Origin of the sequence: Bradyrhizobium sp. USDA 4538, assembly GCF_024171045.1 — a bacterium.
Taxonomy (GTDB): Bacteria; Pseudomonadota; Alphaproteobacteria; order Rhizobiales; family Xanthobacteraceae; genus Bradyrhizobium; species Bradyrhizobium australafricanum.
The window spans coordinates 345,573-401,851 of the sequence record NZ_JALJZE010000002.1; the positions used below are offsets into that span (position 1 = coordinate 345,573).

At 61.5% G+C, this 56,279-nt stretch carries 52 protein-coding genes and 6 pseudogenes (2 of these 58 cut by a window edge); 36 read left to right on the forward strand and 22 right to left on the reverse strand.

The genetic code is table 11. From position 1 onward, the window contains the following. Positions 1-2,551, forward strand: partial view of a helicase-related protein gene (locus J2R78_RS42915; RefSeq protein WP_253610102.1) — the 3' portion only. 110 nt of this gene lie to the left of the window's left edge; 2,551 of the gene's 2,661 nt are visible here — the last part of the coding sequence; its start codon lies beyond the left edge, outside the window; it ends in the stop codon at positions 2,549-2,551. Between the two features lie 105 nt (positions 2,552-2,656). Here the strand turns inward: J2R78_RS42915 and J2R78_RS42920 are convergent, their stop codons facing one another. The 7 genes from J2R78_RS42920 to J2R78_RS42950 form a co-directional block, all read right to left on the reverse strand. Beyond that, positions 2,657-3,346, reverse strand: coding sequence for a hypothetical protein (locus J2R78_RS42920; protein ID WP_253610101.1), 690 nt, complete (start codon positions 3,344-3,346; stop codon positions 2,657-2,659). A gap of 19 nt (positions 3,347-3,365) precedes the next feature. Beyond that, entirely contained in the window at positions 3,366-5,273 is a 1,908-nt protein-coding gene (locus J2R78_RS42925) for a hypothetical protein (protein WP_253636053.1), read from the reverse strand. 408 nt (positions 5,274-5,681) lie between these two features. Continuing rightward, a complete protein-coding gene (locus tag J2R78_RS42930) occupies positions 5,682-6,551 on the reverse strand; it encodes a hypothetical protein (RefSeq protein ID WP_253610099.1) in 870 nt (289 codons plus the stop codon). Beyond that, positions 6,514-7,206, reverse strand: a complete 693-nt coding sequence (locus J2R78_RS42935) for an SMC-Scp complex subunit ScpB (protein WP_253610098.1) — start codon at positions 7,204-7,206, stop codon at positions 6,514-6,516. The genes J2R78_RS42930 and J2R78_RS42935 overlap by 38 nt, the downstream gene beginning before the upstream one ends. A gap of 1 nt (position 7,207) precedes the next feature. Next, the gene (locus tag J2R78_RS42940) at positions 7,208-8,149 is read right to left on the reverse strand and encodes a DUF1403 family protein (protein WP_253610097.1); all 942 of its coding nucleotides are present in this window, start codon (positions 8,147-8,149) and stop codon (positions 7,208-7,210) included. A 241-nt stretch (positions 8,150-8,390) separates the two neighbouring features. Beyond that, positions 8,391-8,918, reverse strand: coding sequence for a GNAT family N-acetyltransferase (locus J2R78_RS42945; RefSeq protein ID WP_253610096.1), 528 nt, complete (start codon positions 8,916-8,918; stop codon positions 8,391-8,393). Then, positions 8,915-9,193, reverse strand: a complete 279-nt coding sequence (locus J2R78_RS42950; protein ID WP_253610095.1) for a DUF1778 domain-containing protein — start codon at positions 9,191-9,193, stop codon at positions 8,915-8,917. The genes J2R78_RS42945 and J2R78_RS42950 overlap by 4 nt, the downstream gene beginning before the upstream one ends. Before the next feature lie 99 nt (positions 9,194-9,292). Here J2R78_RS42950 and J2R78_RS42955 point away from each other — a divergent pair, with 99 nt between their 5' ends. Further along, positions 9,293-10,360, forward strand: coding sequence for a site-specific integrase (locus J2R78_RS42955; protein ID WP_253610094.1), 1,068 nt, complete (start codon positions 9,293-9,295; stop codon positions 10,358-10,360). Between the two features lie 21 nt (positions 10,361-10,381). On the opposite strand, the pseudogene J2R78_RS42960 reads toward J2R78_RS42955, so the two are convergent. From J2R78_RS42960 to repA, 6 genes and pseudogenes are all read right to left on the reverse strand, one after another. Further along, positions 10,382-10,795: pseudogene (locus tag J2R78_RS42960) on the reverse strand (type II toxin-antitoxin system VapC family toxin). Further along, a complete protein-coding gene (locus tag J2R78_RS42965) occupies positions 10,792-11,040 on the reverse strand; it encodes a type II toxin-antitoxin system VapB family antitoxin (RefSeq protein WP_253610093.1) in 249 nt (82 codons plus the stop codon). Before J2R78_RS42965 ends, J2R78_RS42960 begins: the two are co-directional and overlap by 4 nt. A gap of 82 nt (positions 11,041-11,122) precedes the next feature. Continuing rightward, positions 11,123-11,740: a hypothetical protein gene (locus tag J2R78_RS42970; RefSeq protein ID WP_253636054.1), complete on the reverse strand. Its 618-nt coding sequence runs from the start codon at positions 11,738-11,740 to the stop codon at positions 11,123-11,125. Between the two features lie 77 nt (positions 11,741-11,817). Continuing rightward, positions 11,818-13,146 (reverse strand): plasmid replication protein RepC, encoded by a 1,329-nt coding sequence (gene repC / locus J2R78_RS42975; protein ID WP_253610091.1) that lies wholly within the window; start codon positions 13,144-13,146, stop codon positions 11,818-11,820. Between the two features lie 278 nt (positions 13,147-13,424). Further along, positions 13,425-14,453, reverse strand: a complete 1,029-nt coding sequence (repB, locus tag J2R78_RS42980) for a plasmid partitioning protein RepB (RefSeq protein WP_253610090.1) — start codon at positions 14,451-14,453, stop codon at positions 13,425-13,427. Next, the gene (repA, locus tag J2R78_RS42985) at positions 14,450-15,664 is read right to left on the reverse strand and encodes a plasmid partitioning protein RepA (RefSeq protein WP_253610089.1); all 1,215 of its coding nucleotides are present in this window, start codon (positions 15,662-15,664) and stop codon (positions 14,450-14,452) included. The genes repB and repA overlap by 4 nt, the downstream gene beginning before the upstream one ends. A 553-nt stretch (positions 15,665-16,217) precedes the next feature. Here repA and J2R78_RS42990 point away from each other — a divergent pair. The 14 genes from J2R78_RS42990 to trbI all read left to right on the forward strand — a co-directional run bounded on the left by J2R78_RS42990 (position 16,218) and on the right by trbI (position 28,691). Next, entirely contained in the window at positions 16,218-17,363 is a 1,146-nt protein-coding gene (locus tag J2R78_RS42990) for an RHE_PE00001 family protein (protein WP_256559093.1), read from the forward strand. Between the two features lie 125 nt (positions 17,364-17,488). Then, entirely contained in the window at positions 17,489-17,959 is a 471-nt protein-coding gene (locus J2R78_RS42995) for a hypothetical protein (protein ID WP_253610609.1), read from the forward strand. 528 nt (positions 17,960-18,487) lie between these two features. Then, on the forward strand, positions 18,488-19,111 hold the full coding sequence (gene traI, locus J2R78_RS43000) for an acyl-homoserine-lactone synthase TraI (RefSeq protein ID WP_253610608.1): 624 nt from the start codon (positions 18,488-18,490) through the stop codon (positions 19,109-19,111). A gap of 19 nt (positions 19,112-19,130) precedes the next feature. Continuing rightward, on the forward strand, positions 19,131-20,099 hold the full coding sequence (gene trbB, locus J2R78_RS43005) for a P-type conjugative transfer ATPase TrbB (RefSeq protein ID WP_253610606.1): 969 nt from the start codon (positions 19,131-19,133) through the stop codon (positions 20,097-20,099). Continuing rightward, complete coding sequence (locus tag J2R78_RS43010) at positions 20,089-20,469, forward strand: TrbC/VirB2 family protein (RefSeq protein WP_253610605.1); 381 nt, start codon at positions 20,089-20,091, stop codon at positions 20,467-20,469. The genes trbB and J2R78_RS43010 overlap by 11 nt, the downstream gene beginning before the upstream one ends. Then, complete coding sequence (locus J2R78_RS43015) at positions 20,462-20,761, forward strand: conjugal transfer protein TrbD (protein ID WP_253610604.1); 300 nt, start codon at positions 20,462-20,464, stop codon at positions 20,759-20,761. The genes J2R78_RS43010 and J2R78_RS43015 overlap by 8 nt, the downstream gene beginning before the upstream one ends. A 9-nt stretch (positions 20,762-20,770) precedes the next feature. Continuing rightward, entirely contained in the window at positions 20,771-23,224 is a 2,454-nt protein-coding gene (locus tag J2R78_RS43020; RefSeq protein ID WP_253610603.1) for a conjugal transfer protein TrbE, read from the forward strand. Then, a complete protein-coding gene (gene trbJ / locus J2R78_RS43025) occupies positions 23,196-24,002 on the forward strand; it encodes a P-type conjugative transfer protein TrbJ (protein ID WP_253610602.1) in 807 nt (268 codons plus the stop codon). Before J2R78_RS43020 ends, trbJ begins: the two co-directional genes overlap by 29 nt. Beyond that, complete coding sequence (gene trbK / locus J2R78_RS43030) at positions 23,999-24,184, forward strand: entry exclusion protein TrbK (RefSeq protein WP_253610601.1); 186 nt, start codon at positions 23,999-24,001, stop codon at positions 24,182-24,184. Before trbJ ends, trbK begins: the two co-directional genes overlap by 4 nt. 16 nt (positions 24,185-24,200) lie before the next feature. Continuing rightward, the gene (gene trbL / locus J2R78_RS43035; RefSeq protein WP_253610600.1) at positions 24,201-25,361 is read left to right on the forward strand and encodes a P-type conjugative transfer protein TrbL; all 1,161 of its coding nucleotides are present in this window, start codon (positions 24,201-24,203) and stop codon (positions 25,359-25,361) included. 41 nt (positions 25,362-25,402) lie between these two features. Beyond that, positions 25,403-26,065, forward strand: a complete 663-nt coding sequence (locus tag J2R78_RS43040; protein ID WP_253610599.1) for a conjugal transfer protein TrbF — start codon at positions 25,403-25,405, stop codon at positions 26,063-26,065. 29 nt (positions 26,066-26,094) lie between these two features. Continuing rightward, positions 26,095-26,922: a P-type conjugative transfer protein TrbG gene (trbG, locus tag J2R78_RS43045; RefSeq protein WP_375167156.1), complete on the forward strand. Its 828-nt coding sequence runs from the start codon at positions 26,095-26,097 to the stop codon at positions 26,920-26,922. 2 nt (positions 26,923-26,924) lie between these two features. Beyond that, positions 26,925-27,377: a conjugal transfer protein TrbH gene (gene trbH / locus J2R78_RS43050; protein ID WP_253610666.1), complete on the forward strand. Its 453-nt coding sequence runs from the start codon at positions 26,925-26,927 to the stop codon at positions 27,375-27,377. Positions 27,378-27,389: 12 nt separating this feature from the next. Next, the gene (gene trbI, locus J2R78_RS43055; protein WP_253610597.1) at positions 27,390-28,691 is read left to right on the forward strand and encodes an IncP-type conjugal transfer protein TrbI; all 1,302 of its coding nucleotides are present in this window, start codon (positions 27,390-27,392) and stop codon (positions 28,689-28,691) included. 333 nt (positions 28,692-29,024) lie between these two features. Here the strand turns inward: trbI and J2R78_RS43060 are convergent. Both J2R78_RS43060 and J2R78_RS43065 read right to left on the reverse strand, forming a co-directional pair. Continuing rightward, a pseudogene (locus J2R78_RS43060) lies at positions 29,025-29,158 on the reverse strand (integrase core domain-containing protein); the annotation flags it as partial. Then, entirely contained in the window at positions 29,109-33,077 is a 3,969-nt protein-coding gene (locus tag J2R78_RS43065) for an amino acid adenylation domain-containing protein (RefSeq protein WP_309145062.1), read from the reverse strand. The pseudogene J2R78_RS43060 and the gene J2R78_RS43065, both read right to left, overlap by 50 nt. On the opposite strand from J2R78_RS43065, the gene J2R78_RS43070 reads away from it, so the two are divergent. From J2R78_RS43070 to J2R78_RS45525, 4 genes and pseudogenes are all read left to right on the forward strand, one after another. Further along, complete coding sequence (locus J2R78_RS43070; RefSeq protein ID WP_253610595.1) at positions 32,958-36,776, forward strand: amino acid adenylation domain-containing protein; 3,819 nt, start codon at positions 32,958-32,960, stop codon at positions 36,774-36,776. The two genes, J2R78_RS43065 and J2R78_RS43070, sit on opposite strands and share 120 nt — an antisense overlap. After that, positions 36,776-37,996, forward strand: a complete 1,221-nt coding sequence (locus tag J2R78_RS43075) for an MFS transporter (RefSeq protein ID WP_253610594.1) — start codon at positions 36,776-36,778, stop codon at positions 37,994-37,996. Before J2R78_RS43070 ends, J2R78_RS43075 begins: the two co-directional genes overlap by 1 nt. A gap of 11 nt (positions 37,997-38,007) precedes the next feature. Then, positions 38,008-38,769 (forward strand): 4'-phosphopantetheinyl transferase, encoded by a 762-nt coding sequence (locus J2R78_RS43080; protein WP_253610593.1) that lies wholly within the window; start codon positions 38,008-38,010, stop codon positions 38,767-38,769. Positions 38,770-38,786: 17 nt separating this feature from the next. Further along, a pseudogene (locus J2R78_RS45525) lies at positions 38,787-38,867 on the forward strand (ATP-binding protein); the annotation flags it as partial. Positions 38,868-39,386: 519 nt separating this feature from the next. On the opposite strand, the pseudogene J2R78_RS43085 reads toward J2R78_RS45525, so the two are convergent. Beyond that, positions 39,387-39,521, reverse strand: a pseudogene (locus J2R78_RS43085) (transposase domain-containing protein); the annotation flags it as partial. Between the two features lie 74 nt (positions 39,522-39,595). Between J2R78_RS43085 and J2R78_RS43090 the strand changes: the two are divergent. The 7 genes from J2R78_RS43090 to J2R78_RS43120 all read left to right on the forward strand — a co-directional run bounded on the left by J2R78_RS43090 (position 39,596) and on the right by J2R78_RS43120 (position 45,150). Beyond that, positions 39,596-40,069 (forward strand): transposase, encoded by a 474-nt coding sequence (locus J2R78_RS43090; RefSeq protein ID WP_253610664.1) that lies wholly within the window; start codon positions 39,596-39,598, stop codon positions 40,067-40,069. A gap of 102 nt (positions 40,070-40,171) precedes the next feature. Continuing rightward, entirely contained in the window at positions 40,172-40,594 is a 423-nt protein-coding gene (locus J2R78_RS43095; protein WP_247280258.1) for a transposase, read from the forward strand. After that, a complete protein-coding gene (tnpB, locus tag J2R78_RS43100; RefSeq protein WP_011931031.1) occupies positions 40,588-40,941 on the forward strand; it encodes an IS66 family insertion sequence element accessory protein TnpB in 354 nt (117 codons plus the stop codon). Before J2R78_RS43095 ends, tnpB (J2R78_RS43100) begins: the two co-directional genes overlap by 7 nt. A 51-nt stretch (positions 40,942-40,992) precedes the next feature. Beyond that, positions 40,993-42,558, forward strand: a complete 1,566-nt coding sequence (locus J2R78_RS43105) for an IS66 family transposase (RefSeq protein ID WP_253610592.1) — start codon at positions 40,993-40,995, stop codon at positions 42,556-42,558. Further along, complete coding sequence (locus J2R78_RS43110) at positions 42,555-43,157, forward strand: plasmid pRiA4b ORF-3 family protein (protein WP_253610591.1); 603 nt, start codon at positions 42,555-42,557, stop codon at positions 43,155-43,157. The genes J2R78_RS43105 and J2R78_RS43110 overlap by 4 nt, the downstream gene beginning before the upstream one ends. Positions 43,158-43,175: 18 nt before the next feature. Next, positions 43,176-43,526 (forward strand): IS66 family insertion sequence element accessory protein TnpB, encoded by a 351-nt coding sequence (tnpB, locus tag J2R78_RS43115; protein ID WP_253610590.1) that lies wholly within the window; start codon positions 43,176-43,178, stop codon positions 43,524-43,526. 52 nt (positions 43,527-43,578) lie between these two features. Beyond that, positions 43,579-45,150, forward strand: coding sequence for an IS66 family transposase (locus J2R78_RS43120; protein ID WP_141343446.1), 1,572 nt, complete (start codon positions 43,579-43,581; stop codon positions 45,148-45,150). Positions 45,151-45,218: 68 nt separating this feature from the next. Here the strand turns inward: J2R78_RS43120 and J2R78_RS43125 are convergent. Both J2R78_RS43125 and tnpB (J2R78_RS45530) read right to left on the reverse strand, forming a co-directional pair. Next, a pseudogene (locus tag J2R78_RS43125) lies at positions 45,219-46,700 on the reverse strand (IS66 family transposase); the annotation flags it as partial. 74 nt (positions 46,701-46,774) lie between these two features. Continuing rightward, complete coding sequence (gene tnpB / locus J2R78_RS45530) at positions 46,775-46,999, reverse strand: IS66 family insertion sequence element accessory protein TnpB (protein ID WP_375167157.1); 225 nt, start codon at positions 46,997-46,999, stop codon at positions 46,775-46,777. On the opposite strand from tnpB (J2R78_RS45530), the gene J2R78_RS43130 reads away from it, so the two are divergent. From J2R78_RS43130 to J2R78_RS43140, 3 genes are all read left to right on the forward strand, one after another. Then, positions 46,981-47,274: a DUF5372 family protein gene (locus tag J2R78_RS43130; protein ID WP_253636055.1), complete on the forward strand. Its 294-nt coding sequence runs from the start codon at positions 46,981-46,983 to the stop codon at positions 47,272-47,274. The two genes, tnpB (J2R78_RS45530) and J2R78_RS43130, sit on opposite strands and share 19 nt — an antisense overlap. Before the next feature lie 151 nt (positions 47,275-47,425). Continuing rightward, positions 47,426-47,887: a helix-turn-helix domain-containing protein gene (locus tag J2R78_RS43135; RefSeq protein ID WP_229172375.1), complete on the forward strand. Its 462-nt coding sequence runs from the start codon at positions 47,426-47,428 to the stop codon at positions 47,885-47,887. A 285-nt stretch (positions 47,888-48,172) separates the two neighbouring features. Continuing rightward, positions 48,173-50,290: a recombinase family protein gene (locus J2R78_RS43140; protein WP_253610589.1), complete on the forward strand. Its 2,118-nt coding sequence runs from the start codon at positions 48,173-48,175 to the stop codon at positions 50,288-50,290. On the opposite strand, the gene tnpB (J2R78_RS43145) is transcribed toward J2R78_RS43140, so the two are convergent. The 3 genes from tnpB (J2R78_RS43145) to J2R78_RS43155 all read right to left on the reverse strand — a co-directional run bounded on the left by tnpB (J2R78_RS43145) (position 50,261) and on the right by J2R78_RS43155 (position 52,392). Beyond that, on the reverse strand, positions 50,261-50,497 hold the full coding sequence (gene tnpB, locus J2R78_RS43145; protein WP_253610587.1) for an IS66 family insertion sequence element accessory protein TnpB: 237 nt from the start codon (positions 50,495-50,497) through the stop codon (positions 50,261-50,263). The genes J2R78_RS43140 and tnpB (J2R78_RS43145) overlap by 30 nt on opposite strands. Next, a complete protein-coding gene (locus J2R78_RS43150; protein ID WP_253610586.1) occupies positions 50,494-50,844 on the reverse strand; it encodes a transposase in 351 nt (116 codons plus the stop codon). Before J2R78_RS43150 ends, tnpB (J2R78_RS43145) begins: the two co-directional genes overlap by 4 nt. Positions 50,845-50,958: 114 nt before the next feature. After that, on the reverse strand, positions 50,959-52,392 hold the full coding sequence (locus J2R78_RS43155; protein ID WP_069279857.1) for an IS4 family transposase: 1,434 nt from the start codon (positions 52,390-52,392) through the stop codon (positions 50,959-50,961). A 240-nt stretch (positions 52,393-52,632) separates the two neighbouring features. On the opposite strand from J2R78_RS43155, the gene J2R78_RS43160 reads away from it, so the two are divergent. The 4 genes from J2R78_RS43160 to J2R78_RS43175 all read left to right on the forward strand — a co-directional run bounded on the left by J2R78_RS43160 (position 52,633) and on the right by J2R78_RS43175 (position 55,210). Beyond that, positions 52,633-53,121: a Y4bD/Y4pK family protein gene (locus tag J2R78_RS43160; RefSeq protein WP_253610585.1), complete on the forward strand. Its 489-nt coding sequence runs from the start codon at positions 52,633-52,635 to the stop codon at positions 53,119-53,121. Beyond that, positions 53,115-53,765 (forward strand): recombinase family protein, encoded by a 651-nt coding sequence (locus J2R78_RS43165; RefSeq protein ID WP_253610584.1) that lies wholly within the window; start codon positions 53,115-53,117, stop codon positions 53,763-53,765. Before J2R78_RS43160 ends, J2R78_RS43165 begins: the two co-directional genes overlap by 7 nt. A 270-nt stretch (positions 53,766-54,035) precedes the next feature. Beyond that, on the forward strand, positions 54,036-54,563 hold the full coding sequence (locus J2R78_RS43170) for a zinc ribbon domain-containing protein (RefSeq protein ID WP_253610583.1): 528 nt from the start codon (positions 54,036-54,038) through the stop codon (positions 54,561-54,563). After that, positions 54,464-55,210, forward strand: coding sequence for a hypothetical protein (locus J2R78_RS43175; RefSeq protein ID WP_253610582.1), 747 nt, complete (start codon positions 54,464-54,466; stop codon positions 55,208-55,210). The genes J2R78_RS43170 and J2R78_RS43175 overlap by 100 nt, the downstream gene beginning before the upstream one ends. A gap of 6 nt (positions 55,211-55,216) precedes the next feature. Here J2R78_RS43175 and J2R78_RS43180 read toward each other — a convergent pair. Further along, positions 55,217-55,534, reverse strand: a pseudogene (locus tag J2R78_RS43180) (ATP-binding protein); the annotation flags it as partial. A 318-nt stretch (positions 55,535-55,852) separates the two neighbouring features. Here J2R78_RS43180 and J2R78_RS43185 point away from each other — a divergent pair. Then, positions 55,853-56,026, forward strand: a complete 174-nt coding sequence (locus tag J2R78_RS43185) for a hypothetical protein (RefSeq protein ID WP_253636056.1) — start codon at positions 55,853-55,855, stop codon at positions 56,024-56,026. Between the two features lie 28 nt (positions 56,027-56,054). Next, positions 56,055-56,279, forward strand: the start of a protein-coding gene (locus J2R78_RS45070; RefSeq protein ID WP_253610578.1) for a recombinase family protein. The gene runs 1,791 nt beyond the window's last position; 225 of the gene's 2,016 nt are visible here — the first part of the coding sequence; the start codon lies at positions 56,055-56,057; its stop codon lies off the right edge, out of view.

Below are 56,279 nucleotides of genomic sequence, written 5' to 3' on the forward strand. Positions count from 1 at the left end.
AGCCATCGACAAGCGGAAAATCAAAGCCCTCAAGCCCACGACCTTCGTTGGCCGCCTTCGACGCGCGCTGGCGCTGGCGACGCTGCGCCAGCAACCGCCCAATCTCGTTATTCTGGATGAGTTTCAACGTTACCGGCAGCTTCTGGACGAGAAAGACGCTGATCCGCTTCTCAAGGCGCTGCTGGATCCCGAAGGCTCGACCACCCCGCCGGCGATCCTGCTACTCAGCGCGACACCCTATCCGCATCTGACCACTCGGTGGGAGGAAGCACGCGGCGCGCTCGCTCACGCCGAACTTCTGAAATTGATCGATTTCCTCGGCGGTCCTGATGTGCGCGACCGTGCGAGGAAGCTCTTCTCGGATTTCGGCGACAAGCTACGTGACATTGCGGCGCATGCTGATGCGAGCCATCCGGAGCTGAAGAATGAGGTGGCCGAAGCCGGCCGGCTCAGAGACGAGCTGCGCAAGCTGCTGAATCCCGTGATGTCGCGCACCGAACGAGACAGCGTGGCCTCAATAGATCCGCTGGCAGGAACTCAATTCCTCCATGCCGATCCGTCGCCCGAGGACTTTCAGGTGTACCGCCATTTGGCTGACAGTTTCGCCGAACGGGTGCGCTATGAGGCGCTGCCGTACTGGTCGTCGGTTCCGCTGCCGGCCCAATCTCTGGGTCCCCGGTACGCGGCCTGGAAGGGCGCCAATATCAAGGCTGCGCCGAAGCTCATCCGGATCACGCGCGAGCGCCGCAACAAGCTCGATGCGCCGGCCGCGTGGCCTGACGCAAAGCTTCGCGCTCTGAGCAGCGTAGCTCCACCCAAACTGCTGGCGTTGCCGTGGGTTGCCCCGTCGCTTCCCTGGTGGCCGCTCGGCGGAGACTGGAAAAACGCGGCGGCCGAGCCCAAGCTCCTGATGTTCAGCCGCTTCCGCGCAACGCCGCCCAGTGTCGCCGCACCGCTCAGCTTTGGCGTCGAGGCCCACTGCCTCCCCCGAAAACATGGCGGCTATGAAAAGGCCTATAGGCGCCGGCGCTTCAAGCTGGCCGCCGTTCCCGGACCTGTGATGGCGGCCTTCCATCCTTCGCCATGGCTGATCCGTAACACGGACCCACTCGCGAAAGCCGGGGCGACGCTCGGCGCCGTCCGTAAAGAGGCCCGTCGGCAGATTCTCGCCGCATTGCCAAAAGGGATCGTCGAACGAGACACCGTCAAAGCCCGGCGAAGGCACAGATCGATTGCACCGATCTTGGCCTCGATTGAACGCTTCGCCGGTGTCGCGGAGCTGTCCGCCTCAGCGTGGACGAGCGCAATCGGCGACGATCGTGCTGCGCAGGCCGCTGTCCAGAAATGGCGGCAAGGGCAGCCGGTCGATCGACTCTCTCCAGCCGAGCTTTCGGACCTCGTGGACTATGCGATCGGAGCGCCGGGTGTCGCGCTGGGCCGGGCCCTGCTGCGGCATGACCCGACAATGCTCGATCCCGCGCGCTACTCCGAACTGGTGCAACTTAGTTGGCAGGGGCTTCGCGCCTATCTCGACAATCCGGTGATCCTGTCATCGTTGCCGGGAAAGAGTGCGGTCGACCAGGTCATGGGTGCGGTCGTCGATGGCGGTTTCGAAAGCGTTCTCGACGAGCACTTCTGGCTCCGCGCGCAGAACCTGCAAGAGGGGGCGATTGGACTTGCCAAGGACTTGCAATCATCTCTCGGACTTCGCGCCGGCGGCTTCAGCTTCCATGGCATCGGCGGACCTCCGCATAAGATTCCCGTGCGCTGCCATGTTGCCGTGCCCTTTGGAGACGCCGAAACCGAACCCGTCATCAAAGTGGATGGTGGCGTGGCGGAAGCCACTCCGGTTCGCCCCGACGAAGTGCGCCGAAGCTTCAACACACCTTTTTGGCCGCATGTCCTTGCCACGACGTCGGTTGGGCAGGAGGGACTGGATTTTCACCCATGGTGCTCACATGTTGTTCATTGGGATCTCTCCTCCAATCCGCTCGACCTCGAGCAACGTGAAGGTCGCGTCCAGCGCTACGCGGGACTGTCGGTTAGGCGAAGGTTATCCGCGGAATTGCGCGACGAAATATTGAAAGATCCCGCCTTGGGCGACGCCTCACCGTGGCGATGCGTACAAAGACATGCGGAGCGTTTCGTCGATGCCAGCGGCCTCCGTCCTTGGTGGGTGCTCGACGGAGCCGAAATCCGCCGCCACGTCTTCGAGCGCCCCTTTGGACGGGACATTGCTCGATTCGCCCAACTTCGCGAGCAGCGCATGATCTATCGGCTGGCCCTTGGACAGCCCAATCAGGAGGATTTCATCGACGTGTTGTCGCGCGGGGGCGAGGCAACCCGCACGCTGTTGCAGCCACTCATCCTTGATTTGTCTGCGATGGGTCTTCGAACGAAGGCAATCCATGCCTCGGGTGTTGGTCAGAGCCCGATATCGATCGCCTCTCCTCCGGTCAGGGTGGGCGAAGATATGTCTGCGCGGCCGCCGCCGGCCGAGGAGACGACCATCGATCGAGCGATGCCTGACCGCACCGCTCAAACGTTTTAATGTTCCCGCGATGCGGCGATCGCCAGCGGGCTACCGCCGCCATAAGCGGAAGCCTGTCTTTATCAGTAGGCCGCGGCAAAAATTAATCCACTGCTTCGAGGCGTCTTACAACGCTGTTTCCCGAACTTGGATGGAGTGCTGGCGTGAAGCGGGAGTTTGAAAGATTAGCCGCAGGTAGGACAGGGCATAGATCAAAGCTCCGACGCCGAAAAGTAACCACAAAATGGGCTGCCAAAACGGTACGTAGGTGAGATTTCCGTCGTAACGATAGGCCGTCTTGAGAACGTCCGGAAGGCCATTCGCGGGCCAGAAATGCGCCCATACGCCAATCTTCTGCTTGCAATTCTCAGGACAGCTGAAGTTGCCATCGGCCGCGAAGTAGAAATTGCCGTGCAGAAATGTCCCTTCGAGGATGCCAAGACCGATAAGGGGCAGCGCGACGAATAAGATCAGAGACCAGATCGCGACCATGCGGGCCTTATCCGATATCAGTCCGAGATCGGATTTGGTGACCACCCTATCGAACCAGGCCCCGCCCGTATGCCGCCTCGCAAAGGCCTTGGCCCACCACAAGGACCAGACACAGAGCGTAGCAACGACGGGAACACCGAGAAGAGCGACAGCATGAGCGTTGAGCGAAGACCAATCCAGACCAAGGATTTCGAGAATCTTGCCCGCTCCGGACTTCGCGCCGCGTGTCAGAAGAAATAGCGCAACGGTGCCTGAAAGCGTAAGCCGCGACGCCTTGCTCCACTGTTCGCGAAGCATTGCGTCCGGGCTTTTTTTATCGGCCATGTAATCAAGCCCCCCTAGACTAGAAGCCCAGAGCTTTCCCGAGCTTCCTTATTTCATTGTTCGGGCCTGGCCCGTGCACAATATCGTGTGCGGCATTGTCGAGGGTTTTCCTAATTTCGTTGTTCGGTCCGGGCCCATGTTCAAGATCGTGGAGCGCATTCGTAAAGGCCTTGACGATCTCATTGTTCTTGCCGAACTCCGCGCCTCCGAACAGAACTTTCATATCCGGATCGACCGATGGGCATGCTGAGGCTGCGCGTGCTGCTGCCTTGACGCTGTCAGCCAATGCGCGACGTTGAGCTATGATTTCCGGCGGCAGCTCTGCCTCGTCGACTGAATTCATGTCGAGCTTGGCGCTCACGATGTAGCCGTTTTGGGTGGCCATCGCGTCCGTTATATGGACCACATATTCGATCGCCTCGTGGGCCGGAGTGACCGTGATGCCATGGTGGTCCGGCTTCGGACTTCTGAGACCGGCACGGCGAGGGAGATCGTCCATAACGAGATTGGGTTCGCCGAGTGTCGGCGGGACCGGCATGGTCCATCGCACCCCGACTTTGACGAGATCGACTTTGACAGGCCCCATCTCGAGCCGTCCATCCGTGGTCACGTCCGCAGTCAACGTATCGCAAGGCATCGTAGCGCCGAGTGACAGAACTGGATGCCCGTCCACGTTCTTGGTAGTCAGCTCGACCGTGCCCGCTACATGCTTTCCGGTTTCTCCCTCCAACCCGAGGACGGTCCCCATGTTCACCACTGGTTTGACATGCGCGTGAACCTTGGCGTGCAAGTCCATGCGCAAATCGGTAGCAAGCGCCACTCCCTTGCCTGGCATCCACACCGCACTCGGCGGCCCAACGTTCATGGTCGCATTGATATCGGTGGCATCGGGCAGTTCGAGCAGGATGGTCTCATTGTCCACGAGGTGCCCCGTTACGCTGGTTGAGTGGACAACGACAGTCCGGTTCACTTGCGGGAGCGTGCTCAGTTTACTGATAAAGCCAACCAAAGCCTTTCCGCTAAGGAAAAAGGCGAAGTCGCTTTTTTGCTCCCAGTCTTTGGTTGCGCCTGAGATGTGCTCCCGCAACGTAGCGATCCGTGTTTCAAGTTCTGCAGGCTGTAGATCAGGAACGGCAGGCGGGCTCACGGGAGCCTGACCGGGGGCTGAGGTCGCGGCCAGAAGCCATACACCCGAGTGTAGAAACACGGGCGCAGAAAACGAGAAGCGCTGCTCCAGGACCTCGCCGGGCAAGCTCACACTCAGCACAACGGTACCGTCGGGGGCCTTGATGGTTGTATCGCTTTTGAACCCTGTGTTGAAGCTGATGCGGTCTTCGAACGGGACCGCGACGGTAAGATGATTGTCGAGAGCGATCATCAGGCCGGAAGAGATCGCCTCCGATAGAAAATTCCGGCCGCGAATATCGAGGAAACCCCAATCGAACTGCGGCTCCGCCTTCGTGACGCCAACTGCGAATTCAGCCGTCGCAGTCGGCCTGTCGTCGGCTTGGGGTACAATGCCGCGAAACGAAATATTACCTTCCAGTTTCAGATTCACCGCGCGACCGCGCCGTGGGCTTGCGACATTTATGTCGACGATAGCTCCCGTGAGCCCAAGGCCGGGCTGGACTCGCGCATTTTCCACCGTAACCACCAGATCGCCGAGTGTGGATTTGATTGGACTGATCGTCGTGCCGGCGAGTTGCATGAGCGCCTTGTCGATGACTGCATTTGAGAAAAATACCGCTGCGTCGGCATCTTGCGGCTGATGCGTCTGGGCGAGCGTTTGATCGGTAAGCGTCAGAGCTACCCAGTCCGCCGCCGCTCGCTCGTGAATGACGTAGTCGTGCCTGTAGGTCCCCCAGCTGGCAGCGACAGCGACAAGCGCGACGATAAGCAGGCCTACAAGCAGACGTCCGGCACGCATCATTTCTCTCCGCGGACTGTTTATCGTTCCTCACCGTCCAGCACCAAGCTAACCGCTCATTGCGACATCACAATATCGGAAGTTGCGGAGGAACGCCTGACGATTTCAATGAAGTACTGAAAGCGCGCCGACCGACCTGCCCACTGATCAAACCCGCGTGGGGTGGGCGTCCAAGCGATGATGGTTGTCAGCGCGTTGAGTCCGTTTGGGGGTCATTCGCGACAGAGCCGGACCAGCAGCAAGTCCGGCGATGTCCGTTATGCCGCCGGAAGCGGAAGTAAATTCAGAGCATTAGGTAGTGGTCGCCGCCGACGAAGATGGGCACACCAACGAAGGCGTCCCATGCGAATGAGCCTGCCCGCGCGCAAATTCATGCTGATATCGGATTGACCGCCCAAATCGTCAGCGTCATCGAGGGTCGCCGACCTCTGCCCAATAGAGGCGGTCCTGCTCGGCCTTCAGCTCTTCGAGAGATACCGGGATCGGATGGAGGTCGACATTGTACATCGGCAACGGCCAATGCCGGTACAGTACATTGACATGATCCTGGTTCGCGGATTCGCCCGGCAAACCTTCGGCAATCAGTCGAGCCACAAGTTGCTCGGTTAGGCGTTCGGCGTCTTGCAGACTCTCCTTTTCCTGAAACTCAAACTGCCCCCAAACCTCTGATGTGGCTTGCAGCCCCGCTACCGTGAACATTCCGCAGGCGGCCATCGCGTCGACAACCCGCACAACGGACGGCATGCGCGACCGGAAGGCGCTTGGGTGGACGACGGGTGCATTCCAGACCGGCGTGCCATCCTCGTAGGCCTCGACGTCCGCGTAGAGCTTGCTCTCTCGCTGATAGATGGCGGAGTTCGGCATGATGAACTCGCCCATCGTCCCTTCGAGATCATGGGCCTTGCGCAGCGGCTCGACGGCTTTACGGAGGTCCGCGACATCAATGGACCACCAGTCGGACAGCTGGGCGTAAATCAGCCGTTCGAGGTGTCCATAAAACCTGCCAACCAATTTGTTCACCTTGCCTGCGATCCGCTTCTCAGGGCAGCGGATGATATCGAGCAGGATGAGAATCTTCGCCGCCTCCTCTTTAGCGAATCCCGCAAGTACCTCGGCTTCTCGCGGCTTTTCTCGCAGTTCAGCAGACGCGGACCAAAATCCCTTCGCGCTGGCGTGAATAATCGGAAGCCCCTCTGCGATGAAAGCAAGCCGATCGGTGGCCGACATTTGGCAAATGCGGCTAGCCTGTCTCTGTCCAATCTGCAGCTTTTTCATCATCGTCCTGGTCTTCGTCCTGTGCCGGCAAGGAATCCGGAAACTCACCTGCCAACATCTTATCTTTACTGAGCAGGCCGGCGTCCTCCAGCGCTTCCATATCCGGAAGATCGCGCAGCGTCTCCAGGCCGAAGTGCGACAGGAAGCCCTTGGTCGTCACGTAGGTGTAGGGCGCGCCAAGTTGCGGGCTGCGCGGGCCACTCGCGATAAACCCTAATCCGCGCAGACGGGCGATAGTATCGCGGCTGACCTCCTTGCCGAAGAAGGATGACAATTCGCTGCGATTGATCGGCTGGTAATAGGCGATGCAGGCGAGTATCAGCGCTTCGGTCTGTGACAACGCCTTGTCGCCGCCGGCAGTGCCGCTCGCCGAGCGGATCGCCTCGGCGAAGTTTTTCCGGGTGCGGTGCTGCCAGCCGCCCGCGACGGAGACGAGCTCGTAGGGCCGGCCGCGGAGCTCCTCGCGGATATCGCCGATGATGAGATCGAGGTTGCAGTCGCGGCCGACGACGCGCGTCAGGACCTCGCGCGTCACGGGCTCGGGCGAGGCGAAGATCACGGCCTCGACCCGGCCCATCCATTCGCGCCAGCGCAGCTCCGGCGGCAGGTCGGCCAATTCGGTGTCGAGATCCGCTTTCGATCGCGCGCGCCGTCCCATGTCAGAGCCCGTAGAGTCGGAAGGTCGGACGGCCGGTGAGCTCGCGCACCGCGCCGAGCGACACCAGTCGCTCGAATAGCCGTCGCGTGCTGCGATCGCTCGACGTCTTGCCGGCGCCAGCGGGCTGGGCATCTTCCATCATGAGGATCCCCACCATCCTGTCGGCGTCGCGACCGCGCAGCTTCGGCGCTGCGGCCAGCAGCCGGTTGGCGCGTCGCACGAGGTCGGCATAGAGCTCCGATGCGGCTGCGGCAGCGCGTGCATAGGCCTCGGCGCAGGCCGCCAGCCAGGCGTCGTCGATGCCGCCCGGTCTGCCCGCAGCGCGCAGATCGGCCCGGCTGACCTGGCCGGCGATCAGCGGCACCGCCATCGGCCATTTCAGGCGATGGGCGAGGACGACGTCGGCCAGCCACAGCGCCAGCGGCTCGCTGTGCGGGATGAAGCGCATGCTCGCTGCAGCAATTTCCGCCGCCGCCGCGACGGCGTTCCCGTTACCTGCCGCCAGCTTCGCCGCGGCGGTGACGACGTCCTCGAGCGCGTCGTTGAAGCCCAGCTCGAACATGATTGAGCAGGAAATCATCCAATCATCAGGCGCCATGGCAGCGCGCTCGCCGAGATACCGCCAGGCCTTGAGGAGGCGCCCGCCCGGACCGAGCTCATCGATCTCGCGGCGCAGATACCAGGCGTCGCGCAACGCCGCCTCGTCTTCGGTGCGCCCGCCATGGCGGGCGAGGACAGCGGCGTTGGCCAGCGATAGGCGATGCCGCCAGAGCAGGCCGAGCGGGTGCTCGCTGCGCGCGATCGGATGGATCCCAGCAAGCGCGGCGCCGGCAAAAAACATCGCATCATCAACCACTTCGGCTGGTCCGATCTGCCGGGCCCATCCCGGAAAGGGCGGGAAGGTCGGCGGGGGCTCAGGGATGATTCGCGCACGCGAGGGCATGGCTGAATCTAACCCGGCGCGGCGCTTACAACCAGCTATCCGCCCAAAACCGCCGCGGTTGTCGACAATTTAAAACGAATGATAATGTTGCCTTATCGTTCGTTTTTGCCATTATTAGAGGATGCCCGTTTTCAGCGCTCAGACGATCGAAAATCACCCGCAATCGGGCTCCTGGCCGCCTCTTGGCTTGGCCTCCGAAACTACAGGCAGCGTTTCGTGGGCGTCGGCAGACGGCCCCCGTCTAGAGACGTCCGGCCGCCCGCAACGCATCGGCGAAGGTCGTAAGCGGCGCAACGAGTGTAAGCGGCTGATCCGCCAGCGGCTCTGCGCCAAAGCCGCGGTACCATTGTGCCGCCCGCTCGTTCTTGGCCTCAATGACCATCAGGACGCCGCCGATCTCGTCCGTCACCCGCAGGCAGCGCAAAGCGGCCGCCAGCAGGAGCTGGCCGCCCAGCCCCCCGCCCGCGACCGTCTTGTCGACCGCGAGCCTCGCCAGCAGAAATCCGGGCACCTTATGGCGCGCCAGGCCCTTGGTCATGGCGGGCGGCACGGCGTCATGCGCGACCGACGCCGGCGCAAGGCTGTAGAAGCCGAGGACCTTGTTCGGCGTATCATTGGCGATCGCGCAATACGTCTTGACCGCGTTCTGCTCATGCCCCTGTCGGGCATAGCGCAGCAGGAAGGTGTTCAGCGCGTCATCGCCGCAGTCGAAGGCTTTCCGATCATGGCTCTTGGCGATCGGCTCCTCGTGCCAGGCGGGAAACGTCACAGGTCTTTGGGCAGACTGGATGCGGCCGCGCGCAGCTTGGCGTTCGCCTTGGGCGGATTGTCCAGGAGGTCGAGGATGCGCGCAAAATCGCGTTCCGACACCTTGACCACATCGGCGTCGGCAATGACGGCGTCCGCTTCGCGGAGCGCCGACTGCGTCACAAAACTGGTCAGATCGGTATGGCGTAGCGCAGCCGCGCGCATCAGCCGGGCTTTCACCTCTGGCTTGATCCGCAGATTCATGCGGTTGGTGTCATCGACGGCAACGCGCGCCATGGCTCAAATCCATTCCTTGTGCAGCCAGAATATGTACATGAGGCAGCAGGACAAATCAATACCGTACACACACAATATGTACGGAGAGGAAGCATGACTATGACCGACACCGAAAACGAGGATCTTCCCGACATCGTCGCCCCCGTTCGGGACATCGTCGAGGCCCCCTCCCCTGCCCTGCCAGCGCATCTGGAACGGCTCGCCGATCGCGCCCGCGATTATGTCGACGCCGCAAGCTCGGCCAACACGCGTCGGGCCTACACCTCCGACTGGAAGCATTTTTCCACCTGGTGCCGGCGCCAGGGCCTGGAGGTGCTTCTGCCCTCCCCGCAGACGGTCGGGCTTTACATCACCGCCTGCGCTTCGGGCGCCGCGACGGCCGATCGCCAGGCGAATTCGGTCGCCACGATCGAGCGCCGGCTCTCGGCGCTGAGCTGGAATTATGCGCAGCGCGGGACGCCGCTGGACCGCACGGACCGGCACATCGCGACCGTGCTCGCCGGCATCCGCAACACCCATGGCGCCCCGCCCCGGCAGAAGGAAGCGGTCTTGCCGGAAGACGTCATCGCCATGCTCGAGACCCTCAATCGCGGCACGCTGCGGGGCTTAAGGGATCGCGCCATGCTGCTGGTCGGCTTCGCCGGCGGCCTGCGGCGCTCGGAAATCGTAGGCTTAGATTGCGGCCGCGACCAGACCGAGGACGGCCGTGGCTGGGTCGAAATCTTCAAAAAGGGCATGCTCGTCACCCTGCGGGGGAAAACCGGCTGGCGCGAAGTCGAGATCGGACGCGGCTCGTCGGACGCGACCTGCCCCGTCGTCGCCCTGCAGACCTGGCTGAAACTGGCCCGAATCGGCCACGGGCCACTGTTTCGCCGGGTCACCGGCCAGGGCAAGGATGTTGGTCCGGACCGGCTGGCCGATCAGCAGGTCGCCCGGCTGGTCAAACGCGCGGCGCTCGCCGCTGGTGTGCGCGCCGACCTGCCCGAAGGCGAACGGGAGGAGAAATTCGCCGGACATTCGCTGCGCGCTGGCCTCGCCACCTCGGCCGAGGTCGACGAGCGCTATGTGCAGAAGCAGCTTGGCCACGCCAGCGCGGAGCGAACCCGCGGCTACCAACGGCGGCGCGACCGGTTCCGGGTCAATCTCACCAGGGCCGCGGGCCTCTGACGCCCCGTCCCTGCCCTCGCCTTAGAAATCCCACGGCAAAATCAATTCGAGCCCTGTCGAGCCAAAATCAGGGAGATTCCGCGTGGCCAATCGACCGCCCTTGACGCCGGCGATGGCTGCAATCATTCCGTCGGGCGCCGCATGGGTTGTCCGCGGCGCGTGGCCTCCCCCATAATGTCGCCATACGCCAACGCGGCCTCTTCCGTCAGGCCGAAGATCCGATCAGCGAAGCGTTGGCGCCAATCCAACAAGCCACGTTCCAGGTCGCTCTGCGCGTTGATCGGGCCTGATTTTTTGGATTCCGAACGCGATCTCGGCGATTGTGACCGTGGGAAGTGCAAGCTCTGCATCGTGCCGGACGAGCCAAGCGATAACGGCGTCGTCGGGCGACTTCCTCAAAGTCTCAGAGATCACATTGGTGTCGAGGAAGATCAAAGTTCGGGTCCAGTACAGGGTCGTCGGCCCTCGCGGATGATCGCTTCAAGGTCGATATCCACATCGGCGCTGGACTTAAGACGGGCGTAGAACGCCGCCGGTGGTTCGCGCCCGGCCGCACGTTCCTCGTAAGCTTCGAGCGCACGCTCGACGACATCCGCGATCGAACGGTTTTCCCGACGCGCAAGGCGATGGGCAAGATCTCGTGCCTTGGCACTGCGGACTGAGAGTTGCGGTTCGGCCATGTACGACTCCTTCTTGAAGTATCTAGGCAGGAAGGGCTTGCCATCAAGCTGGCAGCTGGTGGCTAGCCAGCTTAGCTTGCACCTACGAATTCAGGCTCGGTCGACGCGGCAACTCGGGCGACGCACGCATATTTCTCATCACCTCACCCATCGCCATTCCGAGCTCGTCCTGGGCGTCGTTCAGTCCGACATGGCCTGTGTAAGCCGCGAGCGCCGCGAATTTCAGTGCGGCTAACATCGCCGCTTCGCTGCCCAGCTCCCGCGAGACCTGCTTTGCCGGATGCTTCTCCAGGACGGAAACAGCCGACTGTGTGATCGCTTGCCTGAGCTCGTCGATCAGATCGTCGAACGCAGCAAGCTCAAGCTCGTCTGCCGTGCGGCTCGGCCGCGGCACAAGCGGGGCGTTTCGGACGGCTAGCGTCACTTCGCCGACCACCTCGTCCACCAAGTCAACGATCTCGCCGGCGCGCGCATCGAGCTCGTGCCATGGGATACATCGTGTCCCGAGGCCCTCCTGCGCGCGATGCTCGGCCGGGGTCCGTGCCGCGATGCGGGCATTGATCGTGAGACCGGAGCGATCATCGCCAAAGATCGTCATGATCCGCACCCGAGCCGGGCGATCACTGAGGCCGCGCAGCTCCTCGGCCCGTTCGAGCGCGGCCGCGATTGCGTCGCCGACGGATGTCGTGTCTCCAGTCAAATCGCCCTCCCCGATCTCTGCCCGAAAACCGTAGCCGAGTCGTCTCCGGCGACGGAGTCATTCCTGGCGCTATCTAGTCATTTCGGCCGCCTGGCCAGCGAGGCGCGCAATTCGGCGCTGGCTTGGAAGGCGCCGGCTTGCGTGGGGCTCCCGGGCTCGAAGCTGGCGGGACCGCTACCCGTCGGCGGAGGGGTTGGCTTCGATCCGTCGAGTTTGGCGCGCAACAAGGCCATGATCATCGGCCAGACCGAGAATTTCCCAGCCTTGGCGCGGTCGGTCAGGCTGCGCAGATAGCCGCCGGCGCTGCTGATCTGATCCGCTTTCTGATGGATCGCGGCCAGTGTAATCGCGGCTTGCTGGTCGCCGAGCACCTCCCGCGCGTCGTGCCAGGCGCTCGGGCTGATCCCCAGCATCGGCCGGGCAAGCTCGGCGGCGGCCAGCAAATCCCTCCAGTGCCGGATCTCGCCGCCTTTGATCAGCCAGCGCATGTTCGGGCAGGCATCCAGCACGATCCCTAAGGGGAGCTCACGCTTCGGCAGGCTCCGGAGGTTATGGTTAACGGCAGTGCTGCCGCCCGCTTCATCTTCGTTTGCTAGGCTACTTTCAGATTCAGATGGAAGATCTGGGTTTGAATTCTGTATGTGGCAACCAGAATGGGACTCATTGGCGTCCGGATTCTGTGTTTTTGCGAAAGTTTCCAACAGGTCGCGGATCTCGCGCCAGAGTGTTTCCATCTCGCCACCGATGCTCTCCAGGAGCTGCCGTGGTGCAGTCCGAGGAATCCGCCCGGCGATCCCTTGGTAAGCCTGCAGAAACCGCTTCCAGTTTCCCGGCACGCCCTCCTGAACGCCGGCTTCGATCATCTTCACGATGTCCCGGCGCAGGATCGTCAGGCGCTCTTTAGCTACGCGGAACGCCTTCTTCTCAGCCTGGACGGTTTCCGCGAGCGTCTTGTACTCCTCGGCGCGGGTCACGATCGGCGCCAGGTCAAATCCATAGGCCTGCTCGATTTCTCCGCCATGCCCTTTGCGCGCAAAGCGCTTGCCGTTCGGGCTGTCCCTTCGAATGATCAGACCGCAGCCGACCAGGACGGCGAGATGCCGGCGTAGCGTCGTCGGCGGCATCCCGTTGGCCCGTGCCATCAACTGCTCGTTGGAGGGCCAGACGATCAACTCGCTGTCGGCCTCGAGCGCGGTCTCGGGATGGAATGACAACAGCGCGTGCAGAATCGTCAGCGCGCGGTCGGTCGCGCCGAGAACCTGACGCGCCTCCTTGATGTGCTGAAAGACATGCCATTTGTGAACAATGGCCGTCTCCGGCTTTGCCTTCGCGGCCAGCTGGCTTGAAATCATTCCAAGCGTCATCGGCCGCCGCCCAAAGGGCGTCGTTGATATGGATTGCGTCATGGTTGTGTCTTTCAGCTTTTAGGCAAAGCGAAAGTGCTCACCAAAAACGGTGCCCAACGCCTCGAAGAGGCTCTTGACTGTGATTCGCGGAAGTGAGATTCTCGTTGTCGCCAAACACACGAGAGGGGCTTCCGGGACACTGTTTCGGGGGCCTTTCTTTTTACCGCATGCTACCTCTGTGGTTGTTGCGCCATCGTCCGGCTTCGGCCGAGGCCTCCGCCCTTCCCGCCACCCAACCAAACCTTGTCAGCTGACAAGGTAGGGCCGAGTGCCGAAAATCACTCAGTGCCCTCTCGGGCAAAAAATCTCTCCACCAGTCCCGGCAGCTCTTCCTCCAGGAAAGTGCCAAATCCAGATGCATGCTCCTCGACGACCATGAGCTTGATGTCTCCTTTTGCGAAGGTCGCCTTCCCCAGCACCTCACCCCCAAGGCTCCGAAGCTCGAGCTCGCTTCGCGAGCGCGCTGCTGGCTGTTTTAGAGCGGCAAGGACAAGCTTGAATCGATCGTCCGAGGTCAGCCCCGAAACCTTGTCAGCTGACAAGGTTTTGCGTACCCGACCCAACGCCGCTGGGTCTTCGCCAATTGCAGCCGCGAACGCAACCCAGCGGGGGCGGCCCGCTTTCGGCGCCCGGCCTATCGCCTCGATCACCTCGATCGGGACGGCTCGGCAGACCGCCCTGAGGCGAGCGAGTTCCGGATCGTCGATCGAAAGAGCGGCTCGGATGTCGCGTGGCTTGATCCCGGCCTGATCCATTCGCCACGTGAAAAGGGCGCGCTCGATCCAGCTCAGATCCTGACGCGCCGCGTTCTCGATTCCCTGAGCGACGACAAGTTCGCTGTCCGACAGCGCGACAACCGTGGCCTTGACTTTGATTCCAAGATCCAAAGCCGCCCGCCAGCGCCGATGGCCATAGACGACTTGGTACCGGCCATCGGCAGTCGGATGCCGGCGGACCTGGATCGGCACCTTCTGGCCTTCTTCGGCGATGAGTTTCTTGAGCGCCTCGAAATCGACTTGGCTGTCGTCGGGCAACCGGTCCGGGAAAGGCGAGGGGTCGATCAAGGAGGGGTCAAGCTCCGAGCCGCCGCCGGCGTCGACCAGCGCCTGGAGCCGGTCACGGTCTCCTCGCAACTCGGCCAAAGAACGCTGTGTTGCTCCAATCACCCCGGCTCCAACACGGGCCGGAGGCTGGATCGGCGTATCTGCGCGAGGGGAGGGAGAAGGGCTGCTCGGCGCCGTCTCGGGCTTGGAGAAGGAGCCGAAGTTGGCGAGGATCGATCGACCTGAAGTACGCTTATTGTTCATGCGCGCCCCCAAGCCTGAGTGATCAGTGCAAGGATCTGATCATTGACCGCATCAATGGACTCCCGTGCGCGCTTGGTGGTCGCGGCCGAGATGTTGCCCGGTTCCAGTTCATAGAGAGTACGCTTCGCCAAACCAGCGGTCTCGATGGCCGAGCTGGCGATCGCGGTTGCTGTCAGCACGTCTTCGGCGAACAGGTGCCGAAGCATGGTCACGACCCGGACTTGAGATTGGTCGAAGGGATCGTGTCGGGTCACGACGTAGCGAAGGAAATCCTGCTTCATCGTCGCGCCAGCTTCGCGGATCACCGATATGAGGTCTCCCATCATCAGCAGGAACTGGCTCATCGACATGACATCGAGCATTGCTGGGTGGACCGTCACGAGGAGCCCTGTGGCCGCGTAGATGGCCCCCAACGTCAGGAAACCGAGCGAGGGCGGGGTGTCGAGGATGATGACATCGTAGACGTCTTCGACCTCCGCCAATGCGAGGCGCAATCGTTCGAAAAAGATACTCTCGGAGTCCGCCTGTTGCTTCGACAAATACCGCGGCGTCTCGTGCTCGTACTCCATGACCTCGATATTTCCGGGGATGAGGTCGATCCCTGTGAAATAGGTCGGCCGGATGATGTCAGCTATGGGTCGACGCTCGTCGTCATACCGCAGGGCCGCATAGATGGTTTCGTTCTGCCGGACGTCGATCTCCGGCTGCGCACCGAACATGGCCGACAATGACGCTTGGGGATCGAGATCGATGGCAAGGACGCGGTAGCCTTGCAGGGCCAGGTAGTGCGCAAGGTGCGCGCTCGTTGTTGTCTTGGCACTGCCGCCTTTGAAATTCGCAACCGCCAGAACCTGCAGATGTTCGCCGACCCCGCGGTGAGGCAAGAACCTCAAAGCGTCCGCAGGACGCTGAGAGGCAAACAGTTCACGTAGTTCATTGATCTGCGCGAGCGTGTAGGCGCGATGGTTGTTCTCCAGCCGAGCAGGGAGGGGGCCTTTCCCTTCGTTCGACATCAACTTGAGCGTTGATTCCGGAATCGAGGTCAGCTTCGAGACCTCGTGGGTCATAAAATGCCGTAGGCTTTTCTGAGCGTCCGGGGGATACATCTGCTGGCGCCTGGCCTGCAGGTGTTCAGAAAGCATTCCCGCGTGCCGAATAATCCTGTCTGCGGGATCTTCAATTTGGGTGCTGATCTGGGCCTGTGCTGCCATTGCCGATTCATTCCTTCGTTGTCGGCCAGTAGGCGATTTATCGCCCTTTGCCCGCTAAAACTAGGTCACGATTCTCGGCTTTCGTCCAGTCCCTTAAGGTTAACAGATACTTAACGGAGGCTTCGCATCGCGTCGCTCAAACCGCTGCTTCGTCGGGATTCGTTCAATGTTATTGTGGGCTTATCTTGCATACCCAAGCCGGTACGAAGGCGTTTTGTCTCCCGTTAATCTTACAGACAGGCATGCTCGTTTGCCCCGTGGTTTGGATGGATGACAGAAGAGGTTCGACACTCAAAGTGCGACTCACCACGATTCGCGACCGCGTCCTCTGACCAACCTCCGTGCCCAGCGAGCGTGACCCAATGAGCTTCGGGCCGGGCCGGAATCGCTTATATGCGGGTCGATGTCCGGACGGACGACGAGTGGCATCGATCATATCGACAAGGAGTAACCATCGGTGTGAGTGATCTATGCAGAAACCTGCGTCGCTGTGGCAGAATCTAAATGCGTGTTAGCTTCCGACTCGGCGAATCTTGTTAAGGCTATCAAGATCTTGCAGCCCCTCTATCTGATTCCCGATCCGCTGCCCTGGGACCAGCTCGCCAGCCCGCTCACCACTGCTGAGGATGCGCTCGCGCGGCTAGACGAGCGGCTCGCCAAAAGTCCGATCCGCGACGGCTGGATCGCACGGACTCACTTCACAGACGCTTGTGCGAGTTTGTGGCTGGAAGGCGAGCTCGTCCATCTCGAGGATCTCGTTCTCCACGACGCGCATATGGACGTGCGCGCACCAACCCATGAGCTCACCCGCGCGCGCGCCGTGCTGCAAACGCGCCGGCGTATCGCCGCGGCCAAGCCCGACTGGGCACTGTCGACGGCCGGTGTTGCCAGTCTCTGCGGACGAGGAGGAAACGGCGACCGGGAAGAAGCGATCGACATAGAGGGCCGTGAGCCCGGCTCTGGTCAGGATGAATCAGCAGACATTGAGGTTATCTCGTTCGTCGGTGCCAGCGAGGCCGATGAGAGGCTCGCGGCCACCTTTGCCGCGGTTGATGCCGCGATCACGAACGCCGACCGGACTCTCGCGCGCGAAACGCGCAATCCGCACCTCACCCGCCTGGACAGCGATCCGCTCGTCTACGATCTGGACTGGGACGAGGGCGCCCGTTTCAACGAGTGGCGCGCGATCGTCGAGGCCTGCCGCTCCCGGCCGCCGACCTTGGCGGCGGCCATCGCGCTGGACGCCTGGGGCGCAATTCAACCGCTGCAGCATATGCCCTGGCTCGGCCAGCTGCTGGCCGCAGCGCTGTTGCGGGACCGTGGCAAGGCGCAATGCCATCTGCCCTGTCTGCACAACGGCCTCAAAGCCATCCCGCGCGAGCGGCGGCGACCGCGCGATGCGGCAGGCCGACTCGCCGTCCAGCTCGAGGCGATCGCGGCCGCGGCCAGGGCAGGGCTGAAAGACCACGACCGCTGGCTGACGGCTCGCACCCTGCTCGTCCGCAAGCTCGCCGGTCGCCGGTCCACCTCCCGGTTGCCGGCGCTTCTTGATTACGTGCTGACGCGACCGATCGTTTCGACAGCTATGATCGCACAGGAACTCGGCGTCACACCCCGCGCCGCTCAGAACCTCGTTGCGGAACTCGGCCTGCGCGAGGCGACCGGGCGCGGGACGTATCGGGCGTGGGGGATTCTATAGGGCGGTCGGCTCAGTGCGGCGTGGCCAGGTGGTGTTTATGATAGCTGGTCCGGACCGGTCGGCACCAGATCCCTGACATCGGGAGATAGAGCGGAGCTTTCTGCAAGGCCGCGAAGATCAACGCGATGGCCAAAATTCAGCTATCCAAACTTGCCCCGCCCTGTGGCATTGTTGTCACGATCGGAGGGAACGCAATGCCAAACCGGATTCCGCTCGACCCCAAGCTGCGGAAGGCCTTCAACGCGACGCCGAATGAGGCACGAAGCAAGGCGGAGCTCGATGCATGGTGGGATCGTCCTTACGGTCTCACTTTGTCGGACGGCCGCATCGAGGTGCGGTGCCTGAATGGCGGGGCGTGGGACCGTTCGACCCATCTCGGCGTCGCGGACGATTACGATGCGGCCTGCGCTTTGGCCGAAGCGAAACAAGCCGAATGGCTGAGGTTCCGTGAGCGCCCCTGCGTCCAATTTGATGTAGATCAGGTCGTGGTGATACGGCAGGCACAGCGGCCAGACGAAGCGCCGCAGCAGTTGGCAGCGTTCCCCACGGCGGACGCGGCAAATGACTACCTGCGAGCCAACTACCCCAAAGCGTAGCCGCCGTGATAGCCCGGTCTCGACCGGAATGGCGCGAGCGTCGGCGCCTTGGTCCGGAGCTCGGACGGCGCGAGGCGACAGGGCGAGGAAGCAACCTTCGATTTTTCAGTGCCGCGCGAAAATCCGTAGAGGGCTCGCCGGCGTCCCTCAGGAGTGAGATCATCCTTATTGGAGAATAGCCGTGCGGTGTGGTGAATGTCGCGCGAGCGGCCGGCGGTTCCGACACCGAAGACTGCATCGAGAAAATGCGGGCGGAAGATCGCTGAGGCTGCCCTCACGACAGGCGGCTTCGAGAACCTGGAACTGGTTTCCCTGAGCGCTCGCCGCGGGAGCGTTAAGCATCTGAGTTAGCAGGCGCCTCTGCATCAGTCGGATTCTGCGACGGCAAGGGTGCCGCGCAAAGGCAGGGGGGCGTCGCCAGTTTCGGCGATAGCCAACATCAGCCCCCGTTAATTCTACAGGGGACATGAACCCGCGCTCGATGCTGACTTGCCTCCGTTCACCAGAACGCGACGGAGGATTCGGCGAATGCAGGCAATTGCGATTGATGCCAACGAACACGGCGGATTGGGGTCTCTGCTCGATGAGATGCATCAGTTGCGCGCCCGGGTGTTTGCCGATCGGCTCGGTTGGCGCGTAAAGATCGAGTACGGCCGCGAGCGCGACGAATACGACAAGCTCAACCCGACCTACATCCTGGCCCTAACGGACCGCGGCGACGTCGCCGGCTGTGCCCGTCTGCTTCCGACCACGGGCCCCACCATGTTGTCGCAGACCTTCCCGCAACTGCTCCCGGGCGGCCAGCTACGGGGCAAATCTACCGCCGTTGAGAGTTCGCGCTTTTGCGTCGACACGCGAGGCGAGGGCAGGGGAGGCCGATTCCTGCACGAGGCGACGCTGACGATGTTCGCGGGGATCATCGAGTGGTCGATGTCGAACGGCTTCGACGAGATCGCCACGGCAACGGATGTGCGGCTCGAACGCATCCTGCAACGGGCGGGCTGGCCGATGACGCGCCTTGGCGGCGTGGAGCTCATCGGCGAGACCATGAGCGTCGCTGGGATCCTGCCGGCCGACCAGGTAAGCCTCGAACGGGTCTGCCCGCCTGGCTATCGGTCCGACCTGCGGCGCCCTCAGCGCGCCGCTGCGTGAGCGATGGCGGGCGATTGCCATGACCGAACTTCGTTCGCACCCGCGGCTTGTCCGCAAACTCCAGGACGCCCTCGGCGACCAGATCTGCGCCGCGCTCGAGGATCCGGCGGTCGTCGAGGTGATGCTTAATCCGGATGGGCAGCTGTTCATCGAACGACTCGCCCACGGGATGACCGCGGCCGGCAGCATGCCGGCCGCGACCGCCGAAATCATTATCGGCAGCGTCGCACACGCGCTGCAATCGGAAGCTGACGACGAGCGCCCGATCATTTCAGGGGAACTGCCGATCGGCGGCCATCGCTTCGAAGGATTGCTGCCGCCCGTCGTCGGCGCCCCCACCTTCACGATCCGAAAGCGCGCTTCGCGTCTCTTCGACCTCGAGGATTACGTGACGCAGGGCATAATGACGGCCGACCAGCTCGCGGTCATCCGCAACGCCATCGCCTCGCGCCTGAACATCGTCGTGTCTGGGGGCACCGGCTCGGGCAAGACCACACTCGCCAATGCGGTGATCGCGGCGATCGTCGCGCACGCACCTGAGCACCGCCTGGTCATTCTCGAAGACACGGCCGAGATCCAGTGCGCCGCTGAAAACGCCGTATCGCTTCACACGAGCGACACAGTCGATATGGCGCGCTTGCTCAAGAGCACGATGCGCCTACGACCCGATCGCATCATCGTCGGAGAGGTGCGCGACGGCGCGGCGCTCACGCTGCTCAAGGCGTGGAACACCGGCCACCCGGGCGGCATCACCACGATCCACGCCAACAGCGCTCTGTCCGCGTTGCGCCGTCTCGAGCAGCTCACGGCCGAGGTCAGTCAACAGCCCATGCGCGAGGTCATCGGGGAGGCGGTCGATCTGATCGTCTCGATCGAGCGAACGGATCGCGGCCGACAAGTCCGCGACGTGCTGCATGTCGAGAGCTTCTCGGCGGGCCAATACCAAACTCAATCCTACGTCCCAAAGGAGGAGCCCGATGTCGCGTAAACACATAGTGATTGTAGGCGCCGGCAGCCTGCTGCTCGCACTCGTGATGTCGGACGCCTGCTTTGCCTCCACCAGCGGCGGCGGCAATCTTCCTTGGGAGAGTCCGCTCCAGCAGATTCAACAATCGATCACCGGCCCGGTGGCCGGATTCATCGCGCTTGCCGCCGTAGCCGTTGCCGGCGGCATGTTGATTTTCGGCGGCGAGCTCAACGATTTCGCACGGCGCCTCATGTACGTGGTGCTCGTCGCCGGCATCCTTCTTGGCGCCACACAGATCGTCGCCTTGTTCGGGGCAAGCGGCGCCTCGATCGGCGATGTCGCACGTACGGCGCCGAGCACAGATAGGGCAGGGAACCCCAATCATGGCTGAGGTCGGTGCCAATCTCAGACGTAGTCGCATCCATCGCGCGCTGTCGCGGCCGAACCTGCTGTTCGGCGCTGACCGCGAACTCGTGCTGTTGACAGGCCTTGCCGCCGTCATCCTGATCTTCGTCGTGCTCACCTGGTACGCCGCAATCCTGGGCGTGGCGATCTGGATCGTTGTCGTGGCGGCGCTACGGATGATGGCGAAGGCCGACCCGATGATGCGGCGGGTCTATGCCCGTCACATCTCCTACCGGCCTCACTACCGGGCGACCTCGACGCCCTGGCGCCGTTACTGAGGTCCGCTCATGGTCGCGCTACGCTCCTTCCGTCACTCTGGCCCATCCTTCGCCGATCTCGTGCCTTATGCCGGGCTCGTTGCGAACGGGATCGTGCTGTTGAAAGACGGCTCGCTGATGGCGGGCTGGTATTTTGCCGGGCCTGACTCGGAGAGTTCGACGGATGCCGAACGCAATGAGGTCTCGCGCCAGATCAACACGATCCTTGCGCGCCTTGGTTCCGGCTGGATGATCCAGGTCGAGGCGGTGCGGGTGCCGACCACAGATTATCCGGCGCGGGAGGACTGCCATTTTCCCGATCCGGTGACGCGGGCGATCGATGACGAACGCCGCAGCCGGTTCGAGCAGGAGAGGGGACATTTCGAGAGCCGCCACGCGATCATCCTGTCCTGGCGGCCGCCCGAGCGGCGGCGCGCGGGCTTGGCCCGCTACATCTATTCCGATGCCGAGAGCCGATCGGCCTCCTATGCTGATACGGCGATCGAAAGCTTCCGCACTTCGATCCGCGAAGTCGAGCAGTATCTCGCAAGCGTCCTGTCCATCCGGCGCATGGAAACGCGCGAGATCGATGAGCGCGATGGCACGCGCATGGCGCGCTACGATGAACTGTTCCAGTTCATCCGCTTCTGCATCACCGGTGAGAATCACCCGATCCGCTTGCCGGATATCCCGATGTATCTCGACTGGCTGGCCACGGCGGAGCTCCAGCACGGCCTGTCGCTGATGGTCGAGAACCGCTTTCTCGGCGTGGTCGCGATCGACGGATTCCCAGCGGAGAGCTGGCCGGGAATCCTCAATTCCCTTGATCTGATGCCGCTGACCTACCGGTGGTCGTCGCGCTTCATGTTCCTCGACGACCAGGACGCGCGGCAGAAGCTCGAGCGCACCCGGAAGAAGTGGCAGCAGAAGGTCCGCCCCTTCATCGACCAGCTGTTCCAGACGCAAAGCCGATCGATCGATCAGGATGCGGCCGCCATGGTGGCCGAGGCCGAGGATGCGATCGCGGAAGCCTCTTCGCAACTCGTCGCCTATGGCTATTACACGCCGGTCATCGTGCTGTTCGACGAGAGCAGCGCGCGCCTGCAGGAGAAGGCGGAAGCCGTCCGTCGTCTGATCCAGGCCGAAGGCTTTGGCGCGCGCATCGAAACGCTGAACGCGACGGAGGCTTTCCTCGGCAGCCTGCCCGGCAATTGGTACGCCAACATCCGCGAGCCGCTCATCAACACGCGCAACCTCGCTGACCTGATCCCGCTCAACTCGGTATGGTCGGGCAATCCGATCGCGCCTTGCCCGTTCTATCCACCTAGCTCGCCGCCATTGATGCAGGTCGCATCCGGCTCCACACCCTTCCGGCTGAACCTTCACGTCGATGACGTCGGCCACACCTTGGTGTTCGGACCGACAGGCTCCGGCAAGTCGACATTGCTCGCGCTGATCGCAGCGCAGTTTCGGCGTTATGCCGGCGCGCAGATCTTCGCCTTCGACAAGGGCCGTTCAATGATGCCGCTGACGCTGGCTGCCGGCGGCGACCACTACGAGATCGGCGGTGATGAGGTGGACGGCGCGGCCGCGCTCGCGTTTTGTCCGTTGTCAGACTTGTCGACGGACACCGATCGCGCCTGGGCAGCGGAATGGGTCGAGACGCTGGTCGCCGTGCAGGGCGTCGTGATCACGCCCGATCATCGCAACGCCATCTCGCGGCAGGTCGGCCTGATGGCCGAGGCGCGCGGACGATCGCTCTCGGATTTTGTGTCGGGCGTGCAGATGCGCGAGATCAAGGACGCGCTGCATCACTACACCGTCGACGGTCCGATGGGTCAATTGCTCGATGCCGAGAGGGACGGCCTGCAACTCGGGTCGTTCCAGACCTTCGAGATCGAGCAGCTGATGAACATGGGCGAGCGCAACCTCGTCCCGGTCCTGACCTACCTGTTCCGGCGAATCGAGAAACGGCTGTCTGGCGCGCCGAGCCTGATCATCCTCGACGAGGCCTGGCTGATGCTCGGCCATCCCGTCTTCCGCGACAAGATCCGCGAATGGCTGAAGGTCCTGCGCAAGGCCAATTGCGCGGTGCTGCTCGCCACCCAATCGATCTCGGATGCCGAGCGCTCCGGCATCATCGACGTGCTGAAGGAAAGCTGCCCGACGAAGATTTGCCTGCCGAACGGCGGGGCGCGCGAGCCCGGCACGCGCGAGTTCTACGAGCGTATCGGCTTTAACGAACGGCAGATCGAGATCGTCGCGACGGCGGTTCCCAAGCGCGAATACTACGTCGCTTCGCCGGAGGGCCGTCGCCTCTTCAACATGGCGCTCGGCCCTGTCGCGCTCTCCTTCGTCGGTGCGTCCGGCAAGGAAGACCTGAAGCGCATCCTGGCGCTGAAGAAGACCGCGGCCAATTGGCCCGTTCACTGGCTCAAGGAAAGGGGTATCGGCCATGCCGAGACGCTTCTCGCCGATTTGTAAGGCGGCCATCATCGCCACGACGATCGGATCGATAGCAACCAGTCCGTCGTTCGCTGGCTCCTCTGTAGGAGGAGTTGGCGGTGCGACCGAGTTCACGCAGCTTCTTAACAACGGACAGTTGATCCAGCTCGCTGGTCAATCCGCTCAACAGATCAACAACCAGATTCAACAGATTTCGCAGCTCGCCCAGCAGATCCAGAACCAGCTGAGGATCTACGAGAACATGCTGCAGAACACAGCCCAGTTGCCCTCGCATGTCTGGGGGCAGGTGGAGGGCGATCTCAAGCAGCTCCAGAACATCGTCAACCAGGGCCAGGGAATGGCCTTCTCGATGGGCAACATCGATGATGTCCTCAAGCAGCGCTTCCAGAGCTATTCGCAGTTCAAGACCAATCTCCCGAATGGGGCGAGCTTCACCTCCACGTACCAGAACTGGTCGGCGACGAACCGCGACACGATTTCGAGCACGTTGCAGGCGGCGGGCCTCACCTCCCAGCAATTCGCGACCGAGAACTCGACGATGGCGCAACTCAAGATGGCCTCGGAGAGCTCGGATGGTCAGATGAAGGCGCTGCAAGTCGGCCATGAGATCGCCGCGCAAGAAGTCGCCCAGATGCAGAAGCTGCGCGGTCTCATCGCACAGCAGACCACGATGATGGGGACATGGTTTCAGTCCTCGCAGGCAAGCAAGGACCTGTCGCAGGCGCGCCGGGAGCAATTCTTCAACGCGACCGCGCCGGCCACCTCCGGCGGCCAGACCATGGAGCCGCGTTGGTGAGATCGTCCACAATCATCATCGTCGTCATCGCGATCGGCGCCTGCGCCGCAGGGGCCTGGGTATTCTTCGCGCGGCGGGGTCCGGTGGCGGGACAAGGGACCGAGTCGCGCGCCAGCGACTTCTTCAAGCCTACGCAGGACTACAAGACGTCGGGCGGCCAACAGATGAAACCGCGTTGGTAGGGGAAGGGGGCAGGGGGTGCGTGGGATCAAATCGGGGCTCGTTCTGATCGTTGCGATCGGCATCGTCGTTGCTGCGCATCCTGCCTTGGCGCAGCAGGACGGCAGTGTTCTCACGACGGTGGAAAATTCGGTGACGACGGCCGCCAAGGGCTGGCAGACGACCGTCATGCAGGCGGCGAAGTCGCTGTTTTGGATCCTCGCCGGCATCGAGGTCGGAATTGCCGCGGTCTGGCTCGCCATTCAGACCGCAACCCTCGATGCCTGGTTCGCCGAGATGGTGCGGCGGATCATGTTCATCGGCTTCTTCGCCTTCGTGCTCGACCAAGGGTTCACCTTCGCGAAAGCGGTCGTCGACAGTCTCTATCAGATCGGTGCTGGCGGCGGCTCGGCCTCGCCCGCGGATGTGTTCAACGCGGGTCTCAAGGTCGCCTCTGCAATGTCGCAGAACGCGCAGTTTGGCCTCTTCCAGGACAATGCGCTCGCGATCGCCTCGGTATTCGCCATGGTAATCGTGGTGATCGCCTTCTCGCTGGTCGCGGCGATCTTCGTCGCGGTGATGGTCGAGATGTATGTCGGCTTGCTCGCCGGCATGATCATGCTCGGTCTCGGCGGCTCGTCCTTCACCAAGGACTTTGCCATCCGCTATCTCGTCTACGCCTTCTCCGTCGGCATGAAGCTGATGGCGCTGGTGATGATCGCCAAGATTGGTTCCGACGCCTTGCTGAACCTCGCCAACCAGACCGGCACCGGCAACGATGCCTTCGTCGGGACGCTGGCGATCGGCGGCATCTCCGTCGTCGTCTTCATCATCTCGATGTACGTGCCGAGCATCGTGCAAGGCGTCGTGCAGGGCGTCTCCGTCGGCAGCGGCATGGAAGTGGTGAAGCATGCGGGGCAGGCGGCGAGCTTCGCGGCCGGCAGCGCTGCGCTCGCCATGGGAGGTGCGCGGGCAGGGGCGGCCGGGTTCAGTTCCGCACGCGCCGACGGCGCCTCGTTTGGCGCGGCCGCCCTCAAGGCGATGACGCAAGGCATCGGCACAGCGGGCGGCGCGCTCGCCTCCGCCGCACGCGACCAGGCCATCGGTGCGCCGGGCTCGTTCGGCACGTCGACGCTCGGCCTCGCCAACGCCAAGCTCGATCAACGGGTCGCCCAGAAGAAATCAACCGGAAAGACCTGAACGGGGCGACCGACAGATGATGAATGGAGATGCTTTCCCGAATGCCCACGCGTAATCCGTCCGATAATCTCTATCTCGCCGCCCGTCAGGAATGGAACGAGCGCTACGGCTCCTATGTGAAGGCGGCAGCGGCCTGGCGCACCGTCGGCATCGTCGCCATGGTCATGGCCGTGATCGGCTTCGCCTATGCGTTGTTCCAGAGCACGCAGGTCAAGCTCGTCCCATACATCGTCGAGGTCGACAAGCTTGGGACCGCCTTGAGCGCCGGCTATCCGCAGCAGATCGAATATGCGGATCCGCGCGTAGTGCGCGCGACGCTCGGAAGCTTCGTGTCGAACTTCCGATCGGTGACACCAGATGCGGTCGTCCAGAAGCAATATATCGATCGGACGTATGCGCTGCTGCGGACCTCCGATCCCGCCACGCAAAAGATCAATGACTGGTTCCGGAGCAACTCGCCCTTCGAGAAGGCGAAGACGACGACGGTCGCGGTCGAGGTCAACAACATCGTCGCCCTGTCGAACCAGTCCTATCAGGTCGACTGGACCGAATTTGAACGCGACAGGAAGGGAAAGGAAACCGGCGAGCACCGCTTTCGCGGCGTCGCCACTGTCACGCTGACTCCACCCCAGGACGAGCAGACCATCCGGCTGAATCCGATCGGCCTTTACCTCCGTGATTTCGACTGGACGGCGCAACTATGAAAGGGGCGGGGACACCGATGCACCCAAATATGACCAGAGTTCATCCATGCATTGTTTTGGGGGCATCCGCCTTCGGCTTGCTTCTTGCCAATGTCAGTGCGCACGCGCAGGCGATGAACGCCAAGGAACGAAAGGGCACGAGTATCTCGAGCCAGTGGCGCGCATCGACCGGCCTTGTGACGCGCGGAACGGACGGCAAGGTCGTCTTCCTGTACGGCGAGGTCCAGCCCTCCGTCGTCTGCTCGCCGCTCGAGGTCTGCGACATCGAGCTCGAGGCCGGCGAGGTCGTGCGCGATGTGCTGGTTGGCGACACCGTACGCTGGAAGGTCGAACCGGCGACCTCTGGAGCGGTCGGCGGGCAAGCCATCCACCTGATCGTCAAACCGTCGGAGCCGGGACTCGCCACCTCGATGGTGGTGACGACCTCGCGGCGGACCTATCACATCCAGCTCAAGTCGAATGCGACCCAATACATGGCGCGCGTCGGCTTCGAGTATCCGGAGGATGTCGGCAGGCGGCTCGCGGACGTCAACGCGCGCATTGGCGCCGACACAATTCCGGGCGCCGGCGTTCCCGCCGAGCAGTTGAGCTTCGCCTACAGCGTGAGCGGCAGCGCGTCTTGGCGGCCGACGCGCGTCTACAGCGACGGCGTGAAGACCTACATCCAGTTTCCGTCCTCGCTATCGGGTCAGGATGCGCCGGTCCTCTTCGTAGTTTCGGGCGGTCAGAACCGCATCGTCAACTACCGGTTGAAGGACGACATGATGGTGGTCGACTATCAGATCGACACCGCCATTCTGGTCTCCGGCGTTGGCTTCTGGAACCAGGACAAGGTGACAATCCGGAGGGGAGGCTGATGATGCGCTCGATCTCCTCGATGCGTCGGCTCGTCCTTATCTCCCTGCTCGACCTGCCGCTCGCAGGATGTGCGTCGTTCAGCGGCGGCACCCTGGTTTCGAGTTCGGCGCCGCCCGAGCTGTCCGGCGCCGCGGCTTCTGCAATCGCCGGCGACATGGTGACGAAATTCGCCGAGCAGGTCGGTCCTGGCACAGGCACGATCATCCTGAAGCGAGACGGTTCGCCCTTCGGCCAGGCTCTGGAAACATCGCTCAAGAGCTGGGGATATGCGGTTGCCACCGATCAAAAGACCAGTGCCAAGAAGACCATTCCACTCGCCTATGTGATCGAAGCCTACAATGGTCAGGTCCTGGCGCGCTTGTCGACGGGCGACGTCGAACTCGGCCGCGCCTATGCCGCGACGGCCGCTGGAGCGTCGCCGGCCAGCCCTCTCTCCGTCATGCAGCGCGGTTAGGAGAGGGCGGTCATGGCGCAATCCCTGAAGCTTGGCGGTGCTCCGGAGGACGCGGAGGGCAGAGGGATCCGGCGCCTCAACCGGCTGCCGATCATCGTCGCCATCGTGCTGGTGATCGTGTTCTTCGCCGTCATTTTTTACGGCCTGACGTCGCGCGGACTGTATTTCCGTCGCGAGGCCGGCATCGACAGCGCCTCTTCCAACCCGGCCTCGACCTATGCCGATCAACTCAAGAAAGGCGTCTCCAACGGCATCATTGGCGACCAACAGGAGGCACAGACGTTCCAGCCATCGCCGGCGCAGCCTGAAACCCAAAAGCCGGCAAAGAATCCCTTCGGCCGCCAGCCGACGGAGGCACCGGCCGGCTCGCAACTCGAGCCGGAAGCGCTGTGGCGGGCGCGCCTCGAGCGGGAGGCCCATGAACAATATTTGAGGGAGCAGCAGCGCCAGCGCATGGCCCGCGTGCAGGCCAACGGCGCGGCCTACGATTCTCCGCTCGCCATCAATGTCAGCAAGCTGCAGACATCAAGCGCACCCGTGAGCAATGCATCGCCATCGACGACGACACCACGCGGTTCTACAGGCGGAGCGGCAGACCTTTATGCGGCAGCGCTTCGCGCAGGCTTCGGCACGCAGAACATCGATCCGAACGGGCAAACGGCGAAAGAGGATTTCTTCAACGCAGACCTCAAGAAGCTCGGTTACCTCCCCAACAAGGTGGTCGCGCCGACATCCGCCTACGAATTGAAACGTGGCTCCGTCATTCCAGCGACGCTGATCACCGGCATCAATTCCGATCTTCCCGGTCGCATCACGGCCCAGGTCAGCCAGAACGTCTATGACAGCGCCACAGGCCATCAGTTGCTGATCCCGCAGGGCGCCAAACTCCTGGGACGGTACGATTCCAAGATTTCGTTCGGGCAAAGCCGCATCCTTGTCGTCTGGACTGACATCATCTTCCCGAACGGCTCGACGCTCCAGATCGGAGGCATGGCGGGCACGGACTCGGAAGGCTATGGTGGCTTCAATGATCAAGTCGACAATCATTATTTCCAGGTATTCGGCTCCGCGATCCTGATTGCCGCGATCGGCGCTGGCATCGATATGTCGGTGCCGGCGAGTTCGCCGTACGGATATCGGCAAACGCCTTCAGATGCCGCACGAAACAGCTTTGCCGAGACGTTTGGCCGCGTCGCCGAACAGACCATCAGCAAGAACCTGAACGTCCAGCCCACATTAGAGATTCGTCCCGGTTATGTGTTCAACGTCCTCGTCGACCAGGATATGGTCTTTCCCGGCGCCTATCGCAGATAAACGATGAACGACAAAACCGGCTGACGAGTTAGCACTGACTGATCGCGTTTGGGTGATCGAGCAACTTGTCGCCGAGAAAAGCGATGCCTGTAGCACTTGTCAGCAGGATATCTGACCGTCATCGCTAACGCATCACGTCCCGCGATGCCGATCATTGCCGAACTCAACCGGCGCTCTCTCGCAGTCTATCCGAGATCAGCCTTCCGGAGCGCTGCGACGAGAGAACAGTGACAGCGACCTGCTCCTGAATTTTCATCCAGCGGCAGTTAGAGTCTCTGTGGTTTTGCAGCGAGACCGAACTTTGGACCATCCAGAATTAGAGGTTTGCGCCTGTCACGTTGGCGGGCTGGTTGCGCCGACGTTGTTTTGCAGCAAAATCGGCGGTCGATTGCCAATCGCCCCGTGGGCCTTTCTTCATTATAATATCTGCGCCAATCCTCCACTTTTTGCTGGGCGTTTGCGTAAGTACTGAGAAATCGTGCTGGCAATTGTTGTTAGTGGAAGTGGATCACACATTTCGAGGTGTTTGCATGGGATAGTGGTCTGCTCAATTTTGCCGCGAACGTAAGGCTCCCAAGTGCTTATAGCGGCTTGGCTGTGGTCATTCTCGCCCGATGCGGTGAAAATGAGAACATCGCCGACGTAGTCTTTAGGTACAAACTGATCGGCTAGAAGTCCGTTATTTTTCCATACTGCGATCAAGCGATTCAATTGATCATCGGTTAGGTGAGCAAAATGAGTACTGGCTCTCATTTGAAGCACGGCAGCCTTCTCGTAGTCTGGATGCAATTTTGCTATGCGATCGTGGTTGCTGTCTTCCACACGATAGGTGTCTAATAGGGCAATTAGTCCTACCTCTTTTCCTAGGCTTTGAAGGGTAACTGCGACCTCGTAGGCAACTATGCCACCAAATGACCACCCAAGCAGATGGTAGGGGCCGTCTGTTTGGATACGAAGAATTTCGCGGGCGTGAAGCTCGACCATTTCGGTAAGAGAGTTGGCTAGGATATCATCGGGATCCAAGCCGGGAGATTGCAGTCCAAAGATGGAGTAGTCCGACAGTGAACTGCCCGCAAGACCTGCATAACATCGGCTTATTCCAGCCGAGGGAGGAAAGCAGAAGATCGATTTGTTTCGTGGACGCTTGCAGATCGTAAGCGTGCCTCCCATTTGGCTATTGAAGCGCTTGTCGAATAGCTGCTCGGATAGGCGGGCAACGCTCGGAGCATCGAATAGGGTGCGGACACCAATCTCGATACCGAGGGTCGAGCGGATATGGTTAGTTAGCCGGGCTGCTAACATGGAGTGACCGCCAAGATCAAAGAAGCTATCGTCAATGCTGACCCGCTCGAGGCCGAGCACTTCGGCGAACAGCCCGGCCAGGATCTTTTCTTGCGGCGTCCGCGGCGGCCGGATGTTCTCCGGCACGAACTCCGGTGCCGGCAGCGCCTGTCGATCAAGTTTTCCGCTTAGAGTTGTTGGTAGGTCGTCCAGCACCACGATGGCTGACGGCACCATGTAGTCCGGCAACGCCTCGGAGAGACCCCGCCGCAGTGCGACCGGGTCAACTGTCGCCTCCGGTCTCGGCACCACATAGGCGACCAGCTGCTTCTGGCCGGGCCGGTCCTCACGGACGATGACCTTGGCGTTGGCCACGTCGGGATCGCGCGCCAGAAGCGCCTCGATCTCCCCAGGCTCGATCCGGTAGCCGCGGATCTTCACCTGGTCGTCCGATCGGCCAATAAACTCAACAAGGCCATCGGGGCGCTGGCGGCAGAGATCGCCGGTGCGATACAAACGTTTGCCCGGCGTCCCATAGGGATCGGGGACAAACTGTTCGGCCGTCAGGGCCGGACGGTTGAGGTAGCCTCTAGCTACGCTGTCCCCGCCGATACAAAGCTCGCCTACGGCGCCGACTGGAACGAGATTGCAATCCTCATCCATCAGATAGGCGGTCCGCCCGGGATAGGGGCGGCCGATTGGCACGATCGACGTCGCCTCGTCTTCGGCCGTCGTGGTGTGGTAGAGGACCGACATGGCGGTCTCCGTCGGGCCATAGCGGTTGTCCAGACGAACGCTGCCCAAAGGCCCGTTGCGCCATTCCCGGACGCCTTCTCCCGGAACGGCTTCTCCGCCCGTCGTCACCCGTCGCAGAGACGTCGGCTCGTTCGACAACGTCCGCATCCATTGACGCCAAAAAGTTATGGGGATGTCGGCGACCGTAGCGCGCTCTTCGCTCAAACGGCGGCTGAAGGTCTCCAGATCCCAGACATCATCTCCGCGCATAATGACCTGTCCGCCCACCGTGAGGACCGGCAGCAACTGCTCGATGGCGGCATCGAAGGTCATCGGCGAGAACTGGACGACCCGGTCGGCGGAGGTGTAGTTAAACGCCGGGATGAAGTCGTCGATGTGCTGAATCAGGGCTCGATGGCTGAGGGCCACACCTTTGGGCCTTCCGGTTGAACCCGAAGTATAAATCACATACGCTAGCTGATCAGGTTTGAGCGGCTCGCCTACGCTGTCCGTGCTCTCGTCCAGATCCGCAATATGGATCAGATTGTAACCTGCGGCTTCAAGATCCGGATGTGATGGATTTGTCGGATCAACGATCAGGTGCCGGATCCCGGCATCGGCGGCCATATCCAGCAGCCGCTCCTTTGGCGAAGTCGCATCCAGAGGAACGAATGCGCCACCTGCCTTGAGGACTCCAAGCAATCCGATAGGCAGGAGCAATGAGCGTCCAACGCACAGTCCCACTCGCTCATCTCGCTTGACCTTCAAAGCCGTCAGGTGTTGGGCGACTTGGTTAGTTTTGGCTTCGAGGTCTCCATAAGTAATCGAGACGCCCTCGCAGGATATCGCCACCCGATCCGGAGCATTCAATGCCTGCTCCGAGATCCTCGTCGTGACTGGCTTGAACTCGGCGGCAGACGTTGGAGCGGGGCTGTTCCATTCCAGCAGGATCTGCTTGCGCTCGGCGGGATCGAGCAGGTCGATCTGGCCGATCGGCTGGGTGGGATCGGCAACAAAGGCTTCCAGCAGCCGCACCAGGCGGCGCGAGATCACCTCCACCGTGCCGCGGTCAAACAGGTCGGGGCGGTAGGCGAACTTGATATGCAGTTCTGGGCCAGGCAAGGCCAGGAAGCCGAGGGCATAATGGGAGATATCGCCGGTGCCGCCGGCGCCGGTGATCTGCAGCTCTCCGTCCGGAGTTGCAATGGCGCGTTGGTCCGCCGGATCGACCGGGTAGTTCTCGAACACAAGCAGGGTATCGAACAGTTCGCCATGCCCCGCCATGCGCTGGATCTCGGCAAGGCCGAGATGCTGATGGGCGATCAGCCGGGATTGCTGGTCCTGCAGGCGGACGAGCAGGTCGCTTACCCGCTCCGCCGGCGGCAGCCGCAAGTACAGCGGCAGCGTGTTGATGAACAAGCCGGCCATTCGCTCGATGCCTGGCAGCTCCGGCGGCCGTCCTGCGACCGTGATGCCGAAGACGACGTCGTCACGGCCGGTGAGCTGACGCAGAAGAATACCCCATGCCCCCTGCAGCAGGGTGTTCAGCGTCACGCCGTGTCGACGGGTTTGCTGGCCCAGCGCATCCGTCAAAGATGACGGCAGGTTGAGCTCGAGGGTTTGCGGCATGGTCGGCATTGCCGGTTTGATTGGTGCAAGCCGGGTGGGTTCGCTGAGATCGGCAAGAGCATCCCGCCATGCGGCCTGTGCCGCCGCCACATCCTGTCTGGAGAGCCAGGCCAGGTAATCCCGGTAAGGGGTCAGATGCGGCAAAACCGCCAACCCGCCCCGGCTCCGGTACAGGGTGAACAGCTCCTGCAGCAGGATCGGCATCGACCAGCCGTCCAGCAGGATGTGGTGATGCGTGAACACCAGTTGATGCCGGTCCTTTGCCAGGCGGATCAGGGCAACGCGCAGCAAGGGCGGCTGCGCCGGATCAAAGCGCTGCCGTTTGTCCGCTTCCACAAACTCGGCGAGCGTCGTCGTCCTGGCGGCCTCGTCCAGAGTGGTGAGATCGATGAACCGCCAGGGTACGACAGCATCGCGCGGGATTATCTGCACCGGCGCATCAAAGCCCTGGTGAAGAAAGCCCGCGCGCAGGTTCGCATGCCGCTGCAGCAGCGCCTGGATGGCGTTCTGCAATGCGGCGGCCTCAAGTGGACCGCTCAGCTCAAGGACCAGCTGCACCACATAGTCGTCTTCGGCATCACGGTCGCAGGACGGCCGCCGGAGCTGCCAGGCATCGAGCGAATGGCCGGCTTGTTCATCAACACGCTGCCGCTGTACTTGCGGCTGCCGCCGGCGGAGCGGGTAAGCGACCTGCTCGTCCGCCTGCAGGACCAGCAATCCCGGCTGATCGCCCATCAGCATCTCGGCCTTGCCGAGATCCAGCGCATGGCGGGGCATGGCGAACTGTTCGATACCCTGCTTGTGTTCGAGAACTACCCGGTCGATCCGGCGGACCAACGCGCCATTGCAACTCCGGACGGAGAGCTGCAGATCACCGGCGCCGGCGGCACCGGCGATATCTCCCATTATGCCCTCGGCTTCCTGGCCTTGCCTGGCCCAGAACTGCATATCAAGTTCGCCTACCGCCCCGACCTGTTTGACCGCGGCACGGTGGAGGTGATCTCGCGCCGCCTGGTGCGGCTGCTGGAAGCCTTTGTTGCCGATCCCACCCAGCCGATCGGCCAGATCGACCTGCTCGATCCCGCCGAGCGCAAGCAGATCCTGCTGGAATGGAACAGCCCCGCTCCAACGTCTGCCGCCGAGTTCAAGCCAGTCACGACGAGGATCTCGGAGCAGGCATTGAATGCTCCGGATCGGGTGGCGATATCCTGCGAGGGCGTCTCGATTACTTATGGAGACCTCGAAGCCAAAACTAACCAAGTCGCCCAACACCTGACGGCTTTGAAGGTCAAGCGAGATGAGCGAGTGGGACTGTGCGTTGGACGCTCATTGCTCCTGCCTATCGGATTGCTTGGAGTCCTCAAGGCAGGTGGCGCATTCGTTCCTCTGGATGCGACTTCGCCAAAGGAGCGGCTGCTGGATATGGCCGCCGATGCCGGGATCCGGCACCTGATCGTTGATCCGACAAATCCATCACATCCGGATCTTGAAGCCGCAGGTTACAATCTGATCCATATTGCGGATCTGGACGAGAGCACGGACAGCGTAGGCGAGCCGCTCAAACCTGATCAGCTAGCGTATGTGATTTATACTTCGGGTTCAACCGGAAGGCCCAAAGGTGTGGCCCTCAGCCATCGAGCCCTGATTCAGCACATCGACGACTTCATCCCGGCGTTTAACTACACCTCCGCCGACCGGGTCGTCCAGTTCTCGCCGATGACCTTCGATGCCGCCATCGAGCAGTTGCTGCCGGTCCTCACGGTGGGCGGACAGGTCATTATGCGCGGAGATGATGTCTGGGATCTGGAGACCTTCAGCCGCCGTTTGAGCGAAGAGCGCGCTACGGTCGCCGACATCCCCATAACTTTTTGGCGTCAATGGATGCGGACGTTGTCGAACGAGCCGACGTCTCTGCGACGGGTGACGACGGGCGGAGAAGCCGTTCCGGGAGAAGGCGTCCGGGAATGGCGCAACGGGCCTTTGGGCAGCGTTCGTCTGGACAACCGCTATGGCCCGACGGAGACCGCCATGTCGGTCCTCTACCACACCACGACGGCCGAAGACGAGGCGACGTCGATCGTGCCAATCGGCCGCCCCTATCCCGGGCGGACCGCCTATCTGATGGATGAGGATTGCAATCTCGTTCCAGTCGGCGCCGTAGGCGAGCTTTGTATCGGCGGGGACAGCGTAGCTAGAGGCTACCTCAACCGTCCGGCCCTGACGGCCGAACAGTTTGTCCCCGATCCCTATGGGACGCCGGGCAAACGTTTGTATCGCACCGGCGATCTCTGCCGCCAGCGCCCCGATGGCCTTGTTGAGTTTATTGGCCGATCGGACGACCAGGTGAAGATCCGCGGCTACCGGATCGAGCCTGGGGAGATCGAGGCGCTTCTGGCGCGCGATCCCGACGTGGCCAACGCCAAGGTCATCGTCCGTGAGGACCGGCCCGGCCAGAAGCAGCTGGTCGCCTATGTGGTGCCGAGACCGGAGGCGACAGTTGACCCGGTCGCACTGCGGCGAACTCTCTCCGAGGCGTTGCCGGACTATATGGTTCCGTCGGCGATCGTGGTGCTGGAGAAGCTGCCGCTGACGCCGAACGGCAAGGTCGATCGCCGGGCGCTGCCGGCGCCGGAGTTCGTGCCGGAGAACATCCGGCCGCCGCGGACGCCGCAGGAGGAGATCCTGGCCGGGCTGTTCGCCGAAGTGCTCGGCCTCGCGCGGGTCGGCATCGACGACAGCTTCTTCGATCTGGGCGGAGACAGCATCGGCTCGATCCAGCTGGTCAGCCGCGCCCGCAAGGCAGGGCTGATCATCACACCCCGCGATGTGTTCCAGCATCGAACCGTCGAAGCATTGGCCGGGATTGCTTTGCCAGTGGAAGACCGAGGCGCGGTTGTTGCAGACGTTCCCGTCGGCTCCGTGCCGCTTACGCCGATCATCCGTCATTTCCTGGAAGGAGACGGTCCGATCGATCGCTTCAACCAGTCGCAATTGCTGCAGGTGCCTGCCGGGCTGAAGGAAGAGCATCTCATAAGGGCGCTGCAAGCCATATTGGATCTGCACGATGCCTTGCGGCTCCAGATGAAGCGTGCCGAGGCACAAGAGAGCTGGCACGCAGAGATTCCGCCGGCCGGCAGCATTCGAGCCGAAGAGTGCGTGAGACGGATTGATCTTGGCAGGCTGCAAACCGGATCGGCAGCTTTTGAAGAACTGCTGGCGCAGGAGGTTGTCGCGGCCGAGAGCCGGCTCGATCCTGAACGGGGCGTGTTGCTGCAGGCAGTCTGGTTTGATGCCGGCAAGAAGCGATCAGGCCGGCTGCTGATCGTCATCCATCACCTGGCAGTAGACGGAGTGTCATGGCGGATTCTGGTCCCCGACCTGCTGGCTGCCTGGCAAGCAGCCAGCACAGGCCACGATCCCAAGCTTGATCCTTGCGGCACCTCCTTCCGCAGGTGGGCACAGCAGCTGACCACTGAAGCAACGACCTCAGGCCGAACGGCCGAGCTGCCATTCTGGACAGAGATTGCCGGGACTGCTGATCCATTGCTTTCTGCCCATCCGCTCGATCCCAGGCAGGATATCAACCAGACAGCGCAGGTATTGAGCCTGACGCTCCCGGCAACTCTGACGGCCCCGCTGCTGGGCTCCGTCCCGGCTCGCTTTCATGGCCGGATCAACGACGTTTTGCTGACCTGTTTCGGATTGGCCATCGCTGACTGGCGCCGCAAGCACCGGCAAAGCAATGAGCGAACCGTTCTGCTCGAGCTGGAAGGCCACGGCCGAGAGGAGGTATTCAACGGCACAGACCTGTCGCGCACAGTTGGATGGTTTACCAGCCTGTTCCCGGTGCGTCTGGACTTCGGACCGATCGATCCGGGCGATGCCATAAAGGGAGGAGCGAGCCTTGGGCAAGCCGTCAAGCGGATCAAGGAACAGCTAAGGTCCGTGCCGGATAACGGCATTGGCTACGGCCTGCTGCGTTATCTCAACAACGAGACTGCCGGGCGCCTGGCGGCGTCTACGCCGGCTCAGATCGCCTTCAACTATCTCGGCCGCTTTGCCGCTCCCGAAGCTCAAGACTGGGGCCCGGCGCCGGAGGCCTATTCCAACGCAGGCGATGCGACCAGGCCGCTCAGTCATTCGATTGCGCTCAATGCCGTCACCCACGATCGTCCGCAAGGGCCTGAACTGGTTGCTTACTGGTCCTGGGCCGGCCGGCTGTTCTCCCGCCAGGAGATCGAGGATCTCGCAAAGACCTGGTTCTCGTGCCTGGAGCAGCTGGTCAAACATGCCGCCGACGAGCACGCCGGCGGCCTCACACCTTCGGACGTGCCGCTGGTTGCACTTACCCAGGACAAGATCGAAGAACTCGAGGCGCGAATCAGAACAAGACGATTGGATCCGCGTTCCCAAGCGTTCCGCACTGTAGAGACTGAATAATGCAAATTTTCGATCGACTTCGAATACTCTCTCAACGAGAGTTTGCCTTGTTTTTTGTGGCGAACGCGATGTCTGTATTTGGAACAACAATGGTTCCGATTTCGCTCAGTTTTGCACTGATTGCCGCAGGTGGATCGGCAACCGAAATTGGTGGTGTCCTTGCTAGCGAGACGGCTCCTATGGTTCTTTTGGTAGCAATTGCGGGTGTCGTCGGGGATAGATGGCGACGCGACAAAGTGATTATATTAGCAGATCTACTGCGGTTTTCGGCTCAATTAGCGCTCTTCGCGCTTCTATTCTCCGGGCATGTCTATTTACCAATAATTTTGCTGCTGAGCGCGCTCATAGGGGTTGGCAACGCATTCTATGGTCCTGCGGCAGGTGGTATCTTGCCTCAACTAGTCGCGCCAAATCAACTTCGAGAGGCAAATGGTCTTTTGGGTATGGCGAACTCTTCCGCTTTTGTTATGGGGCCTGCGCTTGCAGGGATTATCATTGGACTGTGGGGGGCAGAATGGGCCATAGCGGTAGATGCAGCAACTTATGCTATCAGCGCGATTTGCATAGCGCTGATACGCCCTAAAGCCCGAGCCGGGAGTCAACCGGTTGCGACTTCCGTCGCTTCCGAATTCGGAGCCGGATTAAGAGAGGTGCTTCAGCGACGCTGGCTGACAATAGTCATTGGGCAATTCGCGCTACTAAATCTGATCGCAACGCCTTCGTTTCTCGTCCTCGGTCCTATTATCTACGCTACGACTACAAATGGAGCAGCATCGTGGGGCTTTATTGCCTCGTCATCCGGTGTTGGTGGAGTGCTGGGAGGCCTTGCCGTCTTGTACTGGAGGGCATCGAATCCTTTGCTAGCGATTGAACTCGCGATACTTGTGTTTGTCATCCCTCTGTCGCTTCTCGCTCTAAACGTGCCTGCTACTACAATGCTAATTGGAGGAGGTGTCCTTGGGGCAGCAGGTGTAATCGTCAATGCGCTTCTTGGAACGATGATCCAGCGGGAAGTACCTCAAGGCTCTCTTTCGCGGGTCTATTCGATCATGGGCGCAATTTCGGCAGGAGTGGCGCCCCTCGGATACGCTTTGGTTGGACCGTTGTCCGAACATTTTGGGTCTGCGAATGTACTGTGGTTTGCCGCCGTAGCGGTTGGTGTAATCGTCCTTGCTGTGATCGTAGCGGGGGACGTGAGAAAGTTTCAGGAGTCCCAATAGATTTTCTGAGCATGATACCTATTGATCTTTCAGTATTGGACGGCAACTCTCCGGTTGAGTTCAAGGTCGGCGATCGCATTTTTGGTGTTGTCGGAAAAATTGGAAACTACACCGAACAGCTTTATCCGGAAGAGTTGGTTCACGTGAAACGTGCCGTCAAGAAGCGTCGAGATGAGCACTCCTCCGGCCGGTATTTCGCTCGGCTTGCGTTGGATAAGCTAGGATGTCCGAGTGTAGCGATCCTCATGGGCAGTTCGCGCCAACCCATTTGGCCTGACGGAATAATCGGCAGCATTGCCCATTCAGATGAGTTTGCTCTGGCGGTCGTCGCCATAAAGGGAGAGACGTACGACGCCATTGGCGTCGACCTTGAGTGCATCTGGGCGTCGCCGGATTTGGTGCATTTGGTATTAACAGCGCAGGAACTGCGCCGGCTTGATGTCGGATCATCGGGTGCCGCACGCCTAGCTACACTGATCTTTAGTGCAAAGGAATCGGTATTCAAGGCGGTCAATCCACTCGTAAATCTCATGATCGATTTCGACGAAATCGAAATACACTTGGATAGAGAGTCTCAAATGTTTAGAGCTGTATATATAGGGCCAAACAGAAGGAATGCGATCATCAATAATGGGGTCGGTAGCTACACGGTTTTTGAGCATCACGTTCTCTGCATGTTTCTGTTGGCGCGAGGCGCTTTAAACTCGACGATTGATTCCGGCGACGAACTAACTGTCGAGCGGTGCGCAGTTCGCCGCCTAACCTCCCGATAGCGATGCGGCATCGACGCGACGCCATATTGGATCGCATCATTCACAATGCCCACCGCATCGAGCTCAAAGGCGACAGCCTGCGTCGTCCCAGCGCCTGAGCATGTAATTCATAGGCTTCAGAGCCTCGGAGGAACGCAGCAGAGTTTCGTTTCGCGCTGACGGCTTGCCGCAGTCACAGGAATGTCAGCTTCGGTCACGTCAACGACCAGAGAAGCTTCTATCTTGGGCCGGTGTCGCATCAAGGTTAGTCTAGAAAGACCGAGTCGAGATCGCCGGAACCGAGAACCGCTCACCATCCTCGCCAAGCTTCCGGCGTAATTCACCCAGGATCCGACCGCTTCCCGTCAGGAGGAGGACGAGTTCCCTTTCGAGGGTCGCTTCCGAGCTCACCTGGAAATCTTGTGTGCGTATTTCGCAAAAACGGGACAGCGGTTTCGCTAACTGACGGACAGCAGTTTCGCTAAATCGCGGACAGCGTGGCGGCGCTGGCTTTTGGTTGCCTGGTTGTTGAAGTCAGTTGGTATTCGTTTCGCTGTTTTCGACGTCGGTCAAGGGGCGCGCGGCTTTTTTCCTTCGCATGCTGTCGCCTTCGAGGGGTAAGCGGCAAGCTGAGGCCGTCAGGCTGCGTGGTTCCATGGCATAAGCGCGTCGATTTGGCTGCTCGGCCAGCCGTTGGCGATACGCTGAAGTGTTAAGGCGAGCCAGGCGAACGGATCGACGTTGTTCATTTTCGCCGTCTGCAGCGTAAGCGCGAATTTCCCCGCACCTTTTGGTTTTGAGTGCTCTGATGCATGAGGTGTCCACTTAAATAGGTGGACACCTCATGATGAGCGACGATGGTCAGAAACTGCGTGTCAGGCTTGTTGGTCGGAACGGTCGCCGGCGCTTTGAGACGACATCGAAGGAGCGTCTTGTGGCGGCCTGCCTTGAGCCTGGCGTTTCGGTCTCGAGACTTGCACTCGAACATGGGGTCAACGCGAACCTGCTTCGGAAGTGGATCAAGAAGGACGCCGCGGCCAGGTCGGCGCCGTCGTCGTCACCCTCGGCGTTCATCCCGGTTCACCTTGAGGGGGCCGCCGAGCGGGGTTTGTCGCGGCAAGGCAGTGTGGAGGCGGTGGATTTGCCGGCGACCTGCGATGAAGTGGGTGGGTCGGAATCCAAGGGGTCTCCAGCTTTTTGTTCTCCGGCCAAAGTGAGCGCGTCGCTGCCGAATGGCGTGAAGCTCGCGCTGGAATGCGGGGATGTGGATGCATTGACGGCGATCATTGGAGCCCTGGGCCATGTTCAGACTGGGCGGTGACCTGCAGGTCTATCGTAAGCGTGGCGTTGAGGCCCTTGAGAATTTTTGTACTCAGTCCTGAGAGGACCGCTAGAAGAGTCATCTTCTGCAAGGGTGCTCACAATGGACGACCATTCGGACGACATAAGACGACCGTTGTCACCGCGTATCGAAGTGTACGCAGGCGCAGGTCGAAAGCGCTGGCCGGACGATTTGAAGGCACAGATTGCCGCGGAAAGCCTTGAGCCGGGGGCGATTGTCACAGATGTCGCGCGTCGCCATGGGTGCCGGCCCCAACAGGTGCACGACTGGCGGCGCCGGGCGCGTTTGGGCCAGTTGGTGCTGCCGGCTTCGGCGGACACGCTGTCGTTCGTGCCGGTGGTATCGGAATCGGCGCTACCGGCGGCCGCAGAGCCCACCGGGTCGCCGGAAGCAGCCGTTGTGACGGTTGAACTCCAGGGGGCACGCGTGGAGGTGCGAGGGACGCCTGGCCTTGCTGTGTTGAGTGATGTGTTCTTGGCGCTTCGACGGACACGTTCATGCTGACGCCGCCCGCGAGCCTCATGATTTACGTGGCGACGCAACCTGTGGACTTCAGAAAAGGTGCGGAGGGCTTGGCGCTGTTGGCGAAGGAGACGCTGGGCCATGACCCGATGAAGGGCGTGGCGGTGGTGTTCCGTGCGAAGCGCGCCGATCGGGTGAAGATTGTCGTCTGGGATGGCAGCGGCCTTGTGATGTATTGGAAGCGGCTCGATGGCAGCGGCTTCAAATGGCCTCCTATCGTGGCCGGCGTGATGCGGATGAATGCCGCCCAGCTGTCCGCGCTTCTGGCCGGCATGGATTGGACGCGGATGCACGCGCCTCGAATCCCGCAGCCGAAAGCACTTGCGTAGGACATAAAATCTTCGCTGCATCGGGGCGCGAAGCATGGCAGACTTGGGCCAATGAGTGATTTGCCTGATGAGCTACCGAGCGATCCAGCCGAGCTGCGTGCCTTTGCCGCGGCTCTGCTGGATCGCTGCGCCAGGCTCGAGCGGTTGCTCAAGCTTGCGAAGGATGCGCAGTTCGGTCGATCGTCGGAAAAGCTGGACGCTGATCAGCTACAGCTTGTTCTGGAGGACATCGAAGAGGCCGTCGCGGCTCTCGAAGCAGCTGAGGATCGCGCCAATCCCAGAGCCCGCGAGAAGAGAACTGCCAAGCGCAGAGCCAACCGTGGTCAGCTTCCGGAGCATTTGCCACGCATTGTCGAAACGCTGATGCCGGCTGCAACCTGCTGCCCGTGCTGCAAAGGCGATCTCGTTGAGATTGGTCACGATGAGAGCCAGAGGCTCGACGTCGTTCCGGTGCAATACAGGGTGATCGTCACCCGCCGGCCCAAGCTTGCCTGCCGCGCCTGTCATGGCGTCGTCCTCCAGCACGCTGCGCCCGAGCGATTGATCAAGGGGGGACTGCCCACCGAGCGTCTCGTCGCGCATGTAATTGACGCCAAGTATCATTGGCATTTGCCGCTCTATCGTCAGGCGCAGATGCTGGCGACCCACGGTATCGCCATCGACCGTTCCACGCTCGCCTTTTGGGTCGGCTACGCCGCCCAGGAATTGAAGCCCTTGTGGCATCGTCTGCGCCAGCTTCTGCTCGCCTCTTCGAAGCTCTGTGTCGATGAGACCCCGGCGCCGGTGCTGGATCCAGGGCGCGGCAGGACCAAAACCGGCTACTTCTGGGCGCTGTCACGCGATGACAGGCCCTGGGCCGGACCTGATCCACCTGGCGTGGTTTACGCCTATGCACCGGGCCGTGGGGCCGTTCATGGCTTGAGGCTGCTCGAGGGCTATCGCGGCATCATCCACTGCGACGGCTATCAGGCTTACAAGACCATGACCCGAGAGACGCGTGCGGACGCCCTGTCCGGGACGCTCGCCTTCTGCTGGTCGCATCTGCGGCGCCAGTTTGTGAAGATCGAGCGGGAGGCTGCGCCGGCGCCAGCTCCGGTTGCCCGCGAGGCCCTTGAGCGCATCGCCCTGCTTTACGCGGTCGAGAAGGCACTCCGCGGCCGATCTGCGGACGAGCGCCGCGCGGGGCGACAAGCGCATGCCCGGCCTCTGGCTACAGCCTTGAAGCAGTGGTTTGAGGCCAAGCTTGCTCACCTTGCGCAGAAGAGCGACACGGCGAAGGCCCTGCGTTACGCGCTGCGTCATTGGGACGGCCTAACGTTCTACCTTGATGACGGGCGCATCGAGATGGACACCAATGCGGTCGAGCGAGCGATGCGGCCAATCAAGCTCAATGCCAAGAACTCCCTTTTTGCCGGTTGCGACGAAGGTGCCGAGAATTGGGCATTGCTGGCTTCGCTCATTGAGACCTGTAAGCTCAATGGCGTCAGTGCCGAGCACTGGCTCGCTGACGTTCTCGCCAAGCTCGTCAATGGTTGGCCTGCGGCGCGACTGGACGAACTGCTTCCCTGGGCGTCGATCTACACGATGCATACACACGATCCGAGGCTGGCGGCATGAGCCTGAACACGACCGCGGTCCGGATCAAGGTGACCCTCAAGGATGTGAAGCCGGAGGTGATGCGTCGCCTTGTCGTACCCGTCACCCTGCGCCTTGATCGGCTGCATCTGACGCTTCAGGAGGCATTCGGCTGGACGAACAGCCATCTCTTCGAGTTCCTGGCCGGCGAAGGACGTTGGGGTATACCTGATCCCGGTGGAGATTTTGGCCCTCAGCCCATCGATGCCCGCAAGACGCGGCTCTCTAATATCGTTCAGGAGACCGGCGCGAAGACGATCCATTATCTCTACGACTTCGGCGACAGCTGGGATCACGTGATCAAGCTTGAAAAGTGGTTCGACAACACGACAACGGAGGGACTTCCGTTCTTGCTCGAGGCCGCCGGCCGTTGTCCTCCGGAAGATGTCGGCGGTGCGCCAGGCTATGCTGAATACCTCGACGCCATCAGCGACCCCACCCATCCGGAGCACGAACATATGCGCCTCTGGGGCCCGGAGCAGTTCGATCCCAACGTCGTCGACCGGAAGGCGCTTGAGGCCGCTGTCAATGCGTTGTCCGACATATGGAAGCCGCGCCGGCGCACCACGCGCTCAAAATAGACGTCAAGCGCCAATCAAATGGGCCTCAGAGCTACGCTTACGGTCTATCTGCACCGTGAGCCGATCGACTTCCGAGCTGGCATCAACAGCCTTGCGGTTCTGGTTCAGGAGACGATGGCGCTCGATCCGTTTGTGCCGGCGGTTTTTGCGTTCTGCAATCGCCGTTGCGACCGGATGAAGTTGCTGTTCTTCGACCGGTCCGGCTTTGTGCTGGTCCTGAAGCGGCTGACCGAGGACAAGTTCCGATGGCCGCGCCGCCAGGAGGCGGTCGTCCGGCTTACGACCGAGCAGTTGCACTGGATCCTCGACGGCATCGATATCGATGCGATGGTCCGTCATCCGGTGCGGCAATATCAGGTTGCCGGCTGAGCTCTTGAGTTGAGCGGTTGACGCGTCGGAACGGTTCAGATTCAAGAATCCGATGAATCGAACCGGCAATCCGAGTGTCGAGGTGCTGTTGGCGCGCATTGCCGCGCTGGAGGCGGAGAATCGTCAGCTCACGGAGCGCGTCGTCAAGCTGGAGGAAGAACTGGCGCTGGCACGCCTGCATCGTTTTGCGCCGCGCAGCGAAAAGCACGTCGACCGTCTCTTCAATGAAGCCGAGCAGGCCGCCGATGAGGATGACGCCGGCAGCGAAACGAACGATACCGCCGAACTTCCGGACACGGGTCTGCCATCGGTCGAAAGCACGACGGGAAAGAAGCGCGGCCGCAGGCCGCTGCCGGCAAACCTGCCGCGCGAGCGCGTCGAGTATGACCTGCCCGACGATCAGAAGGCGTGTCCTTGCTGCCGTGGCCAGATGCATCGCATGGGCGAGGCTGTCACCGAGCAACTTCATATCGAGGTGAAGGCGAAGGTTTTACAGAATGTGCGCTTCAAATATGCCTGCCGCCATTGCGATCGCACCGGGATCAACGCCCCTGTCGTGACCGCGCCGATGCCGACGCAGCCGTTGCCGGGCAGCGTTGCCACGGCCTCGACGCTGGCGTTCGCGCTGGTTCACAAATATGTCGACGGCACGCCGCTCTACCGCTTGGCGCAGGCCTTCGAACGCGCAGGCGTTCCTGTCAGCCGCGGCGCTTTGGGCCACTGGGTGATCGGCTCGAGCGAGAAGCATCTGCATCGCATTTATGACGCCCTGAAGCTGCGGCTCAGATCGCAGCCTCTCATCCATGGCGACGAGACGACGGTTCAGGTCCTCAAGGAGAAGGACAAAGCGGCCACCAGCACATCGTACATGTGGGCGTATCGCAGCGGCAAGGATAGTCACGAGCCGATCGTTCTTCTGGATTATCAGCCGGGCCGCGGCCAAATCCACCCGCAGGTCTTCCTCGGCGATTACCGTGGCATCGTGATGAGTGACGGCTATAGCGCATGGCGCACGCTGGAAGGGGCCACCCACATTGGATGCATGGCCCACTCCCGGCGGCGTTTTGTCGACGCCCTCAAAGCGAGAAAGAAGGGCGGCGGGCCGCCCGAGCAGGCGCTGCGGTTCTTCGAGCAGCTCTACCGGGTTGAAAGGCAGGCGCGGGACGAGAAACCGGACAGAGACGAAACGCCGGATCAATGCATCCGTCGCTTCCGCCAGCAACACAGCATTCCTGTCCTGAACGCCCTCAAGGAATGGCTCGATCAAATCGCCCCGAAGGTCCTGCCGGACAGCAAGCTTGGCGACGCCGTATCTTACACCCGGAACCAATGGGACTATCTGACGCGTTACACCGAAGATGGCAGGATGCCGATCGACAACAATCTTCTGGAGCGCGACATCAGGGTTTTTGCCACCGGCCGAAAAAGCTGGCTGTTCAGCGACACCGTCGACGGAGCCAGGGCCAGCGCCGTCGTCTACAGCCTAATGCTGACCTGCCGCGCCTCACGTGTCGAGCCGTTAACATGGCTGCGCCATGTGCTCACCGAGTTGCCTCAGCGCGTGGACAACGCCGATATCGCTGACCTGTTGCCCTTCAACTTCCCCAAAGCGGCCACTGCCTGAACGGCTCAGCATCGCCCCGATACGAAGGCCATCCGTCAAATCGCGGCCGACAACGTGCGCGGAAAATCGCGCTTACTCTGCAGCAGCGTTGCGATGGTCGCCCAGGTTCGTCCGCCGCCGTCGCTGCCAGCGAAGAGGCTATTCTTTCTCGTGATTGTTTGTGGCCGGATGGCGCGTTCGACGACGTTGGAGTCGAGCTCGATACGTCCATCGGTCAGGAAGCGTTCGAAGATGGCACGGCGCGAGACGGCATAGCGGATCGCCTCGGCCAATTTTGATTTGCCGGAGATCCGCCGCAAGGTCTGCTGCCAGAGATCGAAGAGATCTGCGACGATCGCCGCGGAGGCTTGCCGGCGCGCGGCAACGCGAGCGTCGGGGCTTTGACCGCGCACGGTCTTCTCGACCTGCCAGAGCCTTGCCATCCGCTCGACCGTCGCCGTTGCCACTTCTGAGCTCCCTGCAACATGCAGCTCGTAGAACTTGCGTCTGCAGTGTGACCAGCAGCCAGCCAATGTGATGCCATCATTGCCGCGATCGGATCGCGCGAGCTTGTTATAGGCGGCATAGCCATCCACTTGCAGGATGCCGCGATAACCATTGAGATGGCGGACCGCGCATTCGCCGGAGCGGCTGTCTTCGAAGCGATAAGCCACCATCGGGGGACCGCTGCGGCCAAAGGTTCGGTCATCCCGGGCATAGGCCCATAAGTAGGCCGTCTTTGTCGATCCGGAGCCCGGAGCGAGCGTCGGCAAGGTGGTTTCGTCGGCAAAGACCCGTTCGGCCTTCTTGACCTCGCTGAAGATGTAGTCGGCCACGATCTCGAGCTCGAAGCCGAGCTTGCCCATCCATTGCGCCATCAGCTGGCGGTCGAGCTCGACATGATCGCGGGCGTAGATAGCCTCCTGCCGGTAGAGCGGCAGGCCGTCGGCATATTTGGCGACGGCTATCTGGGCCAGAAGCGCTTCCGTCGGAATGCCTCCTTCAATGATATGGGCCGGGGCCGGCGCCTGGATGACGCCGTCCGCGTTCTTGAAGGCATACCTGGGACGGCGCGTGACGATCACCCGGAACTTCGCCGGCACCACATCCAGGCGCTCCGACACGTCCTCGCCGATCAGCACCTTCTGCTTGCCGGCATGCTCAGCCAGCTCTTCCGGCTCAATGACGGTTTCGATCCGTTCCAGATGGGGCGCAAAGCCCTTGCGCCGACGCGGTGCACGCTTGCCATCCGCCTGCGCACGGCCCTTGCTGACCTGGGCCTTGATCGCGGCGATGCCGGTCTCGATCTCCTCGAAGACGAAGGCCTGCTGTTCATCGTCGCCGTTCGCCGAGCCGAGCTTCTCCGATCGTCGGCCGAACCGGGCGCGGTCGAAGGCCTGCAGGATTTGCGTCAGCCGCTCGATGCGCGCATCGGCATCGGCGTTGCGGGCCTTGAGATCGGCGACTTCGCTCTCCAGAGCAGCGGCGCGGGCCGCTTTCTCGGCCATGGCAAGCACCATGGCTTTCAGCGTCTCTACGTCATTCGGGAGGCTGAGATCGGGCGGCGTCATTGACCCGACCAGAGCACATTTTGCCCCGGTTCTCTTGCCCTTTCAGGCCGCTGATTCACTTCGCCGCAGTGCTTTTACCCAACAATCTCCGGCGGCTTGACCGCCGCGGTCCGGACCCGCTTCCAGTCCATCCCATCCACCAGTGCCATCAACTGCGCAGCATTCAGCTGCACCCGATGATGCCCGATCCGCGGCCAGCAGAACCTCGCCTTCTCAAGCCGTTTGTACCTCAACTGAGAATGCAGACTCTTCGGATGCAGCGCGGCAGTTTGTGCGGGTGATGCATCCATTCCACCCATTGTTTGGGCGGCAGCTTCTCTGCGTCGGCAAACGATACAACCGGTATGGCGAACGCCTCTTGCTGCAGGGCGACGGCGCGACCGTATGGTCGGTTCCTCCGCAATGGACGGACCTTGTGAGCCCGGACGCAGAGATCGTCATGGGTCATGGACGGGCACTTTTGCGTACTTTCGACCTGATGGAGCTGGCCAGCCTGGTGAAGCGCCTTTCCGACGGGGCAGCGTTGCGATCGCGCGCAAACCGTAAGGATGATTATGCCGCAGATGTAAGGTGATTAATGCCGCATCAGCCCTCTTTTGTCCGCACCGCTTCATCAAATACGGGTTATAAATGCGCTATAGGCTACTTTCGCGACCTTGACAGCGATGCATTTAGCGGCGTAAATATATTTACGTTAACGCCTTCTTGTACGCTCGGAGCCGACGGTGCCGGCGAAGCACGACAGCAAGCGCTCAAAGATCGACGCCCTCCTCGAGGAGGGCACGCTCAATCCGACGCCCGAGAAGGTGCGCGATCCAAAGTTTCAGGGAAGCGAGTTCTTCGATCCGCACGACGCCGTGCAGGTCAAGTACGAGATGCTGCGCCGTGTCTCGATCGACAACGCTTCGGTGACGGAGGCTTCCGACGAGTATGGCGTCTCCAGGCCGACCTACTACCAAGCGAAGGCGAGCTTCGATGCCGCCGGGATTGCGGGACTGGTCCCAAAGAAGCCGGGCCCCCGCGGCCCCCACAAGGTCCAGGGCGAGGTCCTCGCCTTCCTGCAGGCGCGGCTGGTCCCGGGCGAGCCGGTTCGCGCTCGGGAGCTGGCGAGCTTGATCCGCGCCGAGCTCGGCATCGAGGTTCATCCCAGGACGATCGAGCGAGCATTAAAAAAAACTGCCGGATGAACACCCCACGACACCGGCTTGTTCGATCCTCTCGACCGCCATTGCGGCCCAGTATGAGGTGCTGCGTATGGCAGCTCTCGGCGAAGCGCTGCCGCCTACGGCCCGCAGTGGCCTCATGCTTTTTCTGCGCCGGGGCATGTGGGGGTGGGCGCAGACGCTGGCCGCCGCAGCCCCCGTTCAACAGTCAGTTGCCTCGTATACTCCACCAGTGCCGCGTAACGAGCACACAGCTGTCGTTTACGTGCTCGCGACAATGGCGATGAGCACACCCGAGCGGAGAACGCCATGAAGGAGTCCCTCAAAGTCCAGCCTCACCACCTCGAACGGGGTGCCTACCTCTACATTCGCCAGTCCTCGATGCGACAAGTCATCGAGAACGTCGAGAGCGCGAAGCGGCAATATGCACTTCGTGGACGCGCAATTGTCCTTGGCTGGCGCGACGAGCAAATAATCGTCATCGACAGCGATCAGGGCGAGTCCGGTGCATCGGCTGTCTGGCGCGAGGGCTTTCAGCGCCTGGTCAGCGACGTCGGCATGGGGCACGCCGGCATCGTGATGGGCCTGGAGGTCTCCCGCCTGGCGCGGAACAATGCTGACTGGCAGCGTTTGCTGGAGATCTGCGCACTAGCCGACACCCTGATCCTCGATGAGGATGGCGTCTACGATCCGTCAAGCTTCAATGACCGCCTCCTGCTCGGGCTCAAGGGCACAATGAGTGAGGCCGAGTTGCATGTGATCAAAGCAAGGCTGCGCGGCGGAATCCTCAACAAGGTCAGGCGCGGCGAGTACCGCTGCGTCTTGCCAACCGGGCTGATCTATGACCACTCCGGCAACGTGACGTTCGATCCCGACACTCAGATCAGGGAGACAATCGTCCATTTCTTCGACACGTTCTCTCGCGTGGGCTCCGCATGCCAGACCGTCAAGGCCTTTCGCAAGGAGGGCCTTCTGTTTCCCTCGCGTCTGCGCAACAGCGAGACCACGGTGTTTCGGACACTGACCGCGTCAACGGCGATACGCGTCTTGAACAATCCGCGGTATGCCGGCGCCTACGCCTATGGACGCCGGCGCTATCGACGAACCATCGACGGTAAGAAGACTCTGCAGCGGCGTGACCACGATGACTGGCTGGCTTGTATCCCGGATGCCCATCCCGGCTACATCACGTGGGAGCAGTTCCAGGAGAATCTCAAAATTCTCAAGACCAACGGTCGAGGATATGAAGTGGCGCGCGCATCGCCTCCTCGGGAGGGGACGGCACTGCTGCAAGGACGGGCGGTGTGCGGGCAATGCGGTAAACATTTTCGCATCCGCTACACTGCCCGGCGCGGACGGCTGGATGCCTGGTACGTCTGTGATCGCGCTCACGGTTATCGTGGCGAGCCAAACTGCCAGTCAATCGCCGGGCCTCAGATCGATAAAGCCATCGGCATGCTGATTGCCGAACAGATGACGCCGGCCGCCGTCGAGTTGACGCTCGACATCCGCAAGGAGATCGAAGCCAGGTATGAGGAAGCAGACCGGCTGCGCTGTCGGGCGATCGAACGGGCCAAAATCGAAGCGGATCTCGCTCAGCGCCGCTTCATGTTGGTCGACCCCAATAATCGTCTCGTCGCCGACACGCTCGAAGGCGAATGGAATGACAAGCTCCGCGTGCTGGCCAAAGCCCGCGACGATCGCGAGCGCGCGCGAGAGCAGGATCAGCTCTTCCTCGATGAAGCTGTTCGCGAGCGGCTGACCGCGATGACCGTCGACTTCAAAAAGCTTTGGGCAGATCCAGACACGCCGGATCGTGAACGCAAACGGCTGCTCGCCCACATCATCGAAGATGTCACCCTCATCAAGATGCCGGCGGAACGAACCACCACAATTCATGTTCGCTTCAAGGGCGGCAAAATCCAAACGCTCACCACCATGAGCCCAAAATCTTCCGCGCAGCAGGTCAAGACGCAACCCGGTATCGTCGAGTTGGTCGACAAGCTCCTCGACAAACACATCTATTCAGAGATTGCCGAACTTCTCAACCAGCAAGGATATCGCCCGGGTGGATCAGCGCGCCCTGGCCGCCATGAGACCCGCTTCACGGCCTTGCGGGTCGCATATCTCGTCCATCGCTATGGCTTGCGCTCGCGCTATGACCGACTGCGAGATCGCGGAATGCTGACAAAACGGGAAGCCGCGGCGCGCCTTAACATCCACGAAACGACCCTCGCAAGGTGGGCTGAACATGGACTCGTTACCAGGCATGCCTACAATGCACACTATTGCCTATACGAGATTCCCACATCGAACCTGCCCCGCAAGCAATGCAGCCGATGGAATCGTCTTGTCGATCGTGCCGCCGCCCTCACGACGTCACTGGTGCTAAAACCCTCAACTGAAGCTGAAGGAGGTGTAGTATGAATGCACGTAGTTTAAATAGAGGCACACGCCGGAGCCATCCCGCCATACGATCTTTATTCGGTCGGCTCTTTTGGCGCGGAACACATAAAGCGCACCGTCGAACGGATCTGAGCCGGCATCGCGCACCAGCGCAACAAGGCCATCGATACCCTTGCGGAAGTCGACTGGATGGCTCGCCAGGAACACCTTCACGCCGGAGGGGATCATGCCGAACGGACCGCCCGGATCACCCGCTGCAACTGCGCCTCGTCGACGTCCACGCCGGTGCGCACGATCACCTCGCCAATGGCAATCTCGATCACCGCGCCTGCCACAGGCGCCACCACACCCTCGCAACTCGGGTGCCGTAAGCGATAACGCCGCCGCTCGGCCCGAGCGTCACGGCGCCAGGCGAACAGCTGCGACGGGTGAATGCCGATCCGGCGGGCGATCGCCGAGACGCTCGCGCCAGGCTCCAGCGCCTCCATCACGACTTGGGCCTTAAACTCGTCCGACCAGCGTTGGCGAAGCTGCCGCGGCGCTCCCTCAAGACGGTCGGCGACCGCTTCGATCATATGGAAGGTTCTAGTTCCAGAACTAGGCGCAGACATAGAAGCTCACATCGGCTCACAAACTTAGCAGCCGATAGCCGATCGTTCACCCCTCCGCCAGACGGGGTCTCCTTGCTTTCAATTACCCATAATTGTTGCCTCGATTGCGGCTCCAAGTTCGATGTCGGTCAGCCGCGATAATCCGCGCCAGATCACGGTATTTCCTGGAGGCGGATCGTTGGCTCGGGCTAAATATCCTCCGAGCCGCGCGATCTTGACGACATAGTGCGAGAGCGTGCTTCGTCGAGAGCAATCACCACCCCTGTCTTTCACCAAATGATCAAGAAGCCTGATTTCGGGATCCGTCAGCGCCGTTTGCGGTACGGCATTCGGCGAGGAGCGATTGAGCATCGTCATCCAGAAGACGCGCCAACTCACAATGCAGAAGACCGCGACCAGATTGACCAGACGCTCAGCAGTTCGCAATTTTGAGTCCTCTGCTTTGCAGCCCGATTTGAGGATTTTATGGAAGACCTCGATCTTCCACCTCAACGCGTACCATTCAATCTTCTCGATGGCGTCCTTGCGCGATTGGACCGGAAGATCGGTGAGGAGCTTCCACTCGATTTTCTTTCGCCGCTTCGGCCTTCCTCGCTCTTGAGCATGGATCACGGTCAGAGTGAGTGCGGGATATTTCGTCTGTTTGCCGATCGGCGGCAGGACGCGTATCTTGCGGTACCTGATCTCAAGAACGGCGTCGTCGGGATCGCCTTTGTCGTCCTTGACCTTGATCCGATGTAGACCCTTGATCGTAACCTCGTCCATTTCGTCGGCAATTGTATGATTGCCGTCCCCGGCAAGCCGATCAACACAGGTTCGCACCAGGAAATGCGTTCCGACCTCCTCGGCCAGGCAAAACAGCTCATAGATGTCGCTCTCGCGATCACCAATATGAACGCATCGCCCGGGAGCAGCGAGAAGGTCGGTCGATTGCCGTAAATTCTCGAGCCAGCGGATGCTCTCCTTCTGCTCGATCGGCACCCGTGTCGGATTGATCTTTCGCTTCAGCGCCGTCGTCCCCTTGAACTTCTTGCGGGTCCAGAACTTGATTGCCGACAGTCCGAGCGGAAGCCCCTCGGTCGTCACGGCGAGACTCGAATGCATCAGGATGCCGCACTGCGTGCGTCCTGCCGTCTTACCCGTAAAGCCGATCAGATCCGGCTTCTCGCGCTTGAAGCTGAATTCCGTCGTGTCATGGAGGACGAGGATCGGTCCCTCCGTCGCCGCTACGCGCCCGCGCGTCGCCTCGAAATGACCGCAAAGAATATCCGCCTCGTTGACCCGTTCGTTGGAGAGGAAGCGATAAGCGGCCTTCGTGTTGGCCCAATCCTGACAAACCAGCGGGATGCTTTGACCCATGTCGCTCCCGATTTGTGCGAGCAATTTGCAGAACCGGCGACCAAGCCGCTCATCCTTAAACTCGCATCCCGCAGCTTCCCGATCAACCCACGTCTCGATACCAGTCGTCAATCGCTGAGCACGCGCCCCGGCACGTTCCTTCACCAAGCCCATCGAGCACCCCGCGCTTCCGAATCAGGTGCTCAACAACGAATCACAACAGATTCTACCGATTCAAGATTTCGCCCGCGGCGCCTCGCTCAAATCCGACGTCAAATGTGGGTAATTGAAAGGTCTCCTTGCCGCTTACTTCGAGGGCGATACGGTGGGAGTTGTGGATGATCCGGTCGAGGATAGCATCTGCGATGGTTGGCTCGCCGAACACGGCAGGGTACCCCTATTCTTGACCGGGTCGTGTTTCATGTCACGATTACCGACCCGCATCATTTTCTGTTCGGACAGCGGCTTGCCGTCCTGAAGGAGCGGCCGGGGCGCGGTTCCGCCTACGTCGTCGTCGAGCTGGCAGACGGACGGCGGCGAGCGGTTCGGATCGCATCGACGGATCTTGCCAAGACGGCGATCACTTCCCGCCCGAACGCAGCCGATCTGCCGCGCATCAGTGCACGGACGCTGATCCCATTGATGCAACATTTGAGCGCGAGTCTGAGCCTTCTCGACGAGAAGGTGATTCGCGATGACCCACCGACCACTTCCAGGTCGCGTTGCGTATCGACCCCTGCCGACGTTGGCAAATCCACCCGGCCGTCCAACAGCCGACATTCCGCGTCTCTGGCCGAATCTATCGACCGCGACACAAACGCAGATTGCTCAAACCATCGCCGCGCTGATGCGGCGAATGCAAGCGATCCCCGGCACGCCCGGAAGGGGACTGGGTCGTGCTGATCAGATCGAACATCGCTGACGAGCGGCTTACGACCGCACACCGCGCCAAGTTGGCCTATGTCTACGTGCGGCAATCGTCCGTGCACCAGGTGCGCCAGCATCAGGAGAGCACCGAGCTGCAGTACCGCCTTGTCGATCGTGCCATCGGTCTGGGCTGGCCGCCCGAGCGCGTCCAGGTGATTGACGAGGACTTGGGCAAATCCGGTGCTGGCGGCGTGGATCGTCATGGTTTCCAGAAGCTCATTGCCGAGATCGGCCTTGGCAACGCCGGTCTTGTGGTGAGCCTCGACGCTTCTCGCCTGGCCCGCAATAACCGGGACTGGCATCAGCTTCTCGAACTGTGCTCGGTGTTCGGCGTCCTCATTGCGGATGGTGAGCGGCTTTACGATCCGCGAGCCTACCACGACCGCCTGCTGTTGGGATTGTCCGGTATCATGAGCGAGGCGGAGTTGCATCAGCTTCGGATGCGTCTTCACCAAGGGGAGCGTCAGAAGGCGGCACGGGGCGAACTGCGGCTGCCCCTGCCGGCCGGGCTCGCCTACGATCGGGCGGTACGATTGTTCTCAATCCCGACGAGGAGGTGCAGGCCCGTCTTCATCTTGTATTTGCCAAATTTCGGGAACTGCAAAGCGCTCGCCGTGTGATGCGTTACCTGGGCAGGAACGGATTGTCCTTGCCGGTTCGACCGCTACTTGGGCCATCTCCACACGAGGTCGTCTGGCGTGCGTCAGAGAGTGGACGCGTCCTTAGTATCCTGTCCAGCCTATGCTGGGGCGTATGTTTATGGTCGCCGGCAAAAGGATCTGAGCCGATGCCAGCCTGGATCGTTGACGGGAACGGTCAAGGTAGCGATCGCCGATTGGCCGGTTTGCCTCCGCGCCGCTCACACGGGTTATATCAGCTGGGAGGAGTTCATGGCCAACCAGCGCCGACTGGCAGATAACGTCGCCCACTTTGAGGCAGGGCACGCTGGCGTGCCGCGCAAAGGGGCGGCCCTGCTACAAGGGATTGCGGTCTGCGGCCGTTGCGGACGGCGCATGAGCTTGCGCTACTCGGGGCCGAATGGCGACTATCCGGTGTATTGCTGCCGCTCGGATCGAGACCAGCAAGGCAGTGCACTGTGCCAGGAAGTCCGGGCCTTGGCGGTTGATGCTCTGGTCGAGAGGATGGTCCTCGACGCCCTGATGCCGGATCAGATTGCAATCGCACTCGCGGCGGCGGGCCAACTGGAGCAGGAGAGCCGTCAGCTCGAGCGCCAGTGGGCGCTTCGCGTGGAGCGCGCTGCTACGAGGCCGAGCGCGCTCGGCGTCAGTATGACGCCGTCGAGCCCGAGAACCGTCTTGTGGCGCGCTCGCTTGAGCGGGTTTGGGAAGATAAGCTTCGTGTTGTCGAGGCGGTTGAGCAGGAGCATGCGCGCTGGCGCGCGCAAGAGCCGCTTCTGATCGGCTCGGCGGAACGCGCGGGGCTACAAGCGCTCGGCGAGAATCTGCCGCGGATTTGGAATGCGGCCACCACGTCGGCGGCCGATCGCAAGCGCATTCTGCAATTTGTCATCAGCGAAGTCGTTCTTGACCAGAAGCGGACCCGAGGTCAAGTGTGGCTCAAGATCATCTGGCACACCGGCGCAACCAGCGAGCATCATGTGCAGCGGCGCGTTCACACGTACCGCGATTACATCGACATTGATCGGTTACGGCAACGGATCGCCGAGCTGAATGCCGAACACAAAATGGATGGCGAGATCGCCGCAACGCTCAATCGGGAAGGCTTCGTCGCGGCTCGAGGCTGCGCCTTCAAAGGCGAGAACGTCTGGCTGTTGCGTACCCGCTGGGGCATTCCAACCGTCAAACTCAACGGCACGGACAAGAATCCGATGCGCTGGCCCGACGGTAGCTTCTCGATTCACGGCGCTGCGGCTGAGCTTGGAGTAACCCCGCAAACGGTGTTCGATTATCTCGCGCGCGGATTGCTGGCAGGTCATCAGTTAGCCAAAGGTCAGCCATGGCAGATCGAGCTCTCCGACGAACAGATCAGTCAGCTTCGCAATCGGGTACGACGCACCAAGCGTTCGAAGAAGGAGGCATCATGAAGCCATCGGCTCGCCGATCATGTCGTGCCATTGGGCAACGGGCAGCTGAGCGGTAATCAAGGTCGATTTGCGCCTGTAGCGCTCTTCGAAGATTTCGAGGAGATCAAGGCGCTGCTGGTCATTGAGGGTGTGGGTGCCCCAATCGTCGAGGATGAGCAACTGGACACGTGCGAGCTTATCGATGAGGCGCGGGAAGCGACCATCGAGACGGGCCATGGCGAGGTCTTCGAACAGGCGCGGCATACGCAAATAAAGGACCGAATGATCGAGCCTGGCCGCCTGGCGTCCGAAGGCACATGCCAACCAGGTTTTGCCAATCCCGGTCGAGCACGCGACATAGTACCCAAGAACATCCGTTCGAAGTTGTCATTCAATATCGACATCATCCACGCGCTGTTGAGCGCGTCATTGCTTTGAGGCGCGTCATTCACGGGGCTCGCCATCACTTCGTGATCGAACAGCCCGACGGCTCTCGCGCCTTGCTGCCGGCATGGATGACAGAGAATTCCGCCGCCGCACTGCCGACGGTTGAAGTCCCTCGGCTTCCCCTGGATTCGTTGCGCGAACTTCGCGGCCTCGTTGATGCACAGCGCGTATCGTCGTCACCATCATCTGGAACGAGTCGGACGGTTGGAGGTGATGATGGAACAGCAATGGCGACAGCTCGATCTGCCGGCGGTCACGGCAGGCACAGTCCAGCACCAGCGGCTCGATCCGCTGATTCGTTTGGAAGTCACAAGTCTGCTCAAACTTCTTCTCGACGAATGCAGCACCGCCCGCGCGCGGAGGCGGACAATGAATAAGATAACCGTCTGATCATTTATCACGCAGCGCCTATGTCTATGTGCGGCAATCGACCCCGGACCAACTCGTCAATAATCCTGAGAGCCGTCGGCGTCAGTACGCGCTCGCAACTCGCGCACAGCTGCTTGGCTGGGAAAACGTCATCGTCATCGATGATGACCTTGGTCGCTCGGGGGGCGGCACAGCGCGTCCCGGCTTTGAGCGCTTGCTGACCGCGATCTGCACCGGAAGCGCCGGCGCTGTGCTGGCCGTCGAGGCTTCCCGC

What these genes read in the sequence shown, in the direction of transcription:
- trbI (WP_253610597.1), top strand. Translation starts at nt 27,390, where the DNA reads ATGGCGCAATCCCTGAAGCTTGGCGGTGCTCCGGAGGACGCGGAGGGC.
- J2R78_RS42920 (WP_253610101.1), bottom strand. Translation starts at nt 3,346, where the DNA reads ATGGCCGATAAAAAAAGCCCGGACGCAATGCTTCGCGAACAGTGGAGC.
- J2R78_RS43065 (WP_309145062.1), bottom strand. Translation starts at nt 33,077, where the DNA reads ATGCTGATGGGCGATCAGCCGGGATTGCTGGTCCTGCAGGCGGACGAG.
- traI (WP_253610608.1), top strand. Translation starts at nt 18,488, where the DNA reads ATGCAGGCAATTGCGATTGATGCCAACGAACACGGCGGATTGGGGTCT.
- J2R78_RS43020 (WP_253610603.1), top strand. Translation starts at nt 20,771, where the DNA reads ATGGTCGCGCTACGCTCCTTCCGTCACTCTGGCCCATCCTTCGCCGAT.
- repC (WP_253610091.1), bottom strand. Translation starts at nt 13,146, where the DNA reads ATGACGCAATCCATATCAACGACGCCCTTTGGGCGGCGGCCGATGACG.
- J2R78_RS43080 (WP_253610593.1), top strand. Translation starts at nt 38,008, where the DNA reads ATGATACCTATTGATCTTTCAGTATTGGACGGCAACTCTCCGGTTGAG.
- J2R78_RS43170 (WP_253610583.1), top strand. Translation starts at nt 54,036, where the DNA reads ATGGCCAACCAGCGCCGACTGGCAGATAACGTCGCCCACTTTGAGGCA.
- tnpB (WP_253610587.1), bottom strand. Translation starts at nt 50,497, where the DNA reads ATGATCCCCTCCGGCGTGAAGGTGTTCCTGGCGAGCCATCCAGTCGAC.
- trbH (WP_253610666.1), top strand. Translation starts at nt 26,925, where the DNA reads ATGCGCTCGATCTCCTCGATGCGTCGGCTCGTCCTTATCTCCCTGCTC.
- repA (WP_253610089.1), bottom strand. Translation starts at nt 15,664, where the DNA reads ATGGCAGCACAGGCCCAGATCAGCACCCAAATTGAAGATCCCGCAGAC.
- J2R78_RS43130 (WP_253636055.1), top strand. Translation starts at nt 46,981, where the DNA reads ATGCATCCATTCCACCCATTGTTTGGGCGGCAGCTTCTCTGCGTCGGC.
- J2R78_RS42955 (WP_253610094.1), top strand. Translation starts at nt 9,293, where the DNA reads ATGACCGACACCGAAAACGAGGATCTTCCCGACATCGTCGCCCCCGTT.
- J2R78_RS42995 (WP_253610609.1), top strand. Translation starts at nt 17,489, where the DNA reads ATGGCCAAAATTCAGCTATCCAAACTTGCCCCGCCCTGTGGCATTGTT.
- J2R78_RS43110 (WP_253610591.1), top strand. Translation starts at nt 42,555, where the DNA reads ATGAGCCTGAACACGACCGCGGTCCGGATCAAGGTGACCCTCAAGGAT.
- tnpB (WP_011931031.1), top strand. Translation starts at nt 40,588, where the DNA reads ATGCTGACGCCGCCCGCGAGCCTCATGATTTACGTGGCGACGCAACCT.
- J2R78_RS42950 (WP_253610095.1), bottom strand. Translation starts at nt 9,193, where the DNA reads ATGGCGCGCGTTGCCGTCGATGACACCAACCGCATGAATCTGCGGATC.
- J2R78_RS43010 (WP_253610605.1), top strand. Translation starts at nt 20,089, where the DNA reads ATGTCGCGTAAACACATAGTGATTGTAGGCGCCGGCAGCCTGCTGCTC.
- repB (WP_253610090.1), bottom strand. Translation starts at nt 14,453, where the DNA reads ATGAACAATAAGCGTACTTCAGGTCGATCGATCCTCGCCAACTTCGGC.
- J2R78_RS43140 (WP_253610589.1), top strand. Translation starts at nt 48,173, where the DNA reads ATGAAGGAGTCCCTCAAAGTCCAGCCTCACCACCTCGAACGGGGTGCC.
- J2R78_RS42930 (WP_253610099.1), bottom strand. Translation starts at nt 6,551, where the DNA reads ATGATGAAAAAGCTGCAGATTGGACAGAGACAGGCTAGCCGCATTTGC.
- J2R78_RS43155 (WP_069279857.1), bottom strand. Translation starts at nt 52,392, where the DNA reads ATGGGCTTGGTGAAGGAACGTGCCGGGGCGCGTGCTCAGCGATTGACG.
- J2R78_RS43090 (WP_253610664.1), top strand. Translation starts at nt 39,596, where the DNA reads ATGAGCGACGATGGTCAGAAACTGCGTGTCAGGCTTGTTGGTCGGAAC.
- J2R78_RS43095 (WP_247280258.1), top strand. Translation starts at nt 40,172, where the DNA reads ATGGACGACCATTCGGACGACATAAGACGACCGTTGTCACCGCGTATC.
- J2R78_RS43120 (WP_141343446.1), top strand. Translation starts at nt 43,579, where the DNA reads ATGAATCGAACCGGCAATCCGAGTGTCGAGGTGCTGTTGGCGCGCATT.
- J2R78_RS42940 (WP_253610097.1), bottom strand. Translation starts at nt 8,149, where the DNA reads ATGCCCTCGCGTGCGCGAATCATCCCTGAGCCCCCGCCGACCTTCCCG.
- J2R78_RS43150 (WP_253610586.1), bottom strand. Translation starts at nt 50,844, where the DNA reads ATGATCGAAGCGGTCGCCGACCGTCTTGAGGGAGCGCCGCGGCAGCTT.
- tnpB (WP_253610590.1), top strand. Translation starts at nt 43,176, where the DNA reads ATGGGCCTCAGAGCTACGCTTACGGTCTATCTGCACCGTGAGCCGATC.
- J2R78_RS43070 (WP_253610595.1), top strand. Translation starts at nt 32,958, where the DNA reads ATGGCCGGCTTGTTCATCAACACGCTGCCGCTGTACTTGCGGCTGCCG.
- J2R78_RS42965 (WP_253610093.1), bottom strand. Translation starts at nt 11,040, where the DNA reads ATGGCCGAACCGCAACTCTCAGTCCGCAGTGCCAAGGCACGAGATCTT.
- J2R78_RS43105 (WP_253610592.1), top strand. Translation starts at nt 40,993, where the DNA reads ATGAGTGATTTGCCTGATGAGCTACCGAGCGATCCAGCCGAGCTGCGT.
- trbG (WP_375167156.1), top strand. Translation starts at nt 26,095, where the DNA reads ATGACCAGAGTTCATCCATGCATTGTTTTGGGGGCATCCGCCTTCGGC.
- J2R78_RS43185 (WP_253636056.1), top strand. Translation starts at nt 55,853, where the DNA reads ATGGAACAGCAATGGCGACAGCTCGATCTGCCGGCGGTCACGGCAGGC.
- J2R78_RS42935 (WP_253610098.1), bottom strand. Translation starts at nt 7,206, where the DNA reads ATGGGACGGCGCGCGCGATCGAAAGCGGATCTCGACACCGAATTGGCC.
- J2R78_RS43075 (WP_253610594.1), top strand. Translation starts at nt 36,776, where the DNA reads ATGCAAATTTTCGATCGACTTCGAATACTCTCTCAACGAGAGTTTGCC.
- J2R78_RS43015 (WP_253610604.1), top strand. Translation starts at nt 20,462, where the DNA reads ATGGCTGAGGTCGGTGCCAATCTCAGACGTAGTCGCATCCATCGCGCG.
- tnpB (WP_375167157.1), bottom strand. Translation starts at nt 46,999, where the DNA reads ATGGGTGGAATGGATGCATCACCCGCACAAACTGCCGCGCTGCATCCG.
- J2R78_RS42925 (WP_253636053.1), bottom strand. Translation starts at nt 5,273, where the DNA reads ATGCGTGCCGGACGTCTGCTTGTAGGCCTGCTTATCGTCGCGCTTGTC.
- J2R78_RS43040 (WP_253610599.1), top strand. Translation starts at nt 25,403, where the DNA reads ATGCCCACGCGTAATCCGTCCGATAATCTCTATCTCGCCGCCCGTCAG.
- trbB (WP_253610606.1), top strand. Translation starts at nt 19,131, where the DNA reads ATGACCGAACTTCGTTCGCACCCGCGGCTTGTCCGCAAACTCCAGGAC.
- trbJ (WP_253610602.1), top strand. Translation starts at nt 23,196, where the DNA reads ATGCCGAGACGCTTCTCGCCGATTTGTAAGGCGGCCATCATCGCCACG.